Below are 55536 nucleotides of genomic sequence, written 5' to 3' on the forward strand. Positions count from 1 at the left end.
ATCCGGCTGGAGGGCCGGGAGCTGACGGTCCGGGGCAGCATCGGCATCGTCGAGGGACCGGCCCGCGAGCGCACCCCCGCCGAGGTCCTGCGCAGCGCGGACATCACCATGTACCGGGCCAAGGCGGCCGGCGGCAACCGCTTCGAATTCGCCGACGCGGAGGCCGACGCCCGCGCCATCACCCGGCACGGCCTGACCAACGCCCTCCCGGCGGCGCTGGAACGCGGCGAGTTCTTCATCGAGTACCAGCCCCTGGTGCACATGCACGACGGCAGCGTGCACGGTGCGGAGGCGCTGGTGCGCTGGTCCCACCCGCAGTACGGGGTGCTCGGCCCGGACCGCTTCATCCCGCTCGCGGAACGCACCGGGCTGATCGTGCCGCTCGGCCGCTGGGTGCTGGAGGAAGCCGTCCGCCAGGCCCGCAACTGGCAGCGCCAGCACGGCGGCTCGGCCCTGCGGATCAACGTCAACCTCTCGCCGACCCAGCTCCACCACCCCGGCCTGGTCGCCGACACGGTCGCGGTCCTGGAGAACTCGGGCCTGGCCCCCGGCGCCCTGTGCCTGGAGGTCACCGAGTCGGCCCTGATCGGCGCCGACGACGAACTCCTCGAACCGCTGCGCCGGCTCGCCGCCCTGGGCGTGGACATCGCGCTCGACGACTTCGGCACCGGCTACTCCAACCTGGCCAACCTGCGCCGCCTGCCGGTCAGCGTCCTGAAGCTGGACCGCTCCTTCACCCAGGGGATGCAGCAGCAGCCGGCCAACCCGGTCGACGTCAAGATCGTGGAGGGCATAGTCGCCCTGGCCCACAGTCTCGAACTCGCCGTCACGGTCGAGGGGGTGGAGACGGGCGCCCAGGCGGCCCAGCTCCGTGCCCTCGGCTGCGACACGGCCCAGGGCTGGTACTACGCCCGCCCCGGTTCCCCCGACCGCATCCACGCGCTGCTGCTGGCGGACGCCGTCCCCACCGCCTGACCGCCGGCCCGTCGCCCCCCGGCCGGCGCGCCCCCTGGCCGGCGCCCGCCCGGGGGAGAGGGCGACGGGGGCAGGGGCGACAACCGCCGGGTCAGTTCCGCCCGACCTCCGTCCCCCGCCCCGGCTCGCGCACCGCGGCCACGACCCGCTGGTGGCGCTCCGCGGTGTCGGCCAACAGCGCGGCCGCCGCGGGCAGCCGCTCCGCCTCGTACGCGTCGAGTACGCCGGCCCCCGCGGGCCCGGCGAGCGCGGCGGCCAGGCTTCGGCCGAGGGCGGTCGCGTCCAGGATCCCGGAGTTCATTCCGAGGCCGCCGGCTATCGGGTGGACGTGCGCCGCGTCCCCGGCGAGGAAGGCCCGGCCCTCGCGCATCCGGGCAGCCATCCGGACGTTGACCCGCCAGGTCGACATCCAGGTCGGGTCCGCCAGCCGGATCCCGGGCACCCGCGCATGCCGGTCGAAGAGCCGCTGGAAGCCCTCCAGTGAGGGCGGTAGCGGCTGCCCCTGCGCGTCCAGCTCCGGGGAGCCCTGGAGCTGGAAGGTCTCGGTCCGCGGCATCGGGCAGAGCATGATCCCCCCGCCGTCCGAGGTGAACCACTGGTGCCAGTGGTCCCGGCTCAGTCCTGCCGCCGTGACGTCCCCGAGCACCATCGTGTCCGCCTCCTCGGTGTGCCCCTCGAAGGGGATCCCAAGGAGCTGTCGGATCGTGCTGCGGCCGCCGTCGCATCCGGCCAGGTACCCGGCGTGGACGAGACGGCCGTCCGCCAGCCGCGCGCTGACCCCGTCGGCGTCCTGGCTGATTCCGGCGACCCCGGCCTCGTACTCGACCTGGACGCCGAGGTCGGCGAGCCGGGCACGGAGTACCTCCTCGACCTGCCACTGGCCTATGAGGAGGCCGTCGCCGGACGGTGAGTCCTTGATGTGCTCACCGTCGAAGTACTTGCGCAGGGCCAGCCCCCGGGTGCCGACGGCGGACATCGGCTCGGCGGCGCCGATCCGGTCGAAGACCTCCAGACTGCTCGGATTGAGGCCTTTGCCCCGGGACTCGCGGTGCGGTCCGGAGCGCCGGTCGAGGATGCGGACGGCGATGCCGCGCAGGGTCAGGTCGCAGGCCAGCGTGAGTCCGGTCGGGCCGGAGCCCACGATCAGTACGTCGGTCATCGGAGGTCCTCTCGTCGTCGTTGTCCCAAGGAAAGCGGCTCCGCGAAGAAAAAGCAACCCGGTCACAAAGATAACCTGGTCACTATTCTGTGGTACGGTGAAAGCATGGACACGGACACGGGGCGCACGGACAACACGGCGGGTCTGCGGGAGAGCAAGAAGCTCCGCACCCGTCGGCAACTGGCGGCCACGGCGCTGGAGCTCTTCCTGGAGCGGGGCTTCGACGCCGTCTCCGTCGCGGACGTCGCCGCCGCGGCGGAGGTCTCCAAGCCCACCCTGTTCCGGTACTTCCCGAGCAAGGAGGACCTGCTCCTGGACCGGTTCGCCGACCACCAGGACGAGGCCGCGCGCATCGTGCGCGACCGGCCCGCCGGTCAGAGCCCGGTCGCCGCCGTCCACGCGCACTTCCTCGCGGCCCTCGCCGAGCGGGACCCCATCACCGGGATCTGCGACCACCCCGACGTCCTGGCCTTCGAGGGGCTGCTCCACTCCACCGCGAGCCTGAAGTCCCGCCTGACCCACTACACCGACCGCGAGGTGGAGCTGCTCGCCGCCGTCCTCGAAGCGGAGTCCGCCCCGCCGCTGATAGCCCGTCTCGCCGCGCGCCAACTGGTCGACGCCCGCAGGCAGCTGGGCATGGAGAACTGGCGCCGCGTCGCATCGGGCCTGAGCGCGGACGAGGCCCTCCCGGCCGCCGTGGCCGACGCCGACCGCGCCTTCGGCATGCTGGCCGAAGGGCTCGACCGGACCCTGCAGGCGCTCCCGGCCTGATCAGCCCACCAGGATGCGCTTGAGCTCCCGAGCCGCGCGCGGGGGAGCCACGTCCGTGCGGTGGGCCAGGGCGATGGTGCGGCGCAGCGGGGAGCCCGCCAAGGGGGTGGCCCGCAGGCCGGGGCCGGCATGGTCCACCACCATCGCCGGCACCACCGCGACGCCGAGTCCCGCCCGCACGAAGCCCAGTACCGCGTCCATCTCGCCGCCCTCGACCGTGAACATCGGCTCGAACCCTTCCGCCCGGCAGGCGGCCACGGTGAGGTCCCGCAGGTCGTAGCCGTGGCGGAACATCACCATCGGCTCGTCCCGCAGCGCCGACACCGTCAGCGGACGGCCGCCCGCCGGGGGCGGGAGCGCCGCCGACGAGACCACCACCAGGTCCTCCGTCAGCAGTTCCACCGTGGTCAGCGCCGGCGCCGACGGTGGCAGCGGCAGGGCGATCAGCGCGAGGTCCAGGGCCCCGCGTGCGAGTTCCCGTACGAGATCCAGCGAACCGCTCTCCTCGATCAGCAGCTCGATCCCCGGGTGCGCGGCATGGAAGGCGCGCAGCACGCCCGGCAGCAGACCGGTGCACACGCTCGGCGTCGCACCCAGCCGGACCCGGCCGCGCCGCAGCTGCGCCAGTTCCTGCACTTCCAGCCGCGCCGTGTCCGCGTCCGCGAGGATCCGCCGGGCCAGCGGCAGCAGGGCCTCGCCCGCGTCGGTGAGCGCGATGTTGCCGCGCGCCCGGCTGAAGAGCTCCGCGCCCAGCTCCCGTTCGAGCGCCTTGATCTGCTGCGAGAGCGAGGGCTGGGCCACGTGCTCCCGCTCCGCGGCGCGCGTGAAGTGCCGGGTCTCGGCCACGGCCACGAAGTACACCAGCTGCTGGAACTGCATGGCCCCAGGTTAACCCCGCCATAGGCAATCCCTATCGAGATCAGCCTCATCATGTCTTGGACCTTTCGGGGCTCGGGTCCTTACCGTCGCTGGCATGGCTCTGGCACCGCGGACGGATCGACGGCCGTCCACCACGCGCACGCTCTGGGACTCCTCCGTCGGCAAGAAGTCCGTGATGGCCGTCTCCGGCCTGATCATGCTCGGGTATCTCGTCGTGCACATGCTCGGCAACCTGAAGATCTTCTTCGGTGCGGAGGAGTTCAACGGCTACGCCCACTGGCTGCGCACCCTCGGCGCGCCCTTCCTGCATCACGAATGGGCCCTGTGGATCGTGCGGGTGGTCCTGGTCGCCGCCGTCGTCGCCCACGCGGTGTGCGCCTGTCAGCTCAGCCGCCGCGACAACAAGGCCCGCCCGGTGAAGTACGCCCACAAGCGGCGCAGCGCGAGCTACGCGACGCGCACCATGCGCTGGGGCGGCATCATCCTCGCGCTCTTCATCGTGTGGCACCTGCTCGACCTCACCACGCTCACCGTCAACGAGCGTGCCTGGGCCGGCCACCCGTACGAGAACGTCCTCGCCACCTTCTCCACCTGGTACGGCAACACCATCTACCTCGTCGCCATGGCCGCCCTCGGCCTGCACGTCCGCCACGGCTTCTGGAGCGCCGCGCAGACCCTCGGCCAGGGCAGCGCCCGACGCGACCGGACGCTGAAGTTCCTGGCGAACGCCCTGGCCCTCGTCCTCTTCGCGGGCTTCGTCTCCGTACCCGTCGCCGTCATGACCGGAGTGGTGAGCTGACCATGAGCAGCACCTACACGAACTACACCACCGGCGAGCCCCTCGCCGACACCAAGGCCCCCGCGGGCCCGATCGCCGAGCGCTGGGACCGCCGCCGCTTCGAGGCCAAGCTCGTCAACCCGGCCAATCGCCGCAAGCACCGCATCATCGTCGTCGGCACCGGCCTGGCGGGCGGCGCCGCCGGCGCCACCCTCGCCGAACAGGGCTACCACGTCATCCAGTTCTGCTTCTCCGACTCCCCGCGCCGCGCCCACTCCATCGCCGCGCAGGGCGGGATCAACGCCGCCAAGAACTACCGCAACGACGGCGACTCCGTACACCGCCTCTTCTACGACACCGTCAAGGGCGGCGACTTCCGCGCCCGCGAGTCCAACGTCCACCGCCTCGCACAGATCTCCGTGGAGATCATCGACCAGTGCGTGGCCCAGGGCGTCCCCTTCGCCCGCGAGTACGGCGGCCTCCTCGACACCCGCTCCTTCGGCGGCGTCCAGGTCTCCCGCACCTTCTACGCCCGCGGCCAGACCGGCCAGCAGCTCCTCCTCGGCGCCTACCAGGCGCTCTCCCGACAGATCGCCGCCGGCAACGTGGAGATGCACGCCCGCACCGAGATGCTCGACCTGATCACCGTGGACGGGGTGGCCCGCGGCATCGTCGCCCGCGATCTCGTCACCGGCCGCGTCGACACCCACTACGCCGACGCCGTCGTCCTGGCGAGCGGCGGCTACGGCAACGTCTTCTACCTCTCCACCAATGCCATGAACTCCAACGCGACCGCCGTCTGGCGGGCGCACCGGCGCGGCGCCTACTTCGCCAACCCCTGCTTCACCCAGATCCACCCCACCTGCATCCCGCGCACCGGCGACCACCAGTCCAAGCTCACCCTGATGAGCGAGTCCCTGCGCAACGACGGCCGCATCTGGGTCCCCAAGGCCAAGGGCGACACCCGCGCCGCCGCCGACATCCCCGAGGCGGAGCGCGACTACTACCTGGAGCGGATCTACCCCTCCTTCGGCAACCTCGTGCCCCGCGACATCGCCTCCCGCGCCGCCAAGAACGTCTGCGACGAAGGCCGCGGCGTCGGCCCCGGCGGCCAGGGCGTCTACCTCGACTTCGCCGACGCCATCAGCCGCATGGGCAAGGACAAGGTCGCCGAGAAGTACGGCAACCTCTTCGAGATGTACGAGCGGATCACCGCGGAGAACCCGTACGAGGTCCCCATGCGGATCTACCCCGCCGTGCACTACACGATGGGCGGACTGTGGGTCGACTACGACCTCCAGACCACCGTCCCCGGACTCTTCGCCATCGGCGAGGCCAACTTCTCCGACCACGGAGCCAACCGCCTCGGCGCCTCCGCCCTGATGCAGGGCCTCGGCGACGGCTACTTCGTCCTCCCGTCCACCATCAACGACTACCTGGCGCGCCACCCGCACCAGGACGCCGTGGACGACACCCACCCCGAAGTGCGCGACGCCGTAGGGGAGACCCGGGAGCGGCTGGAGCGGCTGCTCGCCGTCGACGGGGACCGCACCCCCGACTCCTTCCACCGGGAGATCGGCGAACTCATGTGGGAGTACTGCGGGATGGCCCGCACCGAGGAGGGGCTGCGCAAGGCCCTCGAACGGATCCCCGAGATCCGGGAGGAGTTCTGGCGGCGCGTCAAGGTCCCCGGCACCGGTGAGGAGTTCAACCAGTCGCTGGAGAAGGCCAACCGCATCGTCGACTACCTCGAACTCGCCGAGCTGATGTGCCTCGACGCCCTCCACCGCGCCGAATCCTGCGGCGGCCACTTCCGCGAGGAGTCCCAGACCTCGGACGGCGAAGCCGCCCGCAGGGACGAGGAGTTCGGCTACGCGGCCGCCTGGGAATTCGGCGGCGCCGGCGCCGCCCCCGTCCTGCACAAGGAAGACCTCGTCTTCGAGTACGTCCACCCCACCCAGCGGAGCTACGCATGAAGCTCAACCTGCGCGTCTGGCGTCAGCAGAACGCCGACGCCCCCGGCGCCATGGTCTCGTACGAGGTCGACGGCATCTCGAAGGACATGTCCTTCCTGGAGATGCTCGACACCCTCAACGAGGACCTCATCCTGCGCGGCGAGGATCCGGTCGCCTTCGACCACGACTGCCGCGAGGGCATCTGCGGCGCGTGCAGCCTCGTCATCAACGGCGACGCCCACGGGCCGGAACGCACCACCACCTGCCAGCTCCACATGCGCTCCTTCGCCGACGGCGACACCCTCGACGTCGAGCCCTGGCGGGCGTCCGCGTTCCCCGTGGTCAAGGACCTCGTCGTGGACCGCGGCGCCTTCGACCGCATCATCCAGGCCGGCGGCTACATCACCGCACCGACCGGCTCCGCCCCCGAGGCGCACGCCACCGCCGTGCCCAAGGCCGACGCCGACCAGGCCTTCGAGCACGCCGAGTGCATCGGCTGCGGGGCCTGCGTGGCGGCCTGCCCCAACGGCTCGGCGATGCTCTTCACCTCGGCGAAGGTCAACCACCTGGGCGTGCTGCCGCAGGGGTCGCCGGAGCGGGAGACCCGGGTCCTGGACATGGTGGCGACCATGGACGCCGAGGGCTTCGGGGGCTGCACGCTGACAGGGGAGTGCGCCACGGCCTGTCCCAAGGGGATCCCCCTCCCGTCGATCGCCGCCATGAACAGGGAGTGGCTGCGGGCGGTCCGCAAAGGACCCCGCTGAACTGTGCGTTTCATAAGAATGAGGCCTGCTGGACAAGGTCTTCACCGCCGCGCGGCGGGCGACCCGCCGCATGGTGGAAGCGCTCGCGGGACGCACCTACCCGCGCATCCTGGCGCACGCCGGTGCGCGGTGGAGGGGGACCTGGTCACCGCGTACGTGTCCGCCGGCGGGACCGAGGAGGTGTCACCCGAGGTGCAGCAGCGCGCGCTCAAGGCCTTCCTGGAGGCCTACTTCCCCGTCGCCTTCCCGTACGAGGTCGCGAGCCTGCCCACCGGGCGGGATTCGGCATCCGCCGATCGGATGATCGGAGCGGCGCCCGTCGTGCCGTGAGCGGCCGCCCTCCCGGGCATGGGTGACAGTGTGCCCATGCCTCAAGCCCCCGCCGGGTCCGGACCGCGGCGCCGAACCGTGCTGGCCGCCGCCCTCGCCCCGCTCGCGGTGGCCGGCTGCGCCGAGGAGCACCCCCGCGGCCCGGCCTCCGGCCCCGGGGCGGTCAAGGACGCCCTGGTCATGGTGATCCGGCACGCCGAGAAGCCGTACGCCGGGGACACCGGCGAGGACGAAGAGGGCAACGAGGACCCCGGGTTCCTGGCCGGCCGGGGCTGGCGGCGGGCCCAGGAGCTGCACGTCCTCTTCCCGCCGGCCCGCGGCGCCGCGCTGCCGCGCCCCGGGGCCATCTTCGCGACCGGCGGCAAGGCCGGTGCGCCCGCCCGGTGCCGCCAGACCGTGGAGGCGCTGGGCACGGCGCTGCACACGCCGGTCCGCACCGAGTTCGCGCTCGGCGCCGAGCCCGCCCTCGGCCGGGCCGTGCTCACCGCTCGGATGCCCGTACTCGTGTGCTGGGAGCACACCGGCATCCCCCGCCTCATCGCGGCGCTGGGCGTGCACGGGGTCCTCGGGGTGCCCGCCACCTGGCCCGACCGCTACGACCTGGTGTGGATGTTCACCCGTCAACAAGGTGCGTGGAGCTTCCGGGAGGTGCCGCAGCACCTGCTGCCGGGCGACGCCTGAGCGGCGCCGCGGTACGGGCGTACGCTGAGAAGTGGACTCGGGGCAGGCAGTGTGCCGCGGAGGTAAATGATCATGGCTGGAATCGTGCACAAGGGTTTCGATTCCGCGGATGAGACGCGTCTGTTCGAGGACGGCAAGGGCAAGCTCGACCTGATCGACAGCGCCCACGGACCGGTGGGCCGGGCCGTGTTCGAGCCGGGCTGGCAGTGGTCGAAGCACATCAAGCCCATCGCCGGAACCGACAGCTGTCAGGCCGCCCACGTGGGATACATGGTCAGCGGCCGCATGCAGGTCGTCATGGACGACGGCGAAAGCGTCGAGATACAGCCCGGGGAATTCATCCAGATAGACCCCGGTCACGACGCCTGGGTCCTCGGCGACGAGCAGTGCGTGGTCCTCGACTGGCAGGGTTACGGGGACTTCGCCAAGCCCGCCTGAACCGCACCGAACCGCACCGAACCGCACTGAACCGCACCGGTCCGGGCGGCCGAGCTCCGGATGGCTCAATCCCGGGAGGCGACAGCCCGCGCCAGGTGGCCCGCCGTACGGCTGCCGGGGGCGCGGGCCACGTCGGCCGGAGTCCCCGTGGCCACCACGCGGCCGCCGTCCGCGCCGCCGCCCGGACCGAGGTCGACGACCCAGTCCGCGCCCGCCACCACCGCCATGTCGTGCTCCACGACCACCACCGAATGCCCGGCGTCCACCAGGCCGTGCAACTGCCGCAGCAGCACCAGTACATCGGCCGGATGCAGCCCGGCCGTCGGCTCGTCCAGCAGGTACAGGGTGTGGTCGCGGCGCAGCCGCTGGAGCTCGGCCGCCAGCTTGATCCGCTGCGCCTCGCCGCCCGACAGCTCGGTGGCCGGCTGGCCGAGCCGCAGGTACCCGAGCCCGATCTCCTCAAGCGCGCGCAGGCTGCGCGCCGCCGCCGGGACCTCCGCGAAGAAGACCGTCGCCGCCTCCACCGTCAGCCCGAGCACCTCGGCGATGTTCAGACCCGCGTAACGGACTTCCATGGTCTCGGAGTTGTACCGGGCACCCGCGCACTCGGGGCACGGGGCGTACGTACTGGGCAGGAAGAGCAGCTCCACCGACACGAAGCCCTCGCCCTGGCAGGTCTCGCAGCGGCCGCCCGGCACGTTGAAGGAGAAGCGCCCCGCCTTCCAGCCGCGCGCCTTCGCCTCTGGCGTCGCCGTGAAGAGTTTGCGCACCACGTCGAACAGCCCCGTGTACGTGGCCAGGTTGGAGCGCGGCGTACGGCCGATCGGCTTCTGGTCCACCTCCACCAGGCGCCGTACCGGGAATCCGGGGTCCGCCAGCCGCTCCGCGACCGTCTGCGCGAGCACCTGACCCACCAGCGTGGACTTGCCCGAACCCGACACCCCGGTCACCGCCGTGAACACGCCGAGCGGGAACTCGGCCGAGACGTCACGGAGGTTGTGGCGGTCGACGCCGCTCAGCCGCACGAACCCGGTCGCCGTCCGCGCCGGGCGCGGCGGGCCGGCCTCGGCCGAAGGCGCCCGCCCCGCGAACAGGTGGCGCGCCGTCGCGGACTCCTTGACGCCGGCCAGCGCCTCGGGCGGCCCGCTGTGCAGCACCCGACCGCCGTGTTCCCCGGCCAGCGGCCCGACGTCCACCAGCCAGTCGGCGTGCCGCACCACGTCCAGGTGGTGCTCCACGACGAACACCGTGTTCCCCGCCTCCTTGAGCCGGTCCAGTACGCCGAGCAGCGCCTCGGTGTCGGCCGGGTGCAGCCCCGCCGACGGCTCGTCGAGCACGTACACCACCCCGAACAGCCCCGACCGCAACTGTGTCGCCAGCCGCAGCCGCTGCAGCTCGCCCGCCGACAGGCTGGGCGCGGTGCGGTCCAGGCTCAGGTAGCCGAGCCCGAGCTCGGTGACGGGCGCGATCCGCGAGCGCAGGTCCTCGCCGAGCACCCGGGCGGCCTCACCGCCCCCGCCCCCGCCCCCGTCCCCGCTCCCGGACGCGCCCGCGCTCGCCAGCACCGCGTCCAGCGCGGTCAGCGGCAGCGCCGCCAGTTCCGCGATCGTGCGGCCGGCGAACGTCACGGACAAGGCCTCCGGGCGCAGCCGTCGTCCCCCGCACACCGGGCAGGGCGAATCGGTGAGGAACTTCTCGGCGCGGGCCCGCAGGGTGGCGCTCTTGCTGTCCGCGAACGTCCGCATCACATAGCGGTGGGCACTCATGTACGTGCCCTGGTACGGCCGTTGGATCCGGTCGGCCTCCCGCACCGGGTGGACCGTCACCACCGGCTGTTCCTCGGTGAACAGGATCCACTCCCGCTCCGCGGCGGGCAGCTTCCGCCAGGGCGCGTCCACGTCGTGACCGAGCGCCTCCAGAATGTCCCGCAGGTTCTTGCCCTGCCAGGCTCCGGGCCAGGCCGCGATGGCACCTTGACGGATCGACAGCTGCGGGTCGGGGACGAGGAGTTCCTCGCTCGTGCGGTGGATCCGGCCGAGCCCCTGACAGGAAGGGCAGGCGCCGGCCGCGGTGTTGGGGGAGAAGGCGTCCGAGTCCAGCCGTTCGGCACCCGGCGGGTAGGTGCCGGCCCGCGAGAACAGCATCCGCAGGGAGTTGGACAGCAGGGTCACCGTCCCGACCGAGGAGCGGGAGCCGGGAGACGAGCGCCGCTGCTCCAGTGAAATGGCGGGAGGCAGTCCGGTGATGGAGTCCACCTTCGGCGCGCCGACCTGGTGGATCAGCCGGCGGGCGTACGGTGCCACGGACTCGAAGTACCGGCGCTGGGCCTCGGCGTAGAGCGTCCCGAAGGCCAGCGAGCTCTTGCCGGAGCCCGAGACCCCGGTGAACACGGTCAGCGCATCGCGCGGGATGTCCACGTCGACCCCGCGCAGATTGTGCTCCCGGGCGCCGCGGACCCGTACGAACGGGTCGTGGGGCGCGGGACCCGAGGGGCCGGCGGGAACGATCGGGCCGGGGGGAACGGTCGGGTCGGCCGGAGCATCCTGCGTGGAGTCGTGCATTCGTCCCATTTTAGGGGGCACCGGCGTTCGAGGCCGCAGGGTCACGCTCCGGTGGCTCCGGTGGCTCCGGCGATGCGGGCGAGCCTCTCGTAGGAGTCCAGCAGGGCCGTACGGTCGTACGTCGAGGTGGTGACCAGGAGCTCGTCCGCTCCGGTGAGCTCCGCGACCTCGGCCAGCTGCTCCGCGACCTGCTCCTGCGTACCGTGGACGTGCCCGGCGAGGGCGCCCTCGTACAGCTCGCGCTCCTTGGGGGTCATGGCCAGGGCCTCGACCTCCTCGGCGGGGCGCAGCGGCGGGAAGCTGCCGTGGGTGCGGGAGTACGCGAGGGACCAGGCCTCGGGGACCAGGATCCGCCGGGCGGCCTCGGCGGTGGCGGCGACCGCGACCGACCCGGAGACGACCACGTACGGCTCCGCGCCCCGGGCGGAGGGCCGGAACTCCTTGCGGTAGCCCTCGATGATCTCCGCCACCCGGGCGCGCGTGCGCAGATCGCCCACCACCAGCGGCAGCCCGGCGCGCGCCGCGATCCCGGCGCCCTCGCCGGTGGCCAGCACGTAGGCGGGGATCCGCAGCCCCTCGGCGGGCCGGGCGTGGACCTCGGGATGCGCGCGCTGGGTGCCGTCGAGCCAGCCCAGCAGCTCGGCCACCTGCTCCTCGAACCGGTCGGCGTCCCCGGTGTCGCGGCCCAGGGCGCGCCGGATCCCACCGGTGAAGCCGACGGAGCGGCCGAGCCCCATGTCGATCCGGCCGGGGAACAGCGACTCCAGGACGCCGAACTGCTCCGCGACCACCAGCGGCTGGTGGTTGGGCAGCATCACCCCGCCGGTGCCGACGCGGATCCGCCGGGTCGCTCCGGCGACGGCGGCGGCCAGCACGGTCGGCGCGGAGCCCGCGACTCCGGGGACGCTGTGGTGCTCCGACACCCAGAAGCGGTGGTAGCCGAGCGCGTCCGCCCTGCGGGCCAGCTCCACGGTGTCCCGAAGGGCCTGCGGGGCGGGGTGGCCCTCGCGGGTGCGGGACCGGTCGAGTATCGAGAGTTTTCGCATCACACAGTGCTCAACGCCCGCCGGCCCCGGGGATTCCCCGTGTGCGGGCCGGGGCGCTGCCTACGCTGGGGCCCATGAGTGAGATCAACAACCGTCGGGCGCTGGCCGTCTTCGACATCGACAACACCCTGGCCGACACCGATCACCGCCAGCACTTCCTCGAGCGCCGGCCCCGGGACTGGGAGGGCTTCTTCGGGGCGGCCCCGGCCGATCCGCCGCTCGCGCGCGGGATCGCCCTGGCGGTGGAGAGCGCCGCGGACTGCGAGGTGGTGTACCTGACCGGCCGTCCGGAGCGGTGCCGCGCGGACACGGCCGAATGGCTGGCGCGGCACGGGCTGCCCGAGGGCAGGCTGTGGATGCGCGGGAACCAGGACCGGCGGCCGGCCCGGACCACGAAGCTGGAGGTGCTGAAGCGGATCTCCCGGGGGCGGGAGGTGCGGATGCTCGTGGACGACGACGAGCTGGTGTGCCAGGCGGCCCGTGCGGCCGGTTTCCGGGTGGTCCTGGCGGACTGGGCGGCGGACGCGCCGGAGCTGAAGACCGCCCAGGAGGGCGAGGGCCGCACCTGAGGCACCTGAGGCACCTGATGCACCAGACGTCGGACCCAGACGCCGGACGTAGGGCTGCGCCCGGGGCGCCACGAGGGAAGCCCCGGTCTCAGCCCGGCCCTGGCCGTTGCCGCGGTCCCGGCCCCGGGCTCGCCCCCGCCCCGCCCTGCCTCAGTTCTCGCCGTCGAGGCGGAATCCGACCTTCAGGCCGACCTGGTAGTGCGCGATCTCGCCGTTCTCGATGTGCCCGCGGATCTGGATCACCTCGAGCCAGTCAAGGTTGTGGAGCGTCTCGCCCGCGCGGGCGACGCCGTTGCGGATGGCTTGATCGATGCCCTCGTGGGAGGTGCCGACGATCTCGGTGACCCGGTACGTGTGATTGGACATGGAGGTCTCCCGACCCTGGGGGGCTTTTGCCTTGTTCCACGGTGCCCCAGTAAGTCCGGGTCCGCGAACTTTGGGTCGGCACTCACGAGCGAAAGGGGCTTGACCGCCCCATTGGTCTATGCCAATTTCAAGCCATCTGAGATCGAACCCCCAGAAGGTGGCCCTCGTGAAGATGCGCTTCATCGCCGTGTGCACCGCCCTCGCGGCCGCGGCCGCCCTCACCGGTTGCGGCCGGCTGGCCGGATCGGGCGGCGGACCGCAGAAGGTGACGCTCTGGCTGATGAAGGGCAGCGCGTCGCAGGACTTCATCGCCGGTTTCACCGCGTCGTTCGAGAAGGAACACCCCGGCGTCGACCTCGACGTGAAGATCCAGGAGTGGACGGGCATCGGCGACAAGGTCAACGCCGTGCTCGACGGGACGGCCAAGGAGGGCGCCGACGTCATCGAGGTCGGCAACACCCAGGTCGCCCAGTACGTCGAGACCGGCGGGCTCTCCGAGCTCACCCTGGAAGGACTGCGCAAGTGGGGCGGCAGGGACTGGCTCAAGGGCCTCGCCGACCCCGGCAGCGTCAACGGGGCCCAGTACGGCATCCCTTGGTACGCCGCCAACCGCGTGGTGATCTACAACAAGGAACTCTTCGCGAACGCGGGGATCAAGGCCACGCCCAAGAACCGCGCGGAGTGGATCCAGGCCACCCAGAAGCTCGACAAGGGCGGTCAGCAGGGCATCTACCTCGCGGGCCAGAACTGGTACGTCCTCGCCGGCTTCGTGTGGGACGAGGGCGGCGAACTGGCCGTCGAGACCGGCGGCCAGTGGGTCGGCACCCTCGACGACGAGAAGGCCCTGGCGGGCATGGAGTTCTACAAGCAGCTCCAGGCCCTCGGCGACGGCCCGACGGACGCCGACGAGGAGACGCCCCCGCAGTCCGAGGTGTTCGCGCGCGGCCGGGTCGCGCAGATCATCGCCCCGCCCGGCCAGGCCGCCGCGATCGAGGCCGCCAACCCGGAGCTCAAGGGCAAGCTCGGCTTCTTCCCGCTCCCGGGCAAGACCTCCGAGAAGGTCGGCTCCGTCTTCACCGGCGGCTCCGACCTGATCATCCCGGAGCGGACGGAGAGCCGGAAGAACGCCGTCGACCTGATCACGGCCCTGGTCAGCGAGCAGTGGCAGACCGAGCTCGCCCGCACGATGAGCTACGTACCGAACAAAACCACCCTCGCGCACGTCGTCGAGGGCAACGAGGGCGCCGCCGCCATGGCCCCCGGAGCCGCCCAGGGCCGGGCCACCCCGAAGTCCGCCCGCTGGGCCGAGGTCGAGGCCAAGAACCCGATCAAGCCGTTCATGACGGCCGTGCTCACCGGCCAGGACCCCAAGCAGGCCGCCACGGCGGCCTCGGACAGCATCAGCAAGGTCCTCAGCTCCGACCGCTGACCCGGCGCCGCCCCCGCCCTGCCGCCCCCGCCCTGCCGGCGCCGCCGATCCTCTGGTCAGGCAGGGCGTCCGCCGAGTTCAGCGTCCGCACATCCGAGGGCCGCGAAGCGGTCATGTCGAATCCAGCCAGTCACGGAAGAAGTAAAGGAGCCGGGCCGCGCACCCGCGGGCCCGGCACCCCGTGCCCGGATCAGGAGCCGTCATGACCATCGCCCCCCTGTCGCCGGCCGCAGAATCGCCCCTGCGGCCGGTTCAGGCCACCGTCACCGCCCCGGCACCCCGCTACGCCGTACGCCTCGCCCGCACCGAGGACGAGGTCCGCGCCGCCCAGCGGCTGCGCCACCAGGTCTTCGCCGGGGAACTCGGCGCCCGCCTCGACGGGCCCGAGCCCGGCCTCGACTCCGACGCCTTCGACGCCTACTGCGATCACCTCCTCGTCCTCGACGAGGAGACCGGGCAGGTCGTCGGCACCTACCGGATCCTGCCTCCCGAGCGCGCCGCCGTCGCCGGACGCCTCTACTCCGAGGGCGAGTTCGACCTCTCCGCCCTAGACCCGATCCGCTCCGACCTCGTCGAGGTCGGCCGCTCCTGCGTCCACCCCGACCACCGCAACGGCGCCGTCATCGCCCTGATCTGGGCCGGACTCGCCCGCTACATGGACCGCTCCGGCCACAACTGGCTCGCCGGCTGCTGCTCGATACCGCTCGCCGACGGCGGCGTCCTCGCAGCCGCCGCCCGCGAGAACGTCCTCACCCGCAGCCCCGCCCCCGCCGAGTACCGGGTCACCCCGCACCTGCCCTGGAACCCCGAGGGCATCGCCTTCCCCGACCGGATGGAGCTGCCCCCGCTGCTGCGCGGCTACCTGCGCCTGGGTGCCTGGGTCTGCGGCGAGCCCGCCCTCGACGCCGAGTTCGGCTGCGCCGACCTGTACGTCCTGCTCTCCCTGCGCCGCACCAACCCGCGCTACCTCAAGCACTTCCTCTCGCTCGTCCCGGGCGCATGAGCACCTGGCTGCCCACCTCACCCTGTACCCCCGGGGCCTGCGCGGGCCACGAGGGGCGCACGGCGAGCGTGCCGCGCGCGGTGCTCCGGCTCGGCGCCGCCGTCGCCCTGGTCTTGCTGGGAATCCTGGGCGCCCCGCCCGTCCGGCTGCTGCCCGAACGTCCCCGGCACGCCGTGGTGCGGGCCTGGGCCGCCGCGCTGCTGGGTGCCTTCGGGATACGGATCACCGTGCAGGGGAGTCCAGGGCCGGACGGCGCCCGCCTGATCGTCGCCAACCACATCTCCTGGCTCGACATCCCGCTCGTCGTCGCCGTGCTGCCCTGCCGGATGCTGGCCAAGAGCGACATCCGCGGCTGGCCGGTGCTCGGCCGGCTCGCCGGGCAAGCCGGGACCCTGTTCATCGAACGCGACCGGATCCGGGCCCTGCCCGCCACCGTCGAGACCGTCACCCGCGCGTTGCTGGCCGGCGACCGGATCACCGTCTACCCCGAGGGCTCCACCTGGTGCGGGCGCGCCCACGGGACCTTCCGGCGAGCCGCCTTCCAGTCCGCGCTGGACGCGCGGGTCCCCGTACAGCCCGTACGGCTCGCGTACCGCCTCTCGGACGGGAGCCCGGCCGGGGCGCCCGCCTTCGTCGGGGACGATCCGCTGACCGCCTCGCTGTGGCGGATCGCGCGGGCCCGCGGGGTGCGGGCCGAGGTCCTGCTGCTGCCGCGGATCCCGCCGGGCCGGTACGCGGACCGGCGGGACCTCGCGGCCGCCGCTCAGGCGGCCGTGTGCGGCGGGGCCGAGCGGACGCCGCCGGCCGTGCTGCCCTGCCGGCTGTCGGTGCCGACCCCGTCCGCGACCGACAGCGACAGTGCGAAGCGACCCGCCGCATCCGTCCACCAGTGGGTCAACTCAAGCCCCGCCGACGCCAGTTCCTTCCGTACGCCCGCCTGACGGAACTTTGCGGAGACCTCTGTCAAGATCTCCTCACCCGCCGCGAAGGGCACCTCCAGATCCAGCGCCCGGACCTTCACCAGCAGGTCCGACCGGGCCCGCAGCCGCATCTCGATCCACTCCTGCTCCCGATTCCACACCGCCACGTGCGCGAAGTCGGCGGTGTGGAAGTCCGCCCCCAACTCCCGGTCGATGACGCTCAGTACGTTCTTGTTGAACTCGGCCGTCACGCCCTGCGCATCGTCGTACGCCGCCACCAGCACGGCCTCGTCCTTCACCAGGTCCGTGCCCATCAGCAGTGCGTCCCCGGGCGCGAGCATCGCCCGTACGTCCGCCAGGAACACGGCACGCTCCGGCGGCAGCAGATTTCCGACCGTGCCGCCCAGGAACACCACCAGCCGCGGCCCGGGGGAGTCCGGCAGCCGCAGCGGCTTGGTGAAATCGGCCAGCAACGCGTGCACCCGCAGCCCCGGATGCGCCGCCAGCAGCGTTTGCGCCGCGCCCTTGAGCGCGCTCTCGCTCACGTCGACGGGCACGTACGTGTCCAGCGCGGGCATCGCCTCGATCAGGTGCCGGGTCTTCTCCGAGGAACCGGAGCCCAGCTCCACCAGGGTGCGGGCGCCGCTCACCGAGGCGATCTCCCGGGCCCGCTCCAGCAGGATCTCCCGCTCGGCGCGCGTCGGATAGTACTCGGGCAACCGGGTGATCTGCTCGAAGAGTTCACTGCCGCGGGTGTCGTAGAACCACTTCGGCGGCAGCACCTTGGGCGACCGGGTCAGCCCGGTCAGCACATCGTGACGCAGTGCCGTTTCCGCGGCGTGCTCGTCGAGGGTCCGGGTCATCAGGAAGTCACTCACGGGGCTTCTCCTCCTTGGGCGCGGGGCGCGGCCTCCTTGAGCGAGGTCAGTTCGACCCTCGTCCGGGTGGCGGTCAGCAGGGTCCGGTCGGGTACTTCACACCAGCGCGAGTCGTCGTCGTACGGCTCCGACGCCACCACCGTGCGCTGCCCCGGTACGTCGGCCAGGTACCAGAGCGAATCCCCCCAGGCCGTGGCGGCGATGGACGCGCCGTCGGTCAGCAGCAGATTGAGCCGCGAGCCGGGCGCCGCCCCGGCCAGCTCCCGCACGGGCCCGGCCAGCGCCGGGCCGAGATCGTCGCCGCTGCGCAGCCGGTGCAGGACCAGCGCCCATATCAGCGCCGAATCGGTACGGGCGGCCAGCGACAGCAACTCCTCGGGCGGCAGCGCCGCCGCCACCGGAGCCACCGCGTCCGGCCAGTCCCGGAGCACTCCGTTGTGGCTGAACAGCCACCGCCCGGCGGTGAACGGGGTCGCCGCGGCCTCGCCGTCCGCCCCCGCGAACGTGGCGTCCCGGATGGCCCCGAGCAGCGCACCGCTGCGCACCACCCGGGCCAGGTCGGCGAAGGTGAGGTCGCCCCACACCGGCCCGGCCCGCCGGTAGCGGGCGGGCACCGGGTCGCCCTGCGCGTACCAGCCGACGCCGAAGCCGTCGGCGTTGACGGTGCCGTGCCGCTGCCGGCGCGGCTCCCAGGACTGCCGCACCAGCGAGTGCTCGGGCTCGCTCAGCAGCCGTCCCATCGGTACCACCGGTCCCAGGTAGGCGAGGTGACGGCACATCAGACACCACCGTCCCGCGCGGTCCGGAAGCCGGAGAAGATCTGCCGGCGCACCGGCAGGTCCCAGTTGCGGAAGGTGCCCCGGCAGGCCACCGGGTCCACCGCGAAGGAGCCGCCGCGCAGCACCTTGTGCTCCGGACCGAAGAACACCTCCGAGTACTCGCGGTACGGGAACGCCCGGAACCCGGGGTAGGGAAGGAAATCGGAGGACGTCCACTCCCACACGTCGCCGATCAGCTGGCGCACCCCGAGCGGGGACGCCCCGCCCGGATAGCTGCCCGCGGGGGCCGGGCGCAGATGGCGCTGGCCCAGATTGGCGTGCGAGGGGGTCGGGTCCGCGTCGCCCCACGGGTAGCGGGTGGAGCGCCCCGTCGCCGGGTCGTGGCGGGCGGCCTTCTCCCACTCCGCCTCCGTGGGCAGCCGGCGCCCCGCCCAGCGGGCGTAGGCGTCGGCCTCGTACCAGCTGACGTGCAGCACGGGCTCGTCGGCGGGCACCGGCTCGATCACCCCGAAGCGGCGGCGCAGCCACTCGTCCGCCTCGCGGTGCCAGAACAGCGGGGCCTCGATCCCGTTGCCGCGGATCTGCCGCCAGCCGTCCGCGGCCCACCAGCGCTCCTCGCGGTATCCGCCGTCCGCGATGAAGACCTGGTACTGGGCATTGGTCACCGGAGTCGTGTCGATCCAGAACGGCCCGATGTCCCGGGTGTGCGCCGGGCGTTCGTTGTCCAGCGACCACGGCTCGGTGGAGGTGCCCATCGTGAACGGGCCTCCCGGCACCAGGACTTCACGCGCCTGCGGCGCGGGTCCTTGCGGGGGTCCGGGATCCGGGGCGGCCAGGACCGCCGCGCCCTGTCGAAGCTGATGGGTGATCAGCATGGTTTCGTCGTGCTGCTGTTCGTGCTGGGCGATCATCCCGAAGACATAGCCGTCGGCCAGCAGGGCCGTGCCCTCCAGCGGGGTGTGCTCCAGCAGGTCGAAGACCCGTCCGCGCACCTCGGCCGCGTACCGGCGGGCCTCCTCGGGCCCCAGCAGCGGCAGCTTCGGGCGCTCGGCGCGGGGATGCTCGAAGGCGTCGTACAGCGGGTCGATCTCGGGGTGCATCGACTCGCGCCCCGCCACCTCGCGCAGCAGCCACAGCTCCTCCATGTTCCCGATGTGCGCCAGGTCCCAGACCAGCGGCGACATGAGGGGGGAGTGCTGGGCGGTCAGGTCCTGGTCGGACACGGCGTCGGTGAGCCCGGCGGTGCGTGCGCGGGCCTCGGTCAGGGCGCGGACGGCGCGCTCGCGCAGCAGTTCCGGTTCGGTGGTCATGCGAGCGCCTCCCTGCCGGTCGGGCGGTACGGGGGCGGGTCGTCGGCCGGACAGCGGCCGCGCCGTACGTAGCGGTCGGTGAACTCCCCGACGGCGTCCCGCACATGGGCGCTCGCGCCGAGCCGGGGCAGCGCCCCGGCCGCGGCCCGGAAACAGGCCTTGGCGGCCGCGCGCAGCTCCGGGTCGGCCAGGCCGTGGCGGGCGGCCGAGTGCCACAGCGGATTGCGGGGCGCGGGCTGCGGTCCGTGGGTGTCGGCCAGTGCCTTCGCCACCCGGTACGCGGTGTCGGCGGCCTCCGGGTCGTCGAACAGCGCGTGGACGACGGCGACCGGGACCAGCCAGCCGTCGTCACCGGGCTGCGCGTCGATCATCCGCAGTTCGAGGTGGCCGCGGGGGCGTACGGGAGGGAACAGCGTGGTCAGGTGGTAGTGCAGGTCCTCGACGGTGGCCGGGCGCGGGCCGCCCGTCCGGAGCCAGTCGCGGAAGGTCAGCCCCCGGGGCGCGGTCCAGGCCCCGTCGCCCTCGGACCGTAGGCACATCACCTCGGTGTCCAGCACCTGCCGGGTCCACGCCGCCCGCGGCTCCGCGTCCAGCGGCGGGGCGAGGGTGCGCCGGGTGTCGAGGTCGCTCCAGATCCCCTGGCGGGAACAGCGCCAGCCGGCGTACGGGCCCACGCCTCCGGGCGAGTTGGCGAAGGCGGCGACCAGCACCGCGCCGACGAGGTGCGCGAGCCGCCAGCGCCGGCCGTGGCCGAGCGGGCCCGGCTCCTCCTGGCCGGCGTCCACGCAGACCTGCACGGAAGCGGTGGCGCACATCATGGCCCGGCCGGCCGGGCCGGTGCGGTCGAAGTAGGCCTCCATCGCCGCGTAGCGCGGGCTGCTCGTCAGCATCCGGCGGTACGGGCGGCGCGGGTCCTGACCGAGGCCGAGCAGGACCAGACCCTGGGCGCGCAGGGTGCCCCGTACGGCGGCCAGGTCGGCCTGGAGGCCGTCGACGCACTCCGTGAGGGAGGCGGCGGGGGCCGAGCTGAGCTCCAGCTGTCCGCCGGGCTCGACGGTGACCTGGGAGCGCAGCGGCAGGGCGCGGGCCGCGTCGTGCGCGGCGGCGAGCCGCTCGTGGGGCAGGGGCTGCCCGGGGTGCTCGGCGTCGAGCACCAGCCATTCGAGCTCGGCACCGAGAAGACGGGGCGGGCCCGTCTTGAAACAGATGCCGTGGATCAGCTCCTCGGCGGCGGCTTCGGTCAGCCGCGCGTCGCGGGTCCGGTCGGCGCGGGGCGGCGCGGGGGGTGGCGCGTCGGGCAGAGCGGAGGGCGGTGGCGGTGCATGGGGCGGCGCGGAGGGCGGTGCGCGGTGCGGCGCGTGGGGCGCGGGCGAGTCTTGGGACATGACCGGGTCCTCGTCTCCTGTCGTCGGCCGTGACATCACCCGTGCCTACCCGTCCCTTCGGGCACAAATCCCGTTGCCCCGCATGCCGGTGGTGCGGAAAATCACGGCATGAGCAGCAGATTGCGCGAGATCGCGCGGGAGAACGCGGAGATCGTGGCGGCCGGGTGTTACCGGACGCGGTCGGGACGGCAGCTGTCGCTCGCCGCCGCCGTGGCGGAAGCCAAGGCAGGAACCAGGATATATGGACCAAACCAGGTCATTCCAGATGAAAACCTTCCTTCCCGAGCCGGGAGGACGGCCGTGGAGGTCACCGGCGAGAGCAGCACGGTCGCAGCCCGCAGGCTCGCGTCCGACTGGCCCGAGGCCTCCCCGCTCGCGGTGCTGAACTTCGCTTCGGCCCGCAATCCCGGGGGTGGATACGTCCGCGGGGCCAAGGCCCAGGAGGAGGCGCTGTGCCGCGCCTCGGCCCTCTACGAGACCCTGCTGGAGGCGCCGGAGTACTACGAGATCCACCGCGCCGAACGCAGCACCTTCTACACCGACCGGGTGATTCACTCGCCCGGGGTGCCCGTCTTCCGCGACGACCGGGGCGAACTGCTGGAGACCCCGTTCCGGGCGGGCTTCCTCACCTCCCCGGCCCCGAACGCGGGCACGATCCGGCGCCAGGAACCAGAGCGGGTGGCCGAGATCCCGGCGGCGCTGGCCCGCCGCGCGGAACTCGTCCTCGAGGTGGCGGCGCTGCACGGCTACCGGCGGCTCGTGCTGGGCGCCTGGGGGTGCGGGGTCTTCCAGAACGACCCGGCCGAGGTGGCGGAGGCCTTCCGGGCGCTCCTGGCCGGCCGCTTCGCGGGGGTGTTCGAACGGGTGGTGTTCGGCGTGCTCGACCGCAAGCCCGAGCCGCGGGAGGCCTTCGAGCGTGCGTTCGGGGGATGGGCGGCCTGACCCACGGGCCGGGCCGGGCCGCCCTCCCGCCCCGCTACCGCCAGCCGTAGCGCTCGCGCAGCCGGTCCACGACCAGCTGGAACCGGCCGCGGTCCAGGGCGCACGCCTCGCGCCGCATGCCCGCCTCGTGCACCCTCAGCACCCGGTCCACGTCCACCCAGGACTCCCGGCCGGCGCCGTCCCACGGCCCGGTCCCGATGGGGACCCACTCCCGGTCGTGGTCGTGCCGCTTGCTGGAGAGCTGCACCGCGAGCAGAGTCCCGCCCGCCTCCCGCGCCACGACCAGGACGGGCCGGTCCTTGCCCCGCCCGTCGTTCTCCTCGAAGGGGACCCAGGTCCAGACGATCTCGCCGGGATCGGGGTCCCCGTCACGGTCGGGGGCGTACGAGGTCTGCACGGGCCCGATGGCGTGCGGATCCGCCTCGGTGGTGGCGGTCCCGCCGTCGCGGCCGGGCTGCTCGACGTGGCCGGAGCCGTGGTGTGAAAGTGCCGTCATCCGGGTGAGGTTACTGGGTCGCAGGCGGAGGTCGCGGGACCGGCTCTCGCGGGTCGGCTCTCGCGGGTCGTGGGAGGTCACCCCACCCCCGGCCACCTCGCAGCCCAGCCCTCCGCCGCCTCCAACTCCGCCGCCAGGCTCAGCAGGCGGGGCTCCGAGCCGTAGCCGCCCAGGAGTTGGGCTCCGAGGGGCAGGCCGTCTGTGGTGAAGCCCGCCGGGACGTTGACTCCCGGCCAGCCCAGGACGTTCCAGGTCCAGGCGTACGGGGCCGCGGCGATCATCGCCCGGTCCGTGGCCATGGCGCCCAGCCCGGCCAGGGCCCCGATCCGCAGGGGTGGCGTGGCCGTCGTCGGGGTCAGCACCACGTCGAACCGCCCGAAGATCCGGCCCACCCGCTTGCGCAGGCCCTCCTCCGCCCGGCGGGACACCCGTAGCGGCAGCCCGCCCAGCAGCCGGCCCGTGCGCGCCGACTCCCGGGTGCGCGGATCCAGCAGCGCCGGGTCCGGGACCCGGGAGGCCCACTCCCGTACGCCCCCGGTGCCGCGGGGCACGAAGCTCAGGCCGATCAGGCCGTAGCGGGGGTCCTCGGGGACGACCTCGTGGCCCAGCGACTCCAGCCGCCCGGCCAGCCGCTCGACCGCCGAACGGACCTCTGGGTCAAGGGACTTGGGCGTGGCCGTGAACGGCATCCCGAACGACAGCGCGATCCGCATCCGGCGCGGGGCGCGCCTGACCGCCTCCACCGCCGAGATCCGCGGCGGGCAGTGCAGGTCGCCCGGGTTCGGGCCGCTCGCGGCGTCCAGCAGGAGCGCCGCGTCGGCGACGGTGCGGGCCAGCACGCCGTTGACCGTGAGCCCGTGGAAGGCCTCGGGCTCCGGCCAGGTGGAAATGCGTCCGCGCTGCGGCTTCACCCCGATCAGGTGGGTCCAGGCCGCGGGGATGCGGATCGACCCCGCCCCGTCGGAGCCCAGTGCCGCCGGCACCAGCCCGGCGGCGACGGCCGCCGCCGAGCCGCCCGAGGAGCCGCCGGGCGTGTAGCCGGGGTTCCAGGGGTTGCGGGTCTCCCCGAAGGCCCGGCTCTCGGTGACGGGCCACTGGCCGAGCTCCGGGGTCTGGGTCTTGCCGACGATGACCGCGCCGGCCGCGCGCAGCCTTCGTACCGCCTCACTGTCCGCGGCCTTCGGCGGGAACTCCCCGGCGCAGCCGAACGCGGTCGGCTCCCCGGCCACGTCCATGTCGTCCTTGACGGCGATCGGCACCCCCAGCAGCGGCAGTCGCTCCCCGGCCGCCAGCCGCCGGTCCGCCGCGTCGGCCTCCGCGAGGGCCGCCTCGGCGCGGACGATCCGGAAGGCGTTGAGCTCCGGCTGCGCGGCGGCGATGCGGCGCAGCGTCCGCTCCGTCAACTGCCGTGCGGAAACGCTGCCTTCGGCGAGTGCGGCCGCCATTTCCGCCAGGCCCGAAGGCAGGGCGGAGGGCATGGCGCAATGCACCGCGGAATGCACCGCGGAAGTGGACCTCGGGATGAATGGACTCGAAGGCGCCAAGCCCGTTGAGCCCACGGAAACACTGGAAATAGAAGTAACCGACACCGGACCTCCCCATTACCGATCGGTAGATATAGACGGTAAAGGGGACCGGTCGAGAGCTGCTGGACCCGTCCCTCCAAGGACGCCACGGAGTCGCTGAAGTCCCCCACGCGGGCTCATCGCACGGATCGGCCGTCTCGGAGCGCACTTGAACCGAGCCGGCGCCTCAGGCGGATCGCCGAGTGGAGAGGGGGGAGGGGATCGCAGGACAACTGCCGGGGATCTGCCGGAGGATCGCTCGATACGCGCCACAGGCCGGGTTTGCGCGCCTGGTCCGGCAGACCCGGGCCCGACTGCGCCGGATCCCCGGGGAGGTCACGGCCCTGGCGAACGCTTCGGATCGGCTTCACCGCCAGCGCCCCCGCCGCCGCGAGGAAGGCCGCCACGACGAACATCGCGGTGTAGCCGCCGCTGAGGGACACGATCGCCGAGGCGGTGAACGGGGCGACGATCTGCGGCCCGGCGTTGGCGTCGTCGAGCCCGCCCATGTCCCGCGCCGCGTCCTCGGCCCTGGGCGGCGCCACCGTCACGAGGGCGGTGTCCACGGCCATGTGGCAGCCGAAGGCGAGCCCGTTGACGACGGCGAAGGCCGGCATGGCCGTCCAACTGGTCGACACGGCCGGAATCACCAGCGCGACGGCCGACAGCAGCGCGGAGGCGCCGACGAAGAGCGTGCGGCGCTCGAACCGGTCGGTGAGGTACCCGCCGGCCACGGCGGAGACGACCGTCGACACGCTGGTCAGCGGCATCAGCAGGGCCACCGCCTCCTCCGGCTTCATGCCGTCGGGCAGCACGGTGTGGTCCTGGAGGATGTACAGCTGGTAGCCGCCCACCGAGAAGTACCCGAGGACGAGCAGGGCCCGCCCGATGAACGCCCACCGCAAGCCGTGGTCCTTGAGGGCGCCGGTGAAGGCGGCGAGCTGCGCCCTGGCCGGCTTCCGGGCGCGCGCCGGGAGCCGCTTCGCGCGCGTGCGCGAGGTGAAGAGCACCGCCGCGCCCGCGACGAGCACGCCGAAGACGAGGTAGCCGGTGCGGTGGTCCTCGCAGAAGGCGGCGCCGAGCAGGGCGCCGAGGGCGGAGCCGAAGGGCAGGCCGAGGCCGACGGCCGCCGAGGCCTTGCCGCGGACGCTCCAGGGGACCCGGTCGCGGACCACGGAGGTGACGGTGGCCCGGTAGATGTTCATGAGGGCCCGGCCGAGGCACCAGGCGATGGCGGTCAGGAGGATCGTGTGCGCGGTGCCGAGCAGGAACATCGCCGGTATCGCGGCGAGGCCGCCGCCCAGGATCCACGGGTTGCGCCGTCCGGTGCGGTCGGACAGGGCTCCGGCGACCGGATTGAAGATCGTCGCGAAGAGCGCCGAGACCCCTGCGATCAGGCCGAAGTCGGAGACCTTGTGCGCCGGGTCGACGTGTTCCACCTGGAGCGCCAGCAGGGCGCCCGCGACGCCGACGTACAGCGCGTACGTGGCGCTGTTGCCGACGAGCAGCGGGGGGAGCAGGCCCCGTCCGGGGGTGGGCGCCGCGGATGCGCCGGTGGTGGTGGCGGGGGAGGGAACGGCCACGACGCCCTCCTGGGCAGCCTCGCGCGGACAGGGCGGATCGCGGATCCGATCACATGCTTACACGTGTCAATGAATCGTGTAACCCCGGTGTGTCATTCGATTCCGGCCATCCGTCGGCCCCCTGGCAGAACCGGTCTGGAAAGATGCCACGGCAATGTCTCAGTCACCGAACACCCCGCCCCCCGTGCCGACCAGCGCCGACGTGGCCCGACGCGCCGGCGTGTCGCGCGCGACGGTCTCGTACGTGCTGAACAACGCGGAGGCCGTACGCATCAGCGAGCCGACCCGCCGCAAGGTGCGCGAGGCCGCGGAGGAGCTCGGGTACGTCCCGCACGCCGCCGCCCGCACCCTGCGCGCCGGGCATACGCGGATCGTGCTGCTGCCCGCCTCGCACGTGCCCATCGGGCCGCTGTACAGCACCTTCCTCAACGAGCTCCAGTGGGCCCTGCGCCGCCTCGACTACACGGTGGTCCAGTACGGCAGCCTCGGCCTCGGCGGCGACGAGGCCGCGCGCGCCTGGGCCGAGCTGCGGCCGGTCGCGGTGATCTCCCTCGGCGAGATCACCCTCTCCGCGCACAACGTCGCCACGCTCAAGCGGGCCGGGGCCCGGGCGGTGATAACGATGGGTCCGGTGAGCGTTCCCGGAGCGCACGCGCTGGTCATGGACCAGTCGGAGGTCGGCGCCCGGGCCGCCGCGCACCTGGTGGAGCGGGGCCGGCGCCGGATCGGCGTGGTGGTGCCCGAGGAGGAGGGCCTGGAGCTGTTCTCCGCGCCGCGGCTGGCGGGCGCCCGCTCCGTCGAGGACGCCGAGGTCCGGGCGCTCCCGATGGCGTACTCGGAGGAGTCGGCGGGAGCGCTCGCGGCCCGGTGGGGCTCGCTCGGCCTGGACGCGGTGTTCGCGTACAACGACGAGTACGCGATGCTGCTGATGCGGGCGTTCCTCGACGCGGGACTGCGCATCCCCGAGGACGTCGCCGTCATCGGCGCCGACGACCTGCTCATCGGCCGGCTGCTGCGGCCGCGGCTGAGCACGGTGCAGATCGAGCTGCCGACCGGCGACCATCTGGCGGCCCTCGTGGACCAGGCGGTCCGGGAGCCCGCCGAGGTCACCGAACGCCACGACCTGATGGCGGCGGTCGCCCTCCACCGCGAGTCCACCTGACGCTGGCCCTGGCCTTGGCCCTGGCCCTGGCCCTGACCCGCTGCCGCCGCCCGGAGCCCGTTGACAGGGGGTGACGGGCGGACGGAGACTGCGGGCGCGCCCCACCGGGCGTGCCCGGGGGCGTTTCGGGGTGCCGACACCGGTACCGAGGCGCCGCCGCTCGTACGGATCCGCCCAGGAGAGCCCCCATGAGCATCCGCACCGTCCGCGACGTGTACGTGGTCGACGCCGTCCGCACGCCGATCGGGAAGTTCGGCGGCGCCTTCGCCGGGGTCCGGCCCGACGACCTGGCCGCCCATGTGGTGCGCGCCCTCGTGGACCGTACGCCCGCACTGGACCCGGCCCGCATCGACGACGTGGTCTTCGGCGACGCCAACGGCGCGGGCGAGGACAACCGGGACGTGGCCCGGATGGCGGTGCTGCTGGCCGGGCTGCCGGCGACCGTGCCCGGCGTCACCGTCAACCGGCTCTGCGGGTCCGGTCTGGAGGCCGTGATCCAGGCCGCCCGGGCCATCGCGCTCGGGGACGCCTCCGTCGCCATCGCGGGCGGCGTCGAGTCGATGACCCGCGCGCCCTGGGTGGTCCAGAAGCCCGAGCGGGCCTTCCCGGCCGGTCACCAGCAGATGTGGTCCACCACCCTCGGCTGGCGGATGACCAACCCGCGCATGCCCGCGGAGTGGACCGGTTCCCTCGGCGAGGGCGCCGAACTCATCGCCGAGAAGCACGGCATCACCCGTGAGGCGCAGGACGCCTTCGCCCTGGAGAGCCACCGCAATGCCGCGGCCGCCTGGGCCGCCGGGCTCTATGAGGACGAGGTCGTTGCGTACCCCGGTGTGGACCTCGTACGGGACGAGTCCATCCGGGAGGGGTCCACTCCCGAGGCGCTGGCCCGCCTCAAGCCCGCCTTCCGGTCGGACGGCACCGGTACGGTCACGGCCGCCAACGCCTCCCCGCTCAACGACGGCGCCGCGGCCCTGCTGTTGACCGACGAGGCGGGGCTGGCGGCCACCGGCCGGGAGCCGTTGGCCCGGATCAGCGCGTCGGCCGTCACCGGGATCGAGCCGCAGCTCTTCGGGCTGGGCCCGGTGGAGGCCGTCCGGCGGGCGCTCGAGAAGTCCGGCCGCGGTTTCGCCGATCTGACGGCCTTCGAGCTCAACGAGGCTTTCGCGGCCCAGGCGTTGGGCTGCCTGGCGGCGTGGCCGGAGCTGGACCCGAAGGTGGTCAACCCGCGCGGCGGGGCCATCGCCATCGGCCACCCGCTCGGCGCCTCGGGTGCCCGGCTGGCCGGATCGGTGGCGCACCAACTGGCGGCGGCGGGCTCCGGCACGGGCGTGGCGGCGCTGTGCATCGGCGTGGGTCAGGGCATCGCGCTCGTGCTCGAACGCTGAGCACGTGCGGACGGTCGATCATTTCCAGTCATGACGAATCGTCAACTGCCCAATAACTGAACAGAAGTGGCGCCTCCGGTCTGGCACGATGGCGCGTGCCGCCCCCGCCCCATGCCCGCCATCCCCACCCGGAGGCCTCGCGCCATGCCGCTCCTCGATCCGCTCCTCGATCCGACGCTCTGGCAGGACGGACCCACCCTCACCGGAGGCGCCGCCCCGGTACTCGAACCCGCCACCGGCCGAACCCTGGCCACCCTGGACCTGGCCGCCCCCGCCGACGTCGCCCAGGCGGCCGTACGGGCCGGGGCCGCGCAGCGGGAGTGGGCCCGGGCCACCCACCTGGAGCGGGCCGCGGTGCTGCGCCGCGCCGGGGACCTGTTCTCCGTACACGCCGACGAGCTGCGGGAGTGGCTGGTGCGGGAGTCCGGCTCGGTACCCGGCAAGGCCGACTTCGAGCTCCACGTGGCCGCGCAGGAGTGCTACGAGGCCGCCGCGCTGGCCTCGCGCCCGACCGGGCAGGTGCTGCCGAGCGAGGAGCCCCGGCTCTCCTTCACCCGGCGGGTGCCCGCCGGGGTGGTCGGGGTGGTGGCCCCGTTCAACGTCCCGCTGGTCCTCGCGGTCCGTTCGGTCGCGCCGGCGCTGGCGCTCGGCAACGCGGTGCTGCTCAAGCCGGACCGGCGTACCGCCGTGTGCGGAGGCCTCGCGCTCGGAGCCGTCCTCGCCGCGGCCGGCCTGCCGCGCGACCTGCTCCAGGTGCTGCCCGGCGGGGCCGGGACGGGGGCCGCGATCGTCGCCGACCCCCTGGTCCGGGTGGTCTCGTTCACCGGATCCACCGCGAGCGGCCGCTCCGTGGCGGAACTGGCGGGTCGTCACCTCACCCGCGCGCACCTGGAGTTGGGCGGCAACTCCGCGCTCGTCGTGCTCCGGGACGCCGATGTCGAGGCCGCCGTCGCCCAGGCCTCCTGGGGCTCCTTCTTCCACCAGGGCCAGGTGTGCATGACGGCCGGGCGGCACCTCGTACACGCTTCGCTGTACGACGAGTACGTGGAGCGGCTCGCCGCGCGGGCCGAGGCCCTCGCCGTCGGGGACCCGTACCGCGAGCAGGTGCACCTGGGCCCGCTGATCGACCGCGGCCAGCTGGAGCGGGTCCACGCCCTGGTGGAGGCCAGCACCTCGCAGGGCGCCAAGCTCGTCGCGGGCGGCACGCACCGAGAGCTGTTCTACCGGCCGACGGTGCTGGCGGGCGTCGGGGACGACACCCCCGCCTACACCGAGGAGGTCTTCGGCCCGGTGGCGCCCGTACGGTCCTTCGCGACGGAGGAGGAGGCGGTGGCGCTGGCCGCGGCCGGTCCGTACGGCCTCGCGCTCGGGATCGTGACCCGGGACGCTGCGCGCGGCCTGGACCTGGCGGGACGGATCCCGACGGGGACGGTCCACATCAACGACCAGACGGTCAACGACGAGGCGGTGGCCCCCTTCGGCGGGGTCGGCGACTCGGGCACCGGCGCCCGCTTCGGCGGCGAGGCGAACCTCGACGCCTTCACGGAGCTGCGCTGGACGACGGTGCGCGCCACGCCGGGCGGCCACCCGTTCTGACCTGCCAGGAATGCTGCGGGCAGGTCGTTCGTTCAAGGAGCACGAGCAGCATTTCAGGAGGTTTGGATACCGTGGCTACTGTCGAACTCACCAAGGAGAACTTCGACCGGACGGTGAGCGAAAACCCGTTCGTTCTGATCGACTTCTGGGCGGGCTGGTGCCGTCCCTGCCTGCAGTTCGCCCCGGTCTACGAGAAGGCCGCGGAGGCCAATCCCGACCTGGTCTTCGCCAAGGTGGACACCGAGGCCCAGCAGGAGCTGGCCGGTGCCTTCCAGATCAGCTCGATCCCGACGCTGATGATCGTCCGCGATCAGGTGGCCATCTTCTCCCAGCCCGGCGCGCTGCCCGAGGCGGCGCTCACGGACCTGATCGAGCAGGCCCGCGCCCTGGACATGGACGAGGTGCGCGCGAAGATCGCCGCGGACCGCGAGCGCCCCGAGGAGCCCGGCACGCCGGACGCCTGAGTGCGTGACGGGCCCCGCACCGCCGGTGACACTGGCCCGCCTCACACCGGGGGTCGGAGGCGTCGCTTCCGACCCCCGGCAGTGCGTTCAGGTGGATCCGGCACCCCGCACCTCGACTCCTACACCGGATTTGCACGGGTCAGGTCCCGTGCTCGGTGTGGCAGCGACGGCGCCGAGGGGTGCCTACCGGAGCGCGGCAACGGCATCCATGACCAGCGCACGGGCATCTGCCCCATAGACCGCCATCTGCTGGAGCGATGCGAATGCCTTCTCGTAGAGGGCGATCTCACTCGGCTGCGTGACCGTCACGCGGGCTGAGAGCAGCTCCACCGACACAAGGGTGTCGTCGTACATGTGGAAGGTCTCCAGGGGCCACTGCGCGCGCTTGCGGGACGCCATGGGGATGATGCCGAGGCTGACGGCCGGCATCGCGCCCACCGTCATCAGGTAGCCCAGCTGCGCGGCCATGGCCTCGGTGTCCGCCAACTGGTGCCGGAGTGCGGCCTCCTCGACGAGCAGAACGTAACGGCGGCCGGGCTCACGCAGGATCTGGTTCCGCTCCATCCTGGCCGCGACCGCCTCGGCAACGTCGTTGGGGATCTCCCGGAACTCGCTGATCGCAGTGAGCAGGCCAGCGGCGTAGCCCTCCGCCTGGACAAAGTGAGGCAGGAGCGTGGCCGAGTAGACGCGGAACAGGCGCGTCGACCGGAACAGGGGCACGTAACTGTGCTGCAACTGCTTGAGGCCGCTGCGGGAGCGTCGCCGCCACTCCGTATAGAACGACTCGGCGTTCTGCGACTGGGCGATGATGTCCCGCGCCTGGCCGGCCGCGCCGCAGGCCTCGCACCAACGACGGATGTCGTCCGGCGTCGGTGGCGTCCGGGCGTTCTCGATGCGGGAGGACTTGGAGTGCGTCCAGCCGCAGCGGTTGCCCAGCTCGCTGCCGCTGATGCCCGCCTCCGCGCGTAGCTCACGCAGGCGGTGAGCCACGCTGCGGCGGGCGGCCTGAGCCGCGGATGACGGGGATACGGGCATGCGCCGGGCTCCGCCTACCTGATCTCGTAGCGGCCGTGAGGAATCGCCCGGGCACAGACTGCCTCGAAGGCGTCCGCGCACAGCTTCGCCGTGGCGGGATCCTCGCTCATCTCGCCGCCTGCGGAAACTCCCTCACCCGAGAAGTGGTTCCAGCGGATGAGGCGGCCGTCGACGAGCCAGAAGTCGTTGCCGGGCAACGGGATGTCATTGGCCCGCCGCCGGGGTAGCCAGCGCACAGCTTCGCCCGCGGCGACGTTCGTGAACGTCCCGTCGTACAGGAACCGGGTGTACTCGCTGACCGGTTCCGAGACGACGCGAGCCCGGCGTACGGTGACGCGCCTGGCGACGGTGGCGGCGATGAGGTCGAGCCAGGGCCGCCACCACGACGCCCGGTCGGCGGGGTCGTGGCGGTGGCCGGCACGCCAGTCCGCGAATGGGCCGGTCTCGTAGTCGACCGCGTACGCGTCGCGGGTCTCCAGGTGGACGACCGTGTGCTCGGCGGAGCTGAGGAGTTCGGGCCAGCTAGGGACGTTCAAGGGCATCACAGGCCTCCCTGATCATGTGCGCATGCGCGCGGGGATCCGCACCCCGGCTTCCCCGTCGGGGATGCCGACCCCGTGGCCTGGCAGCTCCAGAGCCGCGCATTCGGCCTCCAGCTCCGGGCTGGGCTTCCAGCCCTGGAATACGAGCTCCTGGTTCTCGCTGTCGACCCATACGGTCGGGCTCTCGCCGTCGCTGCTGCTCGGGTCGATACCCACGAAACGTAGCGTCATGGTGTCCTCCGTCGCTCGGGTTGTGCACGGGTGAACACGACATTCGTGGAGCCTGGTTGAGCGGTCAAGGGGGCGTCGCCACGCCGTCCGAGTCGGACCTTGTCGTGAACATCGGTGCACATTCGTGGCGATCGCGGGTGCCTCGTCGTCACGCTCTGAGCACCACCCCCTGACGACGGTAGGGAGCCAGGCTGATGGCCGAGGTGTACGAGTACGTCCGGCACGCGCTTCTGCGCGAGCGTGTCCGCGACATCGCGTCCGGGGCTGAGGGCGAGTTGATGGCCGTCATCCACGAGAACGTCTCGGGCAGCGTCGCCTACGAGCGGTGGGTGGACCTCGCCTACATCCGGATCCCGTCCGGTCGCGAGATCGCGGTCCTCGCCGACAACGTCGAGGCGGCGTTCTGATGCACATCTGTTGTCGCTGTGACCAGCCGATCAAGGGCACGCCGATGGTGACCCCGGTGCACTCGTCGTCCGGGGCCCGGCCGGACCAGTACTCCCACTGGCCCGGCGACCCGGCATGCAAGCCGATCAGGTCAAGCGGCCGGTGAGCGAGCACGCCAGGACCCGTACGCCGTGATCCTGGCTGACCCCACTGACTCCCGCCCCGCCCGGGGCGGGCACCCTGCACGATTCACTGAAGCGATAGGAGACCGCGATGAGCGATGGCAAGCACGCCGGACAGCCGCAAGACAGGCCGTGGACGCCTCCCTCCCAGCCGTCGAGCCCCGACGGGAGCCGGCCCTCGACGCCTTCGACGCCGCCGCCCCCGCCGCCGGGCAAGAAGTGAACCGGGAGATCTGCCGCGAGGCCCTGGAGACCGCGGCGCTCCTGCGCGAGCCGTGGCTGGCGAAGGCCTTCGACGCGGTTGACCGGGAGGCTTTTGTCCCTCTGGCGATCTGGCTGCCGGTCCGGGACGAGGAGGGCTTGTGGACCTTCGTGGAGCGGGACGAGGACCCCGAGGCCTGGCGCCGTGCGGTGTGGCAGCCGAACCAGTCGGTGATCACGCAGCTCGACGACGGGGACACGGAACCCGGTCCGGGCGCAGGTGACTTCACCTCGTCGGTGTCCGCGCTGGACATCGTGATGCGCAAGCTGCATCACCTGGACCTTCAGCCCGGGCACCGCGTGCTGGAGATCGGCTACGGCTCCGGCTACCACACGGCGTTGCTGTGCGAGCGGGTGACGTCGAAGCGCGTCACGGCCGTGGAGCTCGACCCGGACATTGCCGAGTGGGGCGCTGTCAACCTGAAGGCGGCCGGGTACGCCCCGACGCTTGCGTGCGGCGACGGGCTGAAGGGGGTCCGGGACCGGGCGCCGTTCGACCGGGTCATCAGCACGGCCGCAGTTCGCCGGGTGCCGTACGCGTGGGTGCAGCAGTGCCGGGGAGGGCTGATCCTGACGCCGTTCGGGACCGCGTACAGCAACGCCGGACTGCTCAGGCTCCGCGTCCAAGATGGCAAGGCCGGGGGCCGGTTCGTTGGCGAGTCCGCGTACATGTGGATCCGCAGCGAGCGGCCGGCGGTCGAGCTCCACACCCCGCAGGAGTCGACCGGACGGGGCTCACCGATCGATCCGGCGCAGGTCCTGAGCGGCGGCCACCTCCAGGACTTCGCCATCGGCCTCCAGGTCCCGGACGTCTCGTACTCGCACCGCGGGGAGGGCGACGGCCGGCAGGTTCAGTTCGTCGACGAGGCCGGCACGTCGGCCACGATCGTCCGTTACGGCGACTGGTGGGAAGAGGACGCAGTCCGCTCGTGGGGACCCCGCGACCTGTGGGCCGAGGTCACCGCGGCGTACACCTGGTACGAGGAACAGGGCCGCCCCCACATCACCCGCTACGGCGTCTCGATCGACGCCGCCGGCCAGCGGGTGTGGCTCGATGATCCCAGCCGCCTCGTAGGGGCCTGACAGTCACCAGGGAGCAGCACGATGAGGTCACGGGGTGCGGGCCGGGCCTGCGGTCAGCCGGTGGCGCGCGGGTAGTAGTCCGCGAACTGGTCGGCCAACTCGGCGAGCGCGTCAGCGGAGGCACGAAGCTGCGTACACCACCGTTGCGCGGTCGGTGCCGTAGCCGTGGCGGCGGGTGGCGAAGGTGAGGGCGAGCGCGGTGCGCAGGCTGTCCCGCATGGGGTGCCGGGGGCGCTCGACGTCTGGATCAAGGCCCCGGCGGGTGATGGCGTCACCACGCCGGGGCCGCAGTCATCTCACGCGCGTCTCACAGACCACACGTAAGGTGACGGGATATGAGCCCCTGACCGGGATTCCTGCGGGTCCTGGTGGACCCTGTGGAACCCTTGGAAGGTGTCTATGTCGGAAGCGGTGGAGTACGACGTAGTGGTGCTCGGCGGGGGTCCGGCCGGCGAGAACATCGTGGACCGGACCCGCGCCGCGGGCCTGAGTACGGCCCTGGTCGAGAGCGAGCTCGTCGGCGGTGAGTGCTCGTACTGGGCCTGCGTGCCGAGCAAGGCGCTGCTGCGCCCCGCCCTGGCCAGGGCCGACGCGCGCCGGGTGCCCGGCCTCGCCGGCGCCGTCGGGGGCCCGCTGGACGCGGCGGCGGTGTTCGCGCACCGCGACTACTGGACCGGCAGCTGGAAGGACGACGGCCAGATCGACTGGCTGGACTCCATCGGCGCGCACGTCTACCGCGGCCACGGCCGGCTGTACGGCGTCCGGAAGGTCGCCGTCACCAGCCCCGAGGGGGAGCACCACGTACTCTCCGCCCGGCACGCCGTCGTCGTCGCCACCGGCACCCGGGCCGTGGTCCCCGGGCTGCCCGGCATCGCGGAGGCCCGGCCGTGGACCAGCCGCGAGGCCACCTCCGCGCAGGCGGCGCCGGGCCGGCTGCTGATCGTCGGCGGTTCGGTCGTGGCCGCCGAGATGGCCACCGCCTGGCAGGCCCTGGGCTCCGAGGTCACCGTGCTGGTACGGGGCTCCCGGCTGCTGCCGCGCATGGAGCCCTTCGCCGGGGAGCTGGTCGCCGAGGCGCTGCGCGAGGCCGGCGCGGTGGTGCGTACCGGGGTCGAGGTCGAGGCGGTCGTACGGGACGGGTCGACCGGCCCGGTCACGGTGGTGCTGGCCGGCGGCGAGACTCTGGAGGGCGACGAACTGCTGATGGCCACGGGCCGCTCGCCGCGGACCGAGGACATCGGGCTGGAAACGGTCGGGCTGACCCCCGGCGACTGGATCGCGGTGGACGACGGCTGCCGGGTCCCCGGACACGACTGGCTCTACGCGGTCGGTGACGTCAACCACCGGGCACTGCTCACCCACCAGGGCAAGTACCAGGCCCGGATCGCGGGCGCCGCCATCGCCGCCCGGGCGGCGGGCGCGGGCGTCGACACCAGGCGCTGGGGCGCGCACGCGGCGACGGCCGATGCGCTGGCCCTCCCGCAGGCGGTGTTCACCGACCCGGAGGCCGCGGCCGTGGGACTGACCCTCGCGGAGGCCGAGCGGGCCGGCCACCGGGTCCGCGCCGTCGACCACGACCTCGGGAAGGTCTCGGGCGCGGGCCTGTACGCCGACGGCTACCGCGGCCGGGCCCGCATGGTCGTGGACCTGGACCGGGAGGTCCTCCTCGGCGCCACCTTCGTCGGCCCGGGCGCCGCCGAACTCCTGCACGCGGCCACCATCGCGGTCGCGGCGGAGGTGCCGATCGAGCGGCTCTGGCACGCGGTTCCGGCTTTCCCGACGATCAGCGAGGTCTGGCTCAGGCTCCTGGAGGCGTACCGCGGTTGAGGAAAATGGAGCGGAGCCGACCCGCCGCCGCCGAGTAACATCCCCGAATGCCGAAGACGATCGAGACGCTGAGCCCCGAAGCCGGGCGGGCCGACACCGCGGCCCTGCGCGGGTACGACGCGGACGCCGTGGCGAGTTGCGCGGCCGACGCGGCGCAGCCGTGGTGGCGCCGCAAGGCCTGCGCGCAGGCGTTGGCCGGGCGGGTGCCGCAGCAGCGCGTGGCCGAGCTGGTCGCCTGCCTCCAGGACACCGGTGACGCGGGCTCGGTGCGCATCGCCCTGCTGGAACTCCTCGCGGACCGGCCTGAGCTGCTCCCCTGGCTGCGGGACGAGGAGAGGCTCCAGGAGAGCGCGTACGGCATGCCCGAGGCGGTCCTCAGGGCGCGCGGCGCGCTCGGCGACCGTACGGCGGCGGGTGCCTTGGCGACGCTCGCCTTCAGCCCGTGGCGCCACCGGCGGGCGATCGGCGAGGCGGGGCTGGACGAACTGGCCGCCCGGTACGGGCTCGACGCGGTGCTGGCCGAACTCGGCGGGGCCCGGCCCGAGGACCGCGCCTTCGGCGTCCGGATGCGGCACCGCGCAGGCGAGGACGTGACGGGCGCGCTCGCCGACCCCGACCGGGGCGTGGCGTACCTCGCGCAGACGCTGCTGACCGACCGGGAGCGGCTGCGCGGTTACCTCGGCGAGGCGCCGACGCAGGAGGCGAAGCTGTGGGCCGCGTACGCGCTGCACCGTCTGACCGATGACATCGCCGAGACCCGCAGGGTGTACGAGGCGCTGGGGCGGCCCCGCACCGAGGTGGCCGGCCTGGACGAGGAGATGCGCGCGGCGATCGTCCACGAGTACGGGCACGAGTGCGCGGAGCGGAGCGACCCGCGGTGGCGGATGGAGGCCCTGTGCACCGAGCCGCCGTCCGCGCCCGAGCCGGCCGAACGGCTGCGCCGGGCCGTGACCGCGCTCACCGCCGCGGGGCTCGCGCCGAAGCCGCCGGTCTCCTGCGGGGACGCCCACCGCCAGGGGGGCGGTACGTACGACGTGATCGGCTACGGCGAGAGCGGCGGCGAGGTGTTCATCAGCACGCTCGGACGGTTCGCCACCGATGACGACGACGATCCGGCCGTCCGCCGCGCCCTCGAATCGGCCGGCTTCCGCTGGATCGACCAGGCCGTCGGCGCGATCCGGGTCACCGGCCTCGGGGTGTACTACTTCGGCAGGCGCGACCCGTTGGACGTCCACACGCTGCTGTTCTACTGGCAGGACTAGGGACAGTCCGACGAAGGAGCCACCACCCGTGATCGTGATCGCCCACCTCAGTGACACCCACCTCGACGGCGGGAGCCGGGCCGCCGGGCGTACCCGCGCCGTGATGGCGTACCTGGACGGACTCCCGTACGACCTCGACGCGGTGCTCGTCAGCGGGGACATAACCGACCACGGGACCGCGGCCGAGTACGAGGAAGCCCGCAAGGCGCTCGACTCCCGCCACCCCGCGGTCCTGTGCCCCGGCAACCACGACGACCGCGCGGCCTTCCGGCAGGGCCTGTTGGGCGAGGCGGACGCACCCGCGGCCGCCGTCAACCAGGTGCTGCGGGGGGACGGCTTCGTGCTCGCGGCGTGCGACTCCTCCGTGCCCGGCGAACACCGGGGTTTCCTGGAGGACTCCACGCTGGCCTGGCTGGAGGCGGTGCTGGAGGAGACCCCGCACGACGTGCCGGTACTGGTGGCCTTCCACCACCCGCCGGTCGCGCTGCACATTCCGTACGTCGACGGGATCCGGCAGTTCGGCGAGGAGCGGCTGGCGGCGCTGGCCGCGCGGCACCCGCACCTGACCGCGTTCCTGTGCGGGCACGCCCACACCGGCGCCGCGACCACCTTCGCCGGGCGGCCGCTGCTCGTGGCGCCGGGAGTGGTGTCCACGTGCCGGCTGCCCTGGGAGGCCGCGACGGGCGCCGACGAGTACGTCCACCTCGACGAGCCGCCGGTCGTCGCCTTCCACGTCCTCGGCGGGGACGGGCGGCTGACGACGCACTACCGGGTGGTGGTCGACCGCCGGTAGCTGCGGCCGTCGCGGGTGCGGGTGAGGTGGCCCGAGGTGATCAGATACCGGCGCAGCGCCGAGCAGTCCTCGTGCACCGTGCGCAGGGCGTCGTTCACCTCGGGCTCCGTGTAGTCCCGGTCGGTCGCGAAGAGGGTCTGCGTGAGGTGGTCGAGCAACTGCTCGCGCCGGGCGGCCTTGCGCGGGATCGCGGTGAGGCGGCCGCCGGAGAACAGATCGGAGACGCCCCGTGCGGCGGCGGCGCGGTCGCGGGCCTCGGACGGCTGTTGGTGGTCGGTGCTCTGTGACATGCCCGCGAGCTTCACCCGCCGACCCCTCCGGAGGCAACGGAATTTTGGAAAAGTGACGGTCGTTCATCTTACTGAGCGGTAGTCCCGCCAGTACCCTCCCCGTGACCGGTTCCTGCCCCCCACGGAGGAGCACGTATGCGACGTCCCACCGCCCGCCTGAGAACAGCCGTGGCCACCGCCCTGGTTGCCCTCGGCGCCGCCCTGCTCTCCCCCCTCGCACCCGCGTCCGCGGCAGCGGGCGACACCCCGGTGCCGCTTCCCGTCGCCGACTACTGCGGCAATCAGTGCAGCGACATCCTGCCGCCCGGCCAGAACGGCAACGCCACCCTGGCGCAGATCCTCCTGCACAAGGCCTTCGGCACGATGCCGGGCCACGCCTCCGACCAACTGGCCCGCTACGACTCCCTGGTGGCGGGATACCCCGGCCTCACCGACGCCAAGGTCAACGACTTCTTCAACAACGCCTCCTTCGGCGTCGCCGCCGACCAGGTCGAGTCCACCACCAGCCCCCGCGCCGACGTGACCATCACCCGGGACAAGAAGACCGGCGTCCCGCACATCAAGGGCACCACCCGCTACGGCACTTCCTTCGGCGCCGGCTACGCCGCCGCCCAGGACCGCCTCTGGCAGATGGACCTCTTCCGCCACGTCGGCCGCGGCGACCTGACCCCCTTCGCCGGCGGCGCCCTCGCCAACCAGGGCCTGGAGCAGCAGTTCTGGCCGCAGGCCCCGTACACCGAGGCCGACCTCCAGGCCCAGGTGGACCGGATCCGCACCACCGAGGGCGAGCGCGGGCGCCTCGCGATGGAGGACGCGCAGGCCTACATCGACGGCATCAACACCTACCGCACCCAGTCCAAGGACGGCCGCTACTTCCCCGGCGAGTACGTCCTCACCGGCCACGTCAACTCCATCACCAACGCCGGTGAGATCCAGCCCTTCAAGCTCACCGACCTGATCGCGCTGGCCTCCGTCGTCGGCGGCCTGTTCGGCGGCGGCGGAGGCGGCGAGGTGCAGGCCGCGCTCTCCCTGCTCTCCGCGCAGCAGAGGTACGGGCTGGAGGAGGGCACCCGCGTCTGGGAGTCCTTCCGCGAGCGCGAGGACCCCGAGGCGGTCCTCACCGTCCATGACGGCACGAGCTTCCCGTACGCCCAGAAACCCGCGGACCCGCAGGGCACGGCGCTGCCCGACGCCGGATCGGTCACCGCGGAACAGCTCGTGTACGACCGTACCGGCGCGGCCGCCACCGCGGCCGCCGCCAACCCGCCGAAGCCGATGAAGCAGAGCATGTCCAACGCCCTGCTCGTCTCCGGCGCGAAGACCGCGAGCGGCCACCCGGTCGCCGTGTTCGGCCCGCAGACCGGCTACCTCGCGCCCCAACTGCTCATGCTCCAGGAGCTCCAGGGCCCCGGCATCAGCGCCCGCGGCGCGTCCTTCGCCGGCGTGAGCATGTACGTGCAGCTCGGCCGGGGCCAGGACTACGCCTGGAGCGCCACCTCCGCCGGGCAGGACATCACCGACACCTTCGCCGTGGAGCTGTGCGAGCCGGGCGGGGGCGCCCCGACCAAGGCGAGCACCTCGTACGTGTACCGCGGGACGTGCACCCCCATGGAGAAGCTGGAGCACACCAACGCCTGGAAGTCCTCCGTCGCCGACTCCACCCCGGACGGCTCCTACCGGATGCAGGTCTGGCGCACGAACTACGGCGTCGTCACCCACCGCGCCACCGTCGCCGGCAAGCCCGTCGCCTACACCGCGCTGCGCTCCACCTACCGCCACGAGGCCGACTCGATCATCGGCTTCCAGATGCTGAACGACCCGTCGTACGTCAAGGACGCCCGCACCTTCCAGCAGGCCGCCGAGCACATCGGCTACGCCTTCAACTGGTTCTACGCCGATGCGCGCGAAGCGGCCTACTACAACAGCGGGTTGAACCCCGTCCGCGCGGCCGGCGTCGACCCCGCGCTGCCGGTGCGGGCCAGGCAGCAGTACGAATGGCAGGGCTTCGACCCCGCCGCGAACACCGCCGCCTACACCCCGCCCGCCGAGCATCCGCAGTCCATCGGGCAGGACTACTACATCAGTTGGAACAACAAACAGGCCAAGGGCTACGGCGCGGCCGGCTTCGGGATGGGCGCCGTCCACCGCGGCGACCTCATCGACAAGCGGGTGAAGCCCCTCGTCGCGGCGGGCGGGGTCACCCGCGCCTCCCTCACCCAGGCCATGGCGGACGCGGCCGTCACCGACCTGCGCGCCGAGAACCTGCTGCCCGAACTGCTCGCGGTGCTGCGCAGCGCCCCCGGCACCGACCCGGCGGTGACCGCCGCGATCGACAAGCTCGCCGCGTGGCAGGCCGCCGGCGCCAAGCGCAAGGAGACCGCACAGGGCTCGAAGGCGTATGCCCACGCGGACGCCATCCGGATCATGGACGCCTGGTGGCCGCTCCTGATCGAGGCGGAGTTCAAGCCGGGCCTCGGGGCGCCGCTCTACGACGCCCTGCGCGCCTCCCTCAGCATCGACGAGGCGCCCAACGCGGGCCACGGACCCACCGGTTCGCATGCCGGCTCGGCTTTCCAGTACGGCTGGTGGAGCTACGCCGACGAGGACCTGCGCATGGTGCTCGGCCGCCCGGTGGCCGACCCGCCGTCCCAGGTCTACTGCGGCGGCGGCTCGCTCTCCGCGTGCCGCGACGCCATGGCCGCCACGCTGAAGCAGGCCGCCGCCGCCACCCCCGCGGCCGTCTACCCGGCCGACGGGACCTGCGCGGCCGGCAACCAGTGGTGCGCCGACTCGATCGTCCAGCGTCCGGTCGGCGGGCTGGCACACCCGCAGATCAACTGGCAGAACCGGCCCACCTACCAGCAGGTGGTGGAGTTCGCGGCGCACCGCTGAGGGCGCCGGGCACCGCGTACGAAAGGGCCCGCCGGCCCCGGATCGCTCCGGGGCCGGCGGGCCTCGTCGTGCGTCGTACGGGGGAGGGGCTCAGGGGCCGACGGTGATCTGCTGCGCCGGATCGGTGGTGTCGGTGACCTTGTACACGGCGTTGAAGGTGGACGAGGTCGCGCTCGTCGGACAGCCGAAGCCGCCGGTGACCTTGACCGGCACGGAGGCGTTGGCGAAGGTCAGGCTCGGCGGGGCGCCGTTCGTCCAGCTCCCGCTGACGCCGGCCGGGGCCGTGGGGGCGGCCGTGACGGTACACGTGGCCAGCCCGGTCGTCTTCAGCACCAGCCCGCCGACGGGCACGCCCATGGTGGCGGCGATCGGGGAGCCGTTCTGCATCGACACCGTCCAGGAGCCGCTGGTGGTGACCGTCGGGGTCACCCCCGGCAGGCTGGCGGTGCAGGAGCTGAACGTCGGCGGCGAGATCGGCGAGGAGACCGGCCCGGCCGCGTTGTGGTTGCCCGGGGCGGCCGGCACCGTGCCGGTCGAGACGGAGACCGAGCAGGTCACCGTGACCGATCCGGCCTTGAGCGTGGCCTTCCCGCTGAGGGTGGCATTGAAGGCGTGCCCGGCCGGGGTGACGGTGGTCGGCCCGGCCAGCGGCAGCGGCGCCGCGGTGGCGGAGACCGAGGCCAGCGACAGGGCTCCGGCCGCGGCCATCCCGAGGGCGAGCGCGGTGCGCGTACGGCTCATGGCTGTGCTCCTTGGGGATCGTGGTGCGGGGTGGGGGAGGCGGGTGTGACGGATGGGGCAGATGGGGCGGATGCGGCGGCGAGGAGCGCTTCCGGGTTCTCCGGGTCCCGTACGCCGGAGGCGCGCGAAGCGGCGTACGGCTGCCAGGCGAACATCAGGCCGCCGCCGAGAATGCCGAGCAGCGTGCCGATCAGGAACCCGCCGAGGTTCGACAGGACCAGCGCGGCGGTGGCGATGAGCGTGGTCAGGACGCCGGCCAGGCTGCGCTGCGGGGGAGAGAACCAGGCGGTGAGCCCGAGCACGATCATGACGATGCCCATCAGGACGGACGGGATCCCCGCCACTCCCTGGTGGAGCATGACCTTCAGCGGCGCCAGCGGCAGGGCGCAGATCTCGGCCCCGGCGAGGACCGCGAAGAGCCCGCCCCAGAACGGTCTGCTGCGCCGCCACCGCCGCCAGCGGCTCAGAAGCATTCCTTCTTGCCCTTGGCTATGTTCATGCTGAGCCCGGAGAGCTTGAAGGTGCCGGCGTTGGTTGCCCACGCCGTCTGCCGGAGATCGGTGATGCTGACACTGTCCGCCTGTTGGGCGAACAGGTCCTGCATGCCCACCGCTTCCGTCGGGCCCTTGTCCAGGGTGGAGGCGTCGCGCCCGATCTCGATGTTGGTGAAGACCGCGTCGCCACTGAGCTGCGTCGCGTCGACGAACAGGTTGCTCGCCTCGACGGGGTTCTTGTTCCCCGCGGTGAGGTTGAGCGAGATGTCACCGATGATCGGCAGCGTGGTGACCACCGACTGGCAGAGGCTGTGCAGTTTGGCCTCCCGGATGGCGGTGACGGCCACCGGGATGAGCTCCTCGCGGGCGTTGACGTCCACGCTGCCGTACTGGGCGAAGCCCTCGCCCTCAAGGCTCTTCGCCGACACCTTGAACTGCTGGCCCGACACGGCGAAGGAGGCGGCGAGCGCGCCCTGTGCGAGGGCGATGCCGAGACCCGCGGTCACGGCGACGGCGGGCACCGTCAGTACGGCGAAGCGGCGCCAGCGGACGCGGCCCGTGCCGCCGGACGGCTCGGGTAAGTTCGGGTTTGGGGTATCTGTCACGAGATCAACCCTTTAATCGGCTGTGCACCGTTGTTACCGACGAGTTGAATGTAAGAGTGCCAATGGAGGTTGGCAAGGTTGCTCGAGCGTACCTTTTCGGCCGACTCCTACTGCTCCGTACGCAGCAGTTCGGCGACCTCCGCGTCCACCCGGCGCGCCATCGCCCGCGCGAACTCCGTGGCCACGACCTCACCCGCCACCGGGCGCAGCGCCGCCACCGCCCCCGTGATGTGGTGAAGCTGTGCGGCCGAAAGTCGCTCCAGCCCCTCCGCACCGATCACGTGCATCCGGAACAGCGCGACGAACCGGTCCGCGAGCGCGGCCGCCTGCGTCTGTACGAAGTCCCCCGCGTCCAGGATCTCCGCGAGCGGCACCCCCGCCCGCACCAGCGTGAGCGTCGCCTCCAGCAGGCGCCGGCTGCGGTGGGTGACGCGGTCCCCGTCGACCGTTACGTAGCCCAGCTCGGCCGCCCGCCGGGTGTCCTCGGCGGTCGCCGTCGGGCCGAACAGCTCGCGCAGCTCGGCCCGGGTCATTGCGACCGGCTCCTCGTGCTCCCAGTCGCGGGTCATCTCCCGTTCCAGACCCAGGAGTTGGGAGATGCCGCCGCCCTGTTCCCAGGCGGCGAGCAGTTCCGCGATGCCGTTGACGGTGTAGCCGCGCCCCAGCAGGTCGCTGATCAGCCGGAGCCGGATCAGGTGGTCGTCGGAGTACCAGGCGATCCGGCCCTCGCGGCGGGGCGGCGGCAGCAGCCCGCGCTCCTGGTAGTAGCGCAGGTTGCGCACCTTGACCCCGGCCGCCCGGGCCACGTCCTCCCGGCGGTAGCGCCCCGGTCCGCTGCCACTGATGTTGCTCATCCGGCCGAGTGTAGGACTTACCGGCAGGTCACATGGGGCGCTGCCGCGCGGGGCGCTGCCGCGGGAGGCGCTTCCGCAGGGGGGCTCCCGCTGCCGCCACCGCTACTGCCCCCGCTGCTGCTCCCGCCGCTTGACCGCGCGCAGGACCACGAACTTGGGCTCGCTCGCGGCGACTTCGTTGTTGCCGAAGAGGCGCTGCAGATGGGTGTGGTAGCCCATGTGACGGTTGGCGACCACCCACAGCTCGCCGCCCGGTCGCAGCGCCTTGCGCGACTGCGCGAACATCCGCAGCGCCGTCGCGTCGGTCGTCGCCTGGTGGGAATGGAAGGGCGGGTTGCACAGGATCAGGTCCACCGAACCCGGCGGCAGCATCGCGACCCCGTCGCCGACGATGAACTCCGCACGGTCCAGGCGTCCTTGGATGTTGGCGCGGTACGTGGCCTCGGCCGAGGCCACCGCCTGGTACGACTCGTCCGTGAAGACGACCTCGGCGTCCGGGTCGGCCACCGCGACGGCCGTGCCGACGATGCCGTTGCCGCATCCCAGGTCCACGACCCGGGCCCCGTCGGTGTTGGTCGGGATGTTCTGGAGGAAGAAGCGGGTGCCGACGTCGAGGCGGTCCGCGCAGAAGATGCCGGCGTGGTTGACGACGGTCAGGCCCGAGCCCGACCCCGCCTCCTGGTCCACCGTGTACGTCACCGGCCACGGCCCGGGGGTCGTGGGGTGCACGGCGCCGGGGGTCCCGGGCGTACAGAAGATGAGCCGGGCCTTCTTCTCGGCGAGCGAGGTCTTGGTCGGGCCCAGGATCTTCTCGAAGAGCCGCAGGGTGGAGGTGTGGATCTCCTTCACCATGCCGGTGCCCACCACGACGGTGCCCGCGTGCACGTGCGGGGCCACCCGGTAGAGCTGGTCCTCCAGCAGCGCCAGGCTCTTGGGCACCCGTACCAGCAGGACGTCGATCCGCTCCGGCGGCGCGTCCTGCGTGGTCAGCAGCGTCACCGTGTCCTTGGCGGTGCCGATCCCGGCCCGGTCCAGGTTCGCGGCGGTGGCGGAGCGGGTCAGCGAGGAGTCGGTGATCTGCGTCGGGCGGTACGCGGAAAGCGCCGTCGTCAGCGCCCCCCAGCGGTCCCCGATCACGGTGATCTGCCCGGCGTCGGCCAGGTCCACCGGGCCGCGATCGCCGGTACCGGATTCGAGATGGTGCAGCAGGTACTCGTCGGCGGCGTCCCAGGCGCGGAGCCGGTCGCGCGGGTCCTGGGGGAAGCGGGTGAGCTCGTAGGAGCCGAAGGGCGTGGTCAGACGGTTCATATTGCCCCCAGGCTAACCGAGTGGGCGCCCCGGCCCCATGAGCGGGGCCGGGGCGCCCGCTCCCGTCTTCAGTCCTCGGGGAACTCGCCGGCCATGGCGGCGGCGATCCGCAGGTACGGGGCCGCCTCGGCCGCCCGGCCCTGGCGCTGCAGCGTGCGGCCGAGCATCAGCTGTGCGTAGTCCTCCACCGGCCAGCGCTCCAGGATGGCGCGCAGCTCGTGCTCGGCGCGGGCGAGCTGGGCCGAGTGGTAGTAGGCGCGGGCCAGCAGCAGCCGGGGCGCCAGCTGCTCGGGGGCCTCGCCGGCCAGTGCCGCGAGGACGCGGGCGGCCGTCGCGTACTCCTTCGCGTCGAAGAAGAGCCCGGCCCGCTCCCAGCGCTCGGCTGCCGTGCCGTGCTCGAGGTACGCCGCCGACGCGGTCGTCGCGGTCGTCGCGTCCATCGCGTCCATCTCAGTCATCGCGTCCCTTCCGCCGTTCAGGTGGTGCGTCCGAGCCCTCCAACACGTGCCGACGGCTGAACATTCCACGGACCGCGACGGCGGCCGCGGTACTAAGTTGGGCGGCATGAGCAATCTCGATCGCCAGCCCGCTCTCTCCGCCTGCGGCGGCCGCGGTTTCGTCGTGGCCGAACCCGTACGGGAACTCCTCAGCCCGCGCACGGTCAAGCTGGGGGAATCCACCGAAGTCCGCCGACTCCTGCCGAACCTGGGCCGCCGCATGGTGGGCGCCTGGTGCTTCGTCGACCACTACGGCCCCGACGACATCGCCGCGGAGCCCGGCATGCAGGTCGCCCCGCACCCGCACTCCGGGCTGCAGACGGTGAGCTGGCTGCACGAGGGCGAGGTCCTGCACCGCGACAGCGTGGGCAGCCTGGAGACCATCCGCCCCCGCGAGCTGGGCCTGATGACATCCGGCCGGGGCATCAGCCACTCCGAGGAGAGCCCGCGCCCGCACGCCCGCTTCCTGCACGGCGCGCAGCTGTGGGTCGCGCTGCCCGACGCCCACCGTGACGTGGAACCGCACTTCCAGCACCACGCGGAACTCCCGCACGTCACGGCCCCCGGCCTGACCGCCACCGTGATCCTGGGCACCCTGGACACGGCCACCTCGCCCGGGACGGCGTACAGCCCCATCGTCGGCGCGGACCTCGCCCTCGCGGCGGGCACCGAGACCAGGCTCCCGCTCGACCCGGACTTCGAGTACGCGGTCCTGTCGATGTCGGGCGAAGCCCACGTCGACGGCGTCCCGGTCCTCCCGGGCTCGATGCTCTACCTCGGCTGCGGCCGCACCGAACTCCCGCTGCGCGCAACCTCGGACGCGGGCCTGATGCTCCTGGGCGGCGAGCCGTTCGAGGAGGAGATCGTGATGTTCTGGAACTGGATCGGACGGTCCCAAGAGGATATCGCAGGCTTCCGTGAAGAGTGGATGAATGGCAGCCGTTACGGCGAGGTGAAGGGCTACGACGGCCCTCCGATTCCTTCCCCAGAACTTCCCCCAACTCGCCTGAAGCCTAGGGGAAGGGTGCGCTGAACTGTGCTGATGCCGCCAGGGGTGAGCCGGACGGAGTGGCTGTCATTTCGTTCCGCTTCCAGTCGCCTGGCGGGAGTCGATGCGCTCTTTGGAGAGGTTCTTGATCTTGAAGTCGAGTCTCATGTAGAGCAGGCTGTGGTCAGGTCCAGTCGGACGAATGCCGACCCTTTGCTGACTCTACTGATGAGTAGTTAGATGTCTGGAGAGAAGGTCCGGGCGCGTCGCCCGTCAGAGGAACGTCACGCCGAGGGGTCTGGTCCTGGACTCTTCCGCTGCTGGGGACAGTCAACAAAGGGCGGTTTTGAAGCCGCCGGTGTCGCTCGGCAAGGGGCGCATGCCTCGCCGGGTGTCCAGTGGGTGCCCACCCCATGGATCAAGCCCCGGGGTGGGCACTGGTTGGGAAGGCCCGAGTGCGGCCCTTGCACAGCTCGCCCTACCAGCTGCCATGCTTACTCGCTGATCTGATGAGGCTGCACTTCAGTCGACAACAGATTCTTCGTCTGTCGGCGGGACACGAAACGCACCTATTGGCCAGCCAGGACGGCAGCTGGGGCGCCGAACGGCGGGGCGCTGGTCCGTGAATGGTCCGGATCTTGGTCGACCTCCTGGTGCTACGTCTCAGTCGCGGACCTGCCGGCGTCATAGGCCCTCCGCGCGCTGTGATGTATCGGGCCCGCCAGCCAGGGTGGCGGCGTATCGCTTCGAGGCGTGCAACGTGTGCGGCATGCGGTACTGCGCTCATACCGGCGGCCGCACGGACACGTTCACGATCACGTGCTGCTTCAAAGACCTCAGTACCGGTGAGCAAGGGAAGTTCTTGGAGTTGCTGACCACCGAACCAGGTGGTGAGAGCGCGCTGTACATCACGCTCAAGGCTCAACTCATGGACCCGCTCCGGCCGAACCGGATCTCCGTCACGACGCGCACCGGTCCAGACGGCAAGGGGCCGACGCTGGATGGCACGGCGAGGGAGCTCCTCAAGGCCACCTATCTACGACCTCTGCGTGATGCCGAGGCTGAACTGCGCGCCGGACGCGGGTCTCGTCTGTCCCATCCCGGAACAGATTCCGTACGAGCCCTCGTCCGCCCGGTCATCGACACCCCCTTGGTTCCGCTCGGTCGGCTGGAACGAGATCCCGGAACCGACGGTGGGCGGGTCCGAGCCCTACTGCTCGACATGCTCACTGTCCCCCTGGGCGAAGAGAGGACATGGAGGTCGCTGACTGACCGGCGCACCAGCACGCTGCTTGCGCTCACCGATGTGCGTCAAGGTGACCTGTCGGTGCTGGACCAGGCAGCTGTCTTCACCTCACAGGGGAGCGCGCTGGCTCTCCGCGGGAATGCGGCCCCCCTGAGCTCGATCGCCGGCACCATCCAAAGTGCCAAAGGCGAGACGCATGCGGCAACGCTCATCGTGGACTGCCTGGGGAGAACCGGCAGGCGATACGACGTGAAAGAGGCCATCGCCTTCCTGGCCGACCAAGGCGATCTGAACCGGGCGCCGGAAACCGTGAAGCAGGCCATGCAGCTGATCTTCGTGGGCGCTACCCGCCCCACCCACCTGCTTGCCTTTGCGACCCTCCGGGAACATGCGGCGCCTCACGTCGATGCGCTCGAAGCCCGAGGCTGGTCCATCTGCGATGTGGCTGCCACGCGCTGACGTGTGGCGGTCTGCATCCGCCACCTTCGAGCTGATCGAGGATTCGGACGTCGCGTCCAGGAAGCTCGCCGCGATGCCAGGCATGTCGGGATACGGCAGCAGGGCCCGAATCTTTGTGGATCCGGGCCCTGCTTGGTAGTAGCGGGGACAGGATTTGAACCTGCGACCTCTGGGTTATGAGCCCAGCGAGCTACCGAGCTGCTCCACCCCGCGTCGGTGAACCCCACCTTACGGCACTACAAGGACCGCCCCTGACCAGCGCTGACTTGCACAGACATCATGCTGCGCCGTGGTGGTGATGCATGACGCTCCCGCAGCGGGAAGTCAGGCTGTTCACCGACAACCGGGCGTCCCGCTCTGCCAGGCTTCCGGCCGTGTGAGCCGGCCGAACTGCCGACCGGGTCCACGGCCGGGCATCGATTCACCGTGCCGCTGATCGACATGCCCACGTACGGCGACTACCCCCTGCGTCGCCTCATCTCCGGCCTCGTCTCCGATACCGCGCAGCACTGTCCAGAGCGTCCACCTGGATCGGCCCATCTACGGGCCGCAGATGAGTCGGAGCCGGCGGTCCGGGCTACAAGCGGGGCACCGACGCGGGCGTCATCAACCAGGGCCTGTTCTACATGGCCTGGCTGGTCGACCACTGGGACGCATTCCGGCACCTGGTCCGCGACCGGCTCGGGGTTCACGCCGCGGCCCAGGTGCTCTGGAGCGCACCGAGGCTGATCTGCGTGGCCGGCGACTTCACCGGCTACGACATCCACGCCGTCCGCGAGCACCGACACGCCATCGACCTGGTCCGCTACCGCGGCGGATGCAGAACTACGCCTGCCTGGTCCCGCCGAAGAGGGCCAAGCTGCTGGTCTACTTGAAGGCGGACCCGGCGAAGGTCAACCTGGTGCCCGACTTCGCGCGGGACGTGACCGGGCTCGGCCACCACGGCACCGGCGACCTGGAGCTGACGCTCCAGACCGAGCGGGACTTGGAGCGGGCGGCCGAGTATTTTCGGCAGAGTTCGGCAGAGTTCGGCAGAGTTACGCGGTGGCGTAGCCGCACCGCGCCGGGCGAGTGGTGCGTGGGACGCCTGAAGGGGGTGCGGCGGGGTGGTGCCTTTCGATGGTTCGGGCAGGGGTGGCGGGGGAGTATCAATGATCCAGCGATTCCCCGGTTTGGCTGACCGGGGGCTCCTGCTAGGTTCGGCCGCTGCCTTCGCCCGCGTCTGACTGAGCTCCTCGCCAGCATCGATCGAGTGGTCTCCCCTTCCGGAGGCCCGCCCCGCATCCGGTGCATTGTCAAGGCACGCGCTTTGATGACCGGCGGAAGAGTGTCAAGCCCTCTGCGCTCGTCGGGTGCGGCCCTTGTCGACGCCTCTTCTCATCAGTCAACCGCTCCAGTCCTCGCCGTAAGCTCTGCACATCGTGTGAAGGGCCCTGAGGCTGGATGACAAGCCCTGCCGACGGGGTCGGGGAGTGGCTGAAGGATCACCGCTTCGGCCGAATCCCCGTAACCGGTTACGGGCTCGTGCTGTTGAACGGAGCCGATGCCGTAATCCCTGCGGCAGGCCCCCTCCTCTAGGAGATTTCGATGTCGCGTATCGCAAAGGCCGTAGCCGTTACCGCCGCAGCCGCTGCTGTCCTGGCCGGCAGCGCCGGCATGGCCGCCGCGGATGCCACCGCCGAAGGCGCTGCCATCGGCTCCCCCGGCGTCCTGTCCGGCAATGTCGTGCAGGTACCCATCCACGTCCCGATCAACGTCTGCGGCAACACCGTCAACGTCATCGGCCTCCTCAACCCCGCCTTCGGCAACACCTGCATCAACAACAGCGGGAACGACAAGGCCGACCACCACAAGGCCGACCACCACGGCGAGCACTGAGCACCCAAGGCTGACCTGCGAGCAGCCACCACAGTGTCGGAACCTGCAGATCACGCCATCCTCTGAACCAGCCGCAGGGCACAAGCCCTGAGCGCTCCGGCCTCCCCCCCCAGAGGGGAGGCCGGACCGCCGCCGCGGCTCGCCGTGGAAGCGGTGCCGGTACATGGGCAGCGCGTCGATGTCGCTGTCGGTGACCTTGGCGCCGGTGTCGTAGGTGTCTGGGTCGAGTTCGGCGTGGACTTTCACGGCAGCCGGTGCTCGATCTTGTTCCACTTCGAGGTACCCGGCGTCATGTGGCAGGCCGTGGTCCGCGACGAACCAGCGCAGGTTTTCCGGATCAGGTGGCCTGCCGCTCGGGGAATACGCGTGTGGCTTGTGCGATGAGGATCGCGACGTCGTCGTGGTCGTCGGGGGTGCCGCAGGGCTTGCAGGAGCCGTTGGCAGGTGTCGTCCAGAGGCCGGGGTGGTTCGTCGAGGGTGCGCAGGAGGGTGTTCAGGCGTTCGTCGATGGGGTGGTGGCGGGTTTCGACGAGGCCGTCGGTGTAGAGAACGAGCCGGTCGCCGGGGCCGCAGCCCGCGTCCCGGGCGACGGCCAGCGGCAGGGCGCCGATCGAGGCGGGCTGGTCGACCACGACCAGGACCTTCCCGTAGTTCGGCAATCACGTTACGAAGAGCGTTGCCAGCGGACCGGCGCTCCTGCCGTGATTAGCGATCTGCCGGCGCCCTCCGGCCCAGTGACACCCCCCCCGGGCATGTTGCGGCGAGACCCGCCGCCACGAGGCGAGGTAATCACCCGTTGGGCTGGCTCGCAACGGCGAGTCGAGGGTGCGCTCGTCACTACCTCGGCAGCTACTGAAGACGCGCCACCGGCGGAAGGAGTGGATGGCCCAGTCGGGGCTGTCAGCTGTGTTGCCGCCCCAGCCGGTCCACGCCGGCAGGACGTTTCCCTGCTTGACACAGGTGTCGAAGCGCAGGCCTGCCCCGTTGCCGGGGATGGGGGCCGTCCAGTCGATCAGCCGGGATCCGACCTTCAGCGGCCAACCGATCTCTCAAGAGCGGTGGCCGCGACGACGGGCGCGGAGGCCCAGGGAGGGTCTTGGCGCCCACCGTCACGACCCAACCTTGTCACGACACGAGAATTTGTCGATCTGTGTCTCGGTCGGCTTGTGGCCCGTCTCCCATTTTCCGGGCTCGGCCGTGGCGACAGACGGCAGCTGGTCTTTGAAATCACGGGTCCAGTCGGCGGACCTGACGTATTCCTTCAGCGCCTCCCTGAGCTTGCCGCATGCTTCACGGTGCCCCTTGGGCAGGCCGATTCCGTAGTACTGGGCGTCGCTGAGGGTCACGTCGGGGACGACCTCCAGGTCTTTGTGGACCTGGCTGAAGCCGTAGAGGATCAGCTGGTCGGTGGAGACGGCGCGTACCCGGCCCGCCTTCAGTTCGTCTATACAGTCTGTGGCCGTGCGCTTCTGCACAGGCACCATGTGCGGCGCCTCCCGCTTGATCGTGGCCTCCGAGGTCGTGCCCGCCCAGACACAGACGGTCGCGCCATCGAGATCGCTCAGGCTCATGACCGCCGGGCCGCCCTTCTTCACCATGAAGCCCTGGAACGTGATCGCGTACGGTCCTGCGAAGTCATGGGCAGGCTCTCCATTGCTCCCGGTCAGGCGCTCGTTGTTGATGGAGTACGTGGCGACGACCAGGTCGACGGGATGCTCTCCGTCGAGGCTGACCTGCCGAACTGCGGACTCCACGCTCTTGAAGTCGGCCTTCTTGCCCAGGGCCTCCGCGGCCCTCTCGCTGACCCTGATGTCGAAGCCTGAGTACGGCGGGTAACCCTGCTCGGCGTAGCCCGTTCCCGGCTGGTCCACCTTCACGCCGATGCGTACGTCGCCCTCCGGCCAGGACGACCCACACCCGGACACGGCCGTGAGGGCGAGCAGCACGCAACCGGTCAGCGCCGCGGGGAACTTGTGACGTCTCACAGCAACCACCCGTCCTTGTCGTACAGCGCCACGTCCACGAACCGGAGGTCGAGCAGGCAGCCCTTCGCTGCCTCGACCACCGCCCGCAGCCGGACCCCGCCCTGGGTTCCGTGCAGATCGATGTAGCCCATCTCCCCGTCCCTGAGGCGGATCGCCTCGCCGGTCTGTGCGGTGCCGTTCACGACCGGGGCGACGGTGACCGTCGAGTCGACCGCGCACATTCCGGTGGGGTAGTGGTCTGGCAGTTGGGCACGCAGCCGCAGGTGCGAACGGGACGCAGCAGCGTCGACGGTCGCCGTCACCACGGCCTTGTCGGCCAGAGAGCCGTCCCCGTTGACGACCACGGAAACGCTCAGGTCCCCGTGCGCGGACAGCTGCTGATAGCAGAGCGCCGAGAGTGTCGCGCACGCAACGACGCCCAGGGTCAGCGCGCCAACCCACCCGGGCGGCTGCGTGCCGCGCCCGCAGAGTGACCACAGGCACAGCGCGCACAGCACGGCGCAGACGGCCAGTATGACGACGTACCAAGTGCGCTGCGCGCCCGACCCCTTCGGCAGCATGCTGATACCGATCACCAGCCCCACGACCACAACGATCATGGCAACCACCTGGATCCAGGGGCCGCTATACCAGTTGTACGTCACATTCTGAATGCCGGTGCTGGTGTTGACGGCGGTGTTATCGCCGTGCGAGGAGAACTGGGACATCAATTAAACGTGACGTTCTGGGTGCCAGGTCCGCTGTTCACGGCGTTCTTGCCGCCGTACTGGTTGATCTCAGTGTGCGCCGCGGGCTGTCCCAGGGCGTCACGGATGGCGGTCAGGTCCTCTGCGGTCAGGCGTTCCAACAGCGGTCCCAGAACCTCGTCGTCCGGGGCATCGTCGCCCCCACCCCTCAGCACCGCGTCCAGGCCTGGTGCGACGGCCCGGCCCCTGCGGGTCAGCACTCCACGGATTCGGTCGGAGATCTCTGGCCAGGACATCTGGCCCATGATGCCCGCGATCGCGTTCATCGCCGCTGTCGCGCCGGCCACGACAATCTCGTCCGCCATCATCAACTCCCAGTCAGAGCTACATGTTGGCGCAATGGTACGAGCCCGGGGCTGTCCGTCCGGGCAACAACGACAATCCCTGCACCCCACCAGTAACATGGTCAGCACGAACACCACGGTCACCACCGGCTTCTACTGTCCGCACCGGCCAGCCGCAGATCCTGCCCCGTCTCACGGACCTACTACGAATGCAAGCGCCGCGAAGGCAAGAACCACTAGCAGGCACTGAAGTCTCTCGCCCGCCGACGAGCCAACGTTCTACGGGCAATGATCTGCGACGGAGCGTTCCATCAAGCCCCGCCGCCAGTCACATCGGCGGCTAGACAGAAGAATTGGGAAGCCTCTGTCCGGGGAAGAGGCTTGTCCAGGTCCGGGCCTTGAGGCCGTTCTGCCCGTCGGGCCCGGGGGGCAGGCCATCCGCGCTGGCCACATCAGCGTTTGCCGCGGATGCCCCGCATGACGGTGGCCACGGCGGACAGTACGTCCGCCCGGTGCGCGGAATCTGTCCCGTGTGTGGTGATGCGGATGATACGGACGGCTGCGACTGCCAGAATCAGCAGTGTGGCCAGCGAGACAAGCGCACCGATGACCAGGAATTCCATGGCGTGTCCATCCCCTTCGGGCCGTGCTCGCGCCAGGCGAGCGTCGAATGCCCTCATGAAGCCACCAGAGGGACGAGCCCTCTCCCGGGTCCGGAGCCTCCGGATTGCTCGGCGCGTTCGTACAGGTCACAGCCGTAGCTCCGGGGATGTGACCGGACGCTCCGGACAAGCGGTGGTACTGCCCCGGTGGCCGGCACGGGGGGCGGCTGCGGGGGGTCGTCCGTGACGCCGTCGCACGTCCCCGACGAACCTCTGGAGTCCCGGCTGTCGGCGGAGTTGCGTCTCCTGTGGGCCGAGTACAAACGGGTGACCGGCTCGGCAGTCCAAGCCAGGATCGCTCAGGCCACCGGAACCCGCCGGTCCACCCTCAACGACTGGTTCACCGGGGCCAGCACGCCCACCGACTTCGACGCGCTGTGGCCCGTCCTGGAGCATCTGCTCAAGGCTGTGCACCAACGCCGTCCCCTCCCGCCGCTCGGACAGCCGCTCGCCAGGAACGACCTGGAGCGAGCCGCCGTGGACCGCCCCTGGTGGGCCGAACAGCAAGGCCGCTGGGAGGCGTTGCACCGCGATGCCCTGCTCGGCCGGAGCGTGCCGGACCACCTCGTGGTGGACGGTCAGCGGTATGTCACCGAGCCCTTCCCGGACGCAGCCGGCAGCCAGGACTGGGGGACACCTCCCGCGCCGAGCCGCCTGCTGGGCGCCCATCACCACGTGATCGACTTCGTGGGGCGGCACGAGGAGCTGGAGTCCTTGGCGCAGTGGCGTGACGATCCCTCCGTGGCATGGGCCGTGCAGGTGTGCTGCGGCCCAGGAGGTCAGGGCAAGACCCGGCTCGCCCAGCACTTCGCCGCGAAGTCGCAGGCACTGGGCTGGCAGACGGTGACGATACGTCCGCAGAGGCCGTTGTCCGCCCTCCGGCGGCCACGTACGGAGCCCGCAGCGCAGAACGGAACCGGCGGGGCAGCGTTACAGCCGGGCCGTGCGGCGGGCTCCTCGGCAACGGGCCATCGCACGGCGCCGCGCAGACCGGTCAGGCGGCTCGTCGTCATCGACTACGCCGACCGCTGGCCCGTCGACCACCTGCTCGCCGCGCTGGCAGCAGTCCTCGTCTCGTCCCGCGTACGGGTCCTGCTCTTGGCCAGGGCTGCGGACAGTTGGTGGGGCCGGGTGCGAGCCGAACTGGAAGAGGCGGAAATCGCCCACAACGCCTTCCCGCTCGCTCCGATCGCCTCGGGGGAAGCAGAACGCGCGGACCTCTTCGACCGGGCCGTCCGACAGTTCGCCGAGGTGCTGCAATTGCCCGGCGGCGTAACCGCCCGGAAGCCCGCCGGCCTGGCCGAAGACCGCTACGGGCAGGTCCTGGCCATCCACATGGCGGCGCTGGCCGCAGTCCTGGCGCCGACGGAGGGAAGCCACGCGGACGACGCCTCGGGTCCCCCCTCACCGGGACCGGAAATCCCGGGGGGCCTCTCGGCGCTCCTGCTCAGGCGCGAACAGGCGTACTGGCGTTCTCTGGTCGCCATCGATCCGGGTGGGGTGCGAACGGCGGATCTGGAACGCACCGTGTTCATTGCCACCCTCACCCGCTCGACCCCCTACGACGAAGCGGTGGACGCGGTGGCACGCGCACTGGAGGTGACGCGCGCTGAGGCCAGAGTGGCGGTCGAAGCCCACTCGGCCTGCTATCCGTCGGAGACATCGGTACTCGAACCCCTTCTCCCGGACCGTTTGGGCGAGGACTTCCTGGCGCTGGTCCTCCCGGGCCGGACATCGGTGGACTACACACCTGAACGCCTCACTCCCCAGTGGTCGCAGGACGCCTTGCCACACATCCTCCACGTACCCGCCACTCCCCGGGCGGTACGGGT

The 55536-nt window shown here is 71.9% G+C and carries 51 protein-coding genes, 1 tRNA gene and 5 pseudogenes (2 of these 57 only partly in view); 29 read left to right on the forward strand and 28 right to left on the reverse strand.

The genetic code is table 11. The features are described 5' to 3' along the window. Positions 1-975: the 3' end of a putative bifunctional diguanylate cyclase/phosphodiesterase gene (locus tag ACFWBF_RS08005; RefSeq protein WP_385597104.1), read on the forward strand. It extends 1188 nt beyond the left edge of the window; only the last 975 of its 2163 coding nucleotides appear in the window; its start codon lies off the left edge, out of view; it ends in the stop codon at positions 973-975. Between the two features lie 91 nt (positions 976-1066). Here the strand turns inward: ACFWBF_RS08005 and ACFWBF_RS08010 are convergent, their stop codons facing one another. Beyond that, the gene (locus ACFWBF_RS08010; protein ID WP_385596928.1) at positions 1067-2134 is read right to left on the reverse strand and encodes an FAD-dependent monooxygenase; all 1068 of its coding nucleotides are present in this window, start codon (positions 2132-2134) and stop codon (positions 1067-1069) included. A gap of 105 nt (positions 2135-2239) precedes the next feature. Between ACFWBF_RS08010 and ACFWBF_RS08015 the strand changes: the two genes are divergently transcribed. Then, a complete protein-coding gene (locus tag ACFWBF_RS08015) occupies positions 2240-2905 on the forward strand; it encodes a TetR/AcrR family transcriptional regulator (protein ID WP_385596931.1) in 666 nt (221 codons plus the stop codon). Here the strand turns inward: ACFWBF_RS08015 and ACFWBF_RS08020 are convergent, their stop codons facing one another. Then, positions 2906-3784: a LysR family transcriptional regulator gene (locus ACFWBF_RS08020; RefSeq protein ID WP_385596934.1), complete on the reverse strand. Its 879-nt coding sequence runs from the start codon at positions 3782-3784 to the stop codon at positions 2906-2908. A 94-nt stretch (positions 3785-3878) separates the two neighbouring features. Between ACFWBF_RS08020 and ACFWBF_RS08025 the strand changes: the two genes are divergently transcribed. The 6 genes from ACFWBF_RS08025 (at position 3879) to ACFWBF_RS08050 (ending at position 8730) form a co-directional block, all read left to right on the forward strand. After that, positions 3879-4583, forward strand: coding sequence for a succinate dehydrogenase (locus ACFWBF_RS08025; RefSeq protein WP_385596937.1), 705 nt, complete (start codon positions 3879-3881; stop codon positions 4581-4583). A gap of 2 nt (positions 4584-4585) precedes the next feature. After that, positions 4586-6538 carry a fumarate reductase/succinate dehydrogenase flavoprotein subunit gene (locus ACFWBF_RS08030; protein ID WP_385596940.1) on the forward strand — a complete coding sequence of 651 codons (1953 nt, stop codon included), beginning with the start codon at positions 4586-4588 and terminating at the stop codon, positions 6536-6538. After that, positions 6535-7281, forward strand: coding sequence for a succinate dehydrogenase/fumarate reductase iron-sulfur subunit (locus ACFWBF_RS08035; RefSeq protein ID WP_385596943.1), 747 nt, complete (start codon positions 6535-6537; stop codon positions 7279-7281). Before ACFWBF_RS08030 ends, ACFWBF_RS08035 begins: the two co-directional genes overlap by 4 nt. Positions 7282-7410: 129 nt before the next feature. After that, positions 7411-7611: a hypothetical protein gene (locus ACFWBF_RS08040; RefSeq protein WP_385596946.1), complete on the forward strand. Its 201-nt coding sequence runs from the start codon at positions 7411-7413 to the stop codon at positions 7609-7611. Between the two features lie 36 nt (positions 7612-7647). Continuing rightward, the gene (locus tag ACFWBF_RS08045) at positions 7648-8292 is read left to right on the forward strand and encodes a hypothetical protein (RefSeq protein WP_385596948.1); all 645 of its coding nucleotides are present in this window, start codon (positions 7648-7650) and stop codon (positions 8290-8292) included. Positions 8293-8364: 72 nt separating this feature from the next. Beyond that, positions 8365-8730 carry a cupin domain-containing protein gene (locus ACFWBF_RS08050; RefSeq protein WP_385596950.1) on the forward strand — a complete coding sequence of 122 codons (366 nt, stop codon included), beginning with the start codon at positions 8365-8367 and terminating at the stop codon, positions 8728-8730. A 65-nt stretch (positions 8731-8795) separates the two neighbouring features. Here the strand turns inward: ACFWBF_RS08050 and ACFWBF_RS08055 are convergent, their stop codons facing one another. Beyond that, positions 8796-11291 (reverse strand): ABC transporter, encoded by a 2496-nt coding sequence (locus ACFWBF_RS08055; protein ID WP_385596953.1) that lies wholly within the window; start codon positions 11289-11291, stop codon positions 8796-8798. A 41-nt stretch (positions 11292-11332) separates the two neighbouring features. Continuing rightward, positions 11333-12337 (reverse strand): LLM class flavin-dependent oxidoreductase, encoded by a 1005-nt coding sequence (locus tag ACFWBF_RS08060; RefSeq protein ID WP_385596955.1) that lies wholly within the window; start codon positions 12335-12337, stop codon positions 11333-11335. A gap of 74 nt (positions 12338-12411) precedes the next feature. On the opposite strand from ACFWBF_RS08060, the gene ACFWBF_RS08065 reads away from it, so the two are divergent. Next, entirely contained in the window at positions 12412-12906 is a 495-nt protein-coding gene (locus tag ACFWBF_RS08065) for a hypothetical protein (RefSeq protein WP_385596958.1), read from the forward strand. A 150-nt stretch (positions 12907-13056) separates the two neighbouring features. On the opposite strand, the gene ACFWBF_RS08070 is transcribed toward ACFWBF_RS08065, so the two are convergent. After that, on the reverse strand, positions 13057-13272 hold the full coding sequence (locus tag ACFWBF_RS08070; protein WP_385230740.1) for a dodecin: 216 nt from the start codon (positions 13270-13272) through the stop codon (positions 13057-13059). Between the two features lie 166 nt (positions 13273-13438). Between ACFWBF_RS08070 and ACFWBF_RS08075 the strand changes: the two genes are divergently transcribed. The 3 genes and pseudogenes from ACFWBF_RS08075 to ACFWBF_RS08085 form a co-directional block, all read left to right on the forward strand. Further along, entirely contained in the window at positions 13439-14701 is a 1263-nt protein-coding gene (locus tag ACFWBF_RS08075) for an extracellular solute-binding protein (protein ID WP_385596961.1), read from the forward strand. A gap of 202 nt (positions 14702-14903) precedes the next feature. Beyond that, on the forward strand, positions 14904-15704 hold the full coding sequence (locus tag ACFWBF_RS08080; protein ID WP_385596964.1) for a GNAT family N-acetyltransferase: 801 nt from the start codon (positions 14904-14906) through the stop codon (positions 15702-15704). Beyond that, positions 15701-16228, forward strand: a pseudogene (locus ACFWBF_RS08085) (lysophospholipid acyltransferase family protein); the annotation flags it as partial. The gene ACFWBF_RS08080 and the pseudogene ACFWBF_RS08085, both read left to right, overlap by 4 nt. Positions 16229-16467: 239 nt before the next feature. Here ACFWBF_RS08085 and egtD read toward each other — a convergent pair. From egtD to egtA, 4 genes are read right to left on the reverse strand one after another with little or no spacing between them, the layout of a single operon-like run. Beyond that, complete coding sequence (egtD, locus tag ACFWBF_RS08090) at positions 16468-17502, reverse strand: L-histidine N(alpha)-methyltransferase (protein ID WP_385596967.1); 1035 nt, start codon at positions 17500-17502, stop codon at positions 16468-16470. Continuing rightward, positions 17499-18281: an ergothioneine biosynthesis protein EgtC gene (gene egtC, locus ACFWBF_RS08095; protein ID WP_385596970.1), complete on the reverse strand. Its 783-nt coding sequence runs from the start codon at positions 18279-18281 to the stop codon at positions 17499-17501. Before egtC ends, egtD begins: the two co-directional genes overlap by 4 nt. Next, complete coding sequence (egtB, locus tag ACFWBF_RS08100) at positions 18281-19591, reverse strand: ergothioneine biosynthesis protein EgtB (protein ID WP_385596973.1); 1311 nt, start codon at positions 19589-19591, stop codon at positions 18281-18283. The genes egtC and egtB overlap by 1 nt, the downstream gene beginning before the upstream one ends. Further along, entirely contained in the window at positions 19588-20976 is a 1389-nt protein-coding gene (gene egtA, locus ACFWBF_RS08105; protein ID WP_385596976.1) for an ergothioneine biosynthesis glutamate--cysteine ligase EgtA, read from the reverse strand. Before egtA ends, egtB begins: the two co-directional genes overlap by 4 nt. A 108-nt stretch (positions 20977-21084) precedes the next feature. Here egtA and ACFWBF_RS08110 point away from each other — a divergent pair, with 108 nt between their 5' ends. Beyond that, entirely contained in the window at positions 21085-21918 is an 834-nt protein-coding gene (locus ACFWBF_RS08110; RefSeq protein WP_385596979.1) for a TIGR02452 family protein, read from the forward strand. A 34-nt stretch (positions 21919-21952) separates the two neighbouring features. Here ACFWBF_RS08110 and ACFWBF_RS08115 read toward each other — a convergent pair whose 3' ends face one another. The 3 genes from ACFWBF_RS08115 to ACFWBF_RS08125 all read right to left on the reverse strand — a co-directional run bounded on the left by ACFWBF_RS08115 (position 21953) and on the right by ACFWBF_RS08125 (position 25562). Further along, positions 21953-22414, reverse strand: a complete 462-nt coding sequence (locus ACFWBF_RS08115; protein ID WP_385230764.1) for a type II toxin-antitoxin system PemK/MazF family toxin — start codon at positions 22412-22414, stop codon at positions 21953-21955. 77 nt (positions 22415-22491) lie between these two features. Next, positions 22492-23892, reverse strand: coding sequence for an amidase (locus ACFWBF_RS08120; RefSeq protein WP_385596982.1), 1401 nt, complete (start codon positions 23890-23892; stop codon positions 22492-22494). A gap of 224 nt (positions 23893-24116) precedes the next feature. Then, a complete protein-coding gene (locus tag ACFWBF_RS08125; RefSeq protein ID WP_385596985.1) occupies positions 24117-25562 on the reverse strand; it encodes an MFS transporter in 1446 nt (481 codons plus the stop codon). Positions 25563-25716: 154 nt separating this feature from the next. On the opposite strand from ACFWBF_RS08125, the gene ACFWBF_RS08130 reads away from it, so the two are divergent. The 4 genes from ACFWBF_RS08130 to ACFWBF_RS08145 all read left to right on the forward strand — a co-directional run bounded on the left by ACFWBF_RS08130 (position 25717) and on the right by ACFWBF_RS08145 (position 30172). Then, positions 25717-26724, forward strand: a complete 1008-nt coding sequence (locus ACFWBF_RS08130; protein ID WP_385596988.1) for a LacI family DNA-binding transcriptional regulator — start codon at positions 25717-25719, stop codon at positions 26722-26724. 188 nt (positions 26725-26912) lie between these two features. After that, positions 26913-28112, forward strand: a complete 1200-nt coding sequence (locus ACFWBF_RS08135) for a thiolase family protein (RefSeq protein WP_385596991.1) — start codon at positions 26913-26915, stop codon at positions 28110-28112. A gap of 144 nt (positions 28113-28256) precedes the next feature. Further along, positions 28257-29708, forward strand: a complete 1452-nt coding sequence (locus tag ACFWBF_RS08140) for an aldehyde dehydrogenase family protein (RefSeq protein WP_385596994.1) — start codon at positions 28257-28259, stop codon at positions 29706-29708. Between the two features lie 71 nt (positions 29709-29779). Beyond that, positions 29780-30172: a thioredoxin family protein gene (locus tag ACFWBF_RS08145; protein WP_385596997.1), complete on the forward strand. Its 393-nt coding sequence runs from the start codon at positions 29780-29782 to the stop codon at positions 30170-30172. A 183-nt stretch (positions 30173-30355) separates the two neighbouring features. Here ACFWBF_RS08145 and ACFWBF_RS08150 read toward each other — a convergent pair whose 3' ends face one another. The 3 genes and pseudogenes from ACFWBF_RS08150 to ACFWBF_RS08160 all read right to left on the reverse strand — a co-directional run bounded on the left by ACFWBF_RS08150 (position 30356) and on the right by ACFWBF_RS08160 (position 31980). After that, the gene (locus ACFWBF_RS08150; protein WP_385597000.1) at positions 30356-31207 is read right to left on the reverse strand and encodes a helix-turn-helix domain-containing protein; all 852 of its coding nucleotides are present in this window, start codon (positions 31205-31207) and stop codon (positions 30356-30358) included. Between the two features lie 14 nt (positions 31208-31221). Next, positions 31222-31749 carry a DUF6879 family protein gene (locus ACFWBF_RS08155; RefSeq protein WP_385597001.1) on the reverse strand — a complete coding sequence of 176 codons (528 nt, stop codon included), beginning with the start codon at positions 31747-31749 and terminating at the stop codon, positions 31222-31224. Further along, positions 31730-31980: pseudogene (locus tag ACFWBF_RS08160) on the reverse strand (hypothetical protein). Before ACFWBF_RS08160 ends, ACFWBF_RS08155 begins: the two are co-directional and overlap by 20 nt. 194 nt (positions 31981-32174) lie before the next feature. Between ACFWBF_RS08160 and ACFWBF_RS08165 the strand changes: the two are divergent. The 5 genes from ACFWBF_RS08165 to ACFWBF_RS08185 all read left to right on the forward strand — a co-directional run bounded on the left by ACFWBF_RS08165 (position 32175) and on the right by ACFWBF_RS08185 (position 37775). Beyond that, positions 32175-32387, forward strand: coding sequence for a hypothetical protein (locus tag ACFWBF_RS08165; RefSeq protein WP_385597004.1), 213 nt, complete (start codon positions 32175-32177; stop codon positions 32385-32387). Between the two features lie 294 nt (positions 32388-32681). After that, positions 32682-33893, forward strand: a complete 1212-nt coding sequence (locus tag ACFWBF_RS08170; protein ID WP_385597007.1) for a methyltransferase domain-containing protein — start codon at positions 32682-32684, stop codon at positions 33891-33893. Between the two features lie 399 nt (positions 33894-34292). Further along, complete coding sequence (locus tag ACFWBF_RS08175; RefSeq protein WP_385597107.1) at positions 34293-35720, forward strand: dihydrolipoyl dehydrogenase family protein; 1428 nt, start codon at positions 34293-34295, stop codon at positions 35718-35720. 47 nt (positions 35721-35767) lie between these two features. Further along, positions 35768-36982 carry a hypothetical protein gene (locus ACFWBF_RS08180; RefSeq protein WP_385597010.1) on the forward strand — a complete coding sequence of 405 codons (1215 nt, stop codon included), beginning with the start codon at positions 35768-35770 and terminating at the stop codon, positions 36980-36982. A gap of 28 nt (positions 36983-37010) precedes the next feature. Then, on the forward strand, positions 37011-37775 hold the full coding sequence (locus ACFWBF_RS08185) for a metallophosphoesterase (RefSeq protein ID WP_385597013.1): 765 nt from the start codon (positions 37011-37013) through the stop codon (positions 37773-37775). Here the strand turns inward: ACFWBF_RS08185 and ACFWBF_RS08190 are convergent. Continuing rightward, complete coding sequence (locus ACFWBF_RS08190) at positions 37748-38065, reverse strand: DUF2087 domain-containing protein (protein ID WP_385597016.1); 318 nt, start codon at positions 38063-38065, stop codon at positions 37748-37750. The genes ACFWBF_RS08185 and ACFWBF_RS08190 overlap by 28 nt on opposite strands. A gap of 135 nt (positions 38066-38200) precedes the next feature. Between ACFWBF_RS08190 and ACFWBF_RS08195 the strand changes: the two genes are divergently transcribed. Then, a complete protein-coding gene (locus ACFWBF_RS08195) occupies positions 38201-40957 on the forward strand; it encodes a penicillin acylase family protein (RefSeq protein ID WP_385597019.1) in 2757 nt (918 codons plus the stop codon). 90 nt (positions 40958-41047) lie between these two features. On the opposite strand, the gene ACFWBF_RS08200 is transcribed toward ACFWBF_RS08195, so the two are convergent. The 6 genes from ACFWBF_RS08200 to ACFWBF_RS08225 all read right to left on the reverse strand — a co-directional run bounded on the left by ACFWBF_RS08200 (position 41048) and on the right by ACFWBF_RS08225 (position 45417). Beyond that, positions 41048-41698 carry a hypothetical protein gene (locus tag ACFWBF_RS08200; RefSeq protein ID WP_385597022.1) on the reverse strand — a complete coding sequence of 217 codons (651 nt, stop codon included), beginning with the start codon at positions 41696-41698 and terminating at the stop codon, positions 41048-41050. After that, on the reverse strand, positions 41695-42171 hold the full coding sequence (locus tag ACFWBF_RS08205) for a DUF6114 domain-containing protein (RefSeq protein ID WP_385597025.1): 477 nt from the start codon (positions 42169-42171) through the stop codon (positions 41695-41697). The genes ACFWBF_RS08200 and ACFWBF_RS08205 overlap by 4 nt, the downstream gene beginning before the upstream one ends. After that, complete coding sequence (locus tag ACFWBF_RS08210; RefSeq protein ID WP_385597028.1) at positions 42162-42797, reverse strand: DUF6230 family protein; 636 nt, start codon at positions 42795-42797, stop codon at positions 42162-42164. Before ACFWBF_RS08210 ends, ACFWBF_RS08205 begins: the two co-directional genes overlap by 10 nt. A gap of 107 nt (positions 42798-42904) precedes the next feature. Then, complete coding sequence (locus ACFWBF_RS08215; RefSeq protein ID WP_385597031.1) at positions 42905-43651, reverse strand: MerR family transcriptional regulator; 747 nt, start codon at positions 43649-43651, stop codon at positions 42905-42907. A 102-nt stretch (positions 43652-43753) separates the two neighbouring features. Continuing rightward, the gene (locus tag ACFWBF_RS08220; protein WP_385597110.1) at positions 43754-44950 is read right to left on the reverse strand and encodes a methyltransferase; all 1197 of its coding nucleotides are present in this window, start codon (positions 44948-44950) and stop codon (positions 43754-43756) included. 77 nt (positions 44951-45027) lie between these two features. Further along, positions 45028-45417: a tetratricopeptide repeat protein gene (locus tag ACFWBF_RS08225; RefSeq protein ID WP_385597034.1), complete on the reverse strand. Its 390-nt coding sequence runs from the start codon at positions 45415-45417 to the stop codon at positions 45028-45030. A 106-nt stretch (positions 45418-45523) separates the two neighbouring features. Here ACFWBF_RS08225 and ACFWBF_RS08230 point away from each other — a divergent pair, with 106 nt between their 5' ends. Together ACFWBF_RS08230 and ACFWBF_RS08235 are read left to right on the forward strand one after the other, a co-directional pair. Further along, positions 45524-46489 carry a pirin family protein gene (locus ACFWBF_RS08230; protein WP_385597037.1) on the forward strand — a complete coding sequence of 322 codons (966 nt, stop codon included), beginning with the start codon at positions 45524-45526 and terminating at the stop codon, positions 46487-46489. Between the two features lie 724 nt (positions 46490-47213). Continuing rightward, positions 47214-48149 (forward strand): hypothetical protein, encoded by a 936-nt coding sequence (locus ACFWBF_RS08235; protein WP_385597040.1) that lies wholly within the window; start codon positions 47214-47216, stop codon positions 48147-48149. Between the two features lie 139 nt (positions 48150-48288). Here ACFWBF_RS08235 and ACFWBF_RS08240 read toward each other — a convergent pair. After that, positions 48289-48362, reverse strand: a tRNA-Met gene (locus ACFWBF_RS08240). 144 nt (positions 48363-48506) lie between these two features. Between ACFWBF_RS08240 and ACFWBF_RS08245 the strand changes: the two are divergent. From ACFWBF_RS08245 to ACFWBF_RS08255, 3 genes and pseudogenes are all read left to right on the forward strand, one after another. Continuing rightward, a pseudogene (locus ACFWBF_RS08245) lies at positions 48507-48626 on the forward strand (FAD-binding oxidoreductase); the annotation flags it as partial. Positions 48627-48727: 101 nt separating this feature from the next. Further along, positions 48728-49173, forward strand: a pseudogene (locus tag ACFWBF_RS08250) (transporter); the annotation flags it as partial. A gap of 563 nt (positions 49174-49736) precedes the next feature. Beyond that, positions 49737-50027 carry a chaplin gene (locus ACFWBF_RS08255; RefSeq protein ID WP_385597042.1) on the forward strand — a complete coding sequence of 97 codons (291 nt, stop codon included), beginning with the start codon at positions 49737-49739 and terminating at the stop codon, positions 50025-50027. Between the two features lie 138 nt (positions 50028-50165). Here the strand turns inward: ACFWBF_RS08255 and ACFWBF_RS08260 are convergent. The 5 genes and pseudogenes from ACFWBF_RS08260 to ACFWBF_RS08280 form a co-directional block, all read right to left on the reverse strand. Beyond that, positions 50166-50332, reverse strand: a pseudogene (locus ACFWBF_RS08260) (ISAzo13 family transposase); the annotation flags it as partial. Between the two features lie 804 nt (positions 50333-51136). Continuing rightward, the gene (locus ACFWBF_RS08265) at positions 51137-51973 is read right to left on the reverse strand and encodes a transporter substrate-binding domain-containing protein (RefSeq protein WP_385597045.1); all 837 of its coding nucleotides are present in this window, start codon (positions 51971-51973) and stop codon (positions 51137-51139) included. 35 nt (positions 51974-52008) lie between these two features. Continuing rightward, on the reverse strand, positions 52009-52719 hold the full coding sequence (locus ACFWBF_RS08270; RefSeq protein WP_385597048.1) for a hypothetical protein: 711 nt from the start codon (positions 52717-52719) through the stop codon (positions 52009-52011). Next, the gene (locus ACFWBF_RS08275; protein ID WP_385597051.1) at positions 52719-53066 is read right to left on the reverse strand and encodes a hypothetical protein; all 348 of its coding nucleotides are present in this window, start codon (positions 53064-53066) and stop codon (positions 52719-52721) included. Before ACFWBF_RS08275 ends, ACFWBF_RS08270 begins: the two co-directional genes overlap by 1 nt. 428 nt (positions 53067-53494) lie before the next feature. Then, positions 53495-53665 carry a hypothetical protein gene (locus ACFWBF_RS08280; protein WP_385597054.1) on the reverse strand — a complete coding sequence of 57 codons (171 nt, stop codon included), beginning with the start codon at positions 53663-53665 and terminating at the stop codon, positions 53495-53497. A 222-nt stretch (positions 53666-53887) separates the two neighbouring features. Here ACFWBF_RS08280 and ACFWBF_RS08285 point away from each other — a divergent pair, with 222 nt between their 5' ends. Further along, positions 53888-55536, forward strand: the 5' portion of a protein-coding gene (locus ACFWBF_RS08285) for a hypothetical protein (protein WP_385597057.1). It continues 1570 nt past the right edge of the window; the window shows 1649 of its 3219 coding nt (coding positions 1-1649); it begins with the start codon at positions 53888-53890; the stop codon falls past the right edge of the window.

The organism is Streptomyces sp. NPDC060028 (assembly GCF_042736725.1).
GTDB lineage: Bacteria > Actinomycetota > Actinomycetes > Streptomycetales > Streptomycetaceae > Streptomyces.

Bases quoted from the DNA above. Each gene is read 5' to 3' on its own strand.
- ACFWBF_RS08140 (WP_385596994.1), top strand. From the start codon at position 28,257: ATGCCGCTCCTCGATCCGCTCCTCGATCCGACGCTCTGGCAGGACGGA.
- egtB (WP_385596973.1), bottom strand. From the start codon at position 19,591: ATGACCACCGAACCGGAACTGCTGCGCGAGCGCGCCGTCCGCGCCCTG.
- ACFWBF_RS08225 (WP_385597034.1), bottom strand. From the start codon at position 45,417: ATGACTGAGATGGACGCGATGGACGCGACGACCGCGACGACCGCGTCG.
- ACFWBF_RS08065 (WP_385596958.1), top strand. From the start codon at position 12,412: ATGAGTGAGATCAACAACCGTCGGGCGCTGGCCGTCTTCGACATCGAC.
- ACFWBF_RS08050 (WP_385596950.1), top strand. From the start codon at position 8,365: ATGGCTGGAATCGTGCACAAGGGTTTCGATTCCGCGGATGAGACGCGT.
- ACFWBF_RS08175 (WP_385597107.1), top strand. From the start codon at position 34,293: ATGTCGGAAGCGGTGGAGTACGACGTAGTGGTGCTCGGCGGGGGTCCG.
- egtA (WP_385596976.1), bottom strand. From the start codon at position 20,976: ATGTCCCAAGACTCGCCCGCGCCCCACGCGCCGCACCGCGCACCGCCC.
- ACFWBF_RS08230 (WP_385597037.1), top strand. From the start codon at position 45,524: ATGAGCAATCTCGATCGCCAGCCCGCTCTCTCCGCCTGCGGCGGCCGC.
- ACFWBF_RS08025 (WP_385596937.1), top strand. From the start codon at position 3,879: ATGGCTCTGGCACCGCGGACGGATCGACGGCCGTCCACCACGCGCACG.
- ACFWBF_RS08055 (WP_385596953.1), bottom strand. From the start codon at position 11,291: ATGCACGACTCCACGCAGGATGCTCCGGCCGACCCGACCGTTCCCCCC.
- ACFWBF_RS08130 (WP_385596988.1), top strand. From the start codon at position 25,717: ATGTCTCAGTCACCGAACACCCCGCCCCCCGTGCCGACCAGCGCCGAC.
- ACFWBF_RS08110 (WP_385596979.1), top strand. From the start codon at position 21,085: ATGAGCAGCAGATTGCGCGAGATCGCGCGGGAGAACGCGGAGATCGTG.
- ACFWBF_RS08120 (WP_385596982.1), bottom strand. From the start codon at position 23,892: ATGCCCTCCGCCCTGCCTTCGGGCCTGGCGGAAATGGCGGCCGCACTC.
- egtC (WP_385596970.1), bottom strand. From the start codon at position 18,281: ATGTGCCGTCACCTCGCCTACCTGGGACCGGTGGTACCGATGGGACGG.
- ACFWBF_RS08035 (WP_385596943.1), top strand. From the start codon at position 6,535: ATGAAGCTCAACCTGCGCGTCTGGCGTCAGCAGAACGCCGACGCCCCC.
- ACFWBF_RS08195 (WP_385597019.1), top strand. From the start codon at position 38,201: ATGCGACGTCCCACCGCCCGCCTGAGAACAGCCGTGGCCACCGCCCTG.
- ACFWBF_RS08180 (WP_385597010.1), top strand. From the start codon at position 35,768: ATGCCGAAGACGATCGAGACGCTGAGCCCCGAAGCCGGGCGGGCCGAC.
- ACFWBF_RS08070 (WP_385230740.1), bottom strand. From the start codon at position 13,272: ATGTCCAATCACACGTACCGGGTCACCGAGATCGTCGGCACCTCCCAC.
- ACFWBF_RS08060 (WP_385596955.1), bottom strand. From the start codon at position 12,337: ATGCGAAAACTCTCGATACTCGACCGGTCCCGCACCCGCGAGGGCCAC.
- ACFWBF_RS08190 (WP_385597016.1), bottom strand. From the start codon at position 38,065: ATGTCACAGAGCACCGACCACCAACAGCCGTCCGAGGCCCGCGACCGC.
- ACFWBF_RS08135 (WP_385596991.1), top strand. From the start codon at position 26,913: ATGAGCATCCGCACCGTCCGCGACGTGTACGTGGTCGACGCCGTCCGC.
- ACFWBF_RS08280 (WP_385597054.1), bottom strand. From the start codon at position 53,665: ATGGAATTCCTGGTCATCGGTGCGCTTGTCTCGCTGGCCACACTGCTG.
- ACFWBF_RS08080 (WP_385596964.1), top strand. From the start codon at position 14,904: ATGACCATCGCCCCCCTGTCGCCGGCCGCAGAATCGCCCCTGCGGCCG.
- ACFWBF_RS08205 (WP_385597025.1), bottom strand. From the start codon at position 42,171: ATGCTTCTGAGCCGCTGGCGGCGGTGGCGGCGCAGCAGACCGTTCTGG.
- ACFWBF_RS08015 (WP_385596931.1), top strand. From the start codon at position 2,240: ATGGACACGGACACGGGGCGCACGGACAACACGGCGGGTCTGCGGGAG.
- ACFWBF_RS08010 (WP_385596928.1), bottom strand. From the start codon at position 2,134: ATGACCGACGTACTGATCGTGGGCTCCGGCCCGACCGGACTCACGCTG.
- ACFWBF_RS08115 (WP_385230764.1), bottom strand. From the start codon at position 22,414: ATGACGGCACTTTCACACCACGGCTCCGGCCACGTCGAGCAGCCCGGC.
- ACFWBF_RS08150 (WP_385597000.1), bottom strand. From the start codon at position 31,207: ATGCCCGTATCCCCGTCATCCGCGGCTCAGGCCGCCCGCCGCAGCGTG.
- ACFWBF_RS08270 (WP_385597048.1), bottom strand. From the start codon at position 52,719: ATGTCCCAGTTCTCCTCGCACGGCGATAACACCGCCGTCAACACCAGC.
- ACFWBF_RS08030 (WP_385596940.1), top strand. From the start codon at position 4,586: ATGAGCAGCACCTACACGAACTACACCACCGGCGAGCCCCTCGCCGAC.
- ACFWBF_RS08215 (WP_385597031.1), bottom strand. From the start codon at position 43,651: ATGAGCAACATCAGTGGCAGCGGACCGGGGCGCTACCGCCGGGAGGAC.
- ACFWBF_RS08020 (WP_385596934.1), bottom strand. From the start codon at position 3,784: ATGCAGTTCCAGCAGCTGGTGTACTTCGTGGCCGTGGCCGAGACCCGG.
- ACFWBF_RS08255 (WP_385597042.1), top strand. From the start codon at position 49,737: ATGTCGCGTATCGCAAAGGCCGTAGCCGTTACCGCCGCAGCCGCTGCT.
- ACFWBF_RS08275 (WP_385597051.1), bottom strand. From the start codon at position 53,066: ATGATGGCGGACGAGATTGTCGTGGCCGGCGCGACAGCGGCGATGAAC.
- ACFWBF_RS08235 (WP_385597040.1), top strand. From the start codon at position 47,214: ATGCGGTACTGCGCTCATACCGGCGGCCGCACGGACACGTTCACGATC.
- ACFWBF_RS08045 (WP_385596948.1), top strand. From the start codon at position 7,648: ATGCCTCAAGCCCCCGCCGGGTCCGGACCGCGGCGCCGAACCGTGCTG.
- ACFWBF_RS08155 (WP_385597001.1), bottom strand. From the start codon at position 31,749: ATGCCCTTGAACGTCCCTAGCTGGCCCGAACTCCTCAGCTCCGCCGAG.
- ACFWBF_RS08200 (WP_385597022.1), bottom strand. From the start codon at position 41,698: ATGAGCCGTACGCGCACCGCGCTCGCCCTCGGGATGGCCGCGGCCGGA.
- ACFWBF_RS08165 (WP_385597004.1), top strand. From the start codon at position 32,175: ATGGCCGAGGTGTACGAGTACGTCCGGCACGCGCTTCTGCGCGAGCGT.